The sequence below is a fragment of the Neobacillus niacini genome (assembly GCF_023715415.1).
Lineage (GTDB): Bacteria > Bacillota > Bacilli > Bacillales > Cytobacillaceae > Neobacillus > Neobacillus niacini_C.
Map to the genome: position 1 here is coordinate 57672 of NZ_JAMBOB010000006.1, position 57671 is coordinate 115342.

At 37.9% G+C, this 57671-nt stretch carries 61 protein-coding genes (2 of these 61 cut by a window edge); 10 read left to right on the forward strand and 51 right to left on the reverse strand.

Annotated features, from left to right (window positions below; all coding sequences use genetic code 11):
- A protein-coding gene (locus M3189_RS14870; protein ID WP_251634867.1) for a glycine betaine ABC transporter substrate-binding protein crosses the window boundary here: on the forward strand, positions 1 to 1223 show its 3' portion. Its footprint begins 334 nt before the window's first position; only the last 1223 of its 1557 coding nucleotides appear in the window; its start codon lies beyond the left edge, outside the window; it ends in the stop codon at positions 1221 to 1223.
- A 25-nt stretch (positions 1224 to 1248) separates the two neighbouring features.
- Here M3189_RS14870 and M3189_RS14875 read toward each other — a convergent pair whose 3' ends face one another.
- The 14 genes from M3189_RS14875 to M3189_RS14940 form a co-directional block, all read right to left on the reverse strand.
- The gene (locus M3189_RS14875) at positions 1249 to 1866 is read right to left on the reverse strand and encodes a TrkA C-terminal domain-containing protein (RefSeq protein WP_251634868.1); all 618 of its coding nucleotides are present in this window, start codon (positions 1864 to 1866) and stop codon (positions 1249 to 1251) included.
- Between the two features lie 133 nt (positions 1867 to 1999).
- Positions 2000 to 2968 (reverse strand): VOC family protein, encoded by a 969-nt coding sequence (locus tag M3189_RS14880; RefSeq protein WP_251634869.1) that lies wholly within the window; start codon positions 2966 to 2968, stop codon positions 2000 to 2002.
- A gap of 25 nt (positions 2969 to 2993) precedes the next feature.
- Positions 2994 to 3779, reverse strand: coding sequence for an SDR family NAD(P)-dependent oxidoreductase (locus M3189_RS14885; RefSeq protein ID WP_251634870.1), 786 nt, complete (start codon positions 3777 to 3779; stop codon positions 2994 to 2996).
- A gap of 30 nt (positions 3780 to 3809) precedes the next feature.
- Complete coding sequence (locus tag M3189_RS14890; RefSeq protein WP_251634871.1) at positions 3810 to 4319, reverse strand: aromatic-ring-hydroxylating dioxygenase subunit beta; 510 nt, start codon at positions 4317 to 4319, stop codon at positions 3810 to 3812.
- A gap of 61 nt (positions 4320 to 4380) precedes the next feature.
- Positions 4381 to 5685 (reverse strand): aromatic ring-hydroxylating dioxygenase subunit alpha, encoded by a 1305-nt coding sequence (locus M3189_RS14895; RefSeq protein ID WP_251634872.1) that lies wholly within the window; start codon positions 5683 to 5685, stop codon positions 4381 to 4383.
- A 104-nt stretch (positions 5686 to 5789) separates the two neighbouring features.
- Positions 5790 to 6572 (reverse strand): aspartate dehydrogenase, encoded by a 783-nt coding sequence (nadX, locus tag M3189_RS14900; RefSeq protein WP_251634873.1) that lies wholly within the window; start codon positions 6570 to 6572, stop codon positions 5790 to 5792.
- A 16-nt stretch (positions 6573 to 6588) separates the two neighbouring features.
- Positions 6589 to 8034, reverse strand: a complete 1446-nt coding sequence (locus M3189_RS14905) for an aldehyde dehydrogenase family protein (RefSeq protein WP_251634874.1) — start codon at positions 8032 to 8034, stop codon at positions 6589 to 6591.
- A 12-nt stretch (positions 8035 to 8046) separates the two neighbouring features.
- Entirely contained in the window at positions 8047 to 9729 is a 1683-nt protein-coding gene (locus tag M3189_RS14910) for a thiamine pyrophosphate-binding protein (protein WP_251634875.1), read from the reverse strand.
- A 24-nt stretch (positions 9730 to 9753) separates the two neighbouring features.
- Positions 9754 to 10545: an SDR family oxidoreductase gene (locus M3189_RS14915; protein WP_251634876.1), complete on the reverse strand. Its 792-nt coding sequence runs from the start codon at positions 10543 to 10545 to the stop codon at positions 9754 to 9756.
- Positions 10546 to 10570: 25 nt separating this feature from the next.
- The gene (locus tag M3189_RS14920) at positions 10571 to 11485 is read right to left on the reverse strand and encodes a VOC family protein (protein WP_251634877.1); all 915 of its coding nucleotides are present in this window, start codon (positions 11483 to 11485) and stop codon (positions 10571 to 10573) included.
- Positions 11486 to 11593: 108 nt separating this feature from the next.
- On the reverse strand, positions 11594 to 12133 hold the full coding sequence (locus M3189_RS14925; RefSeq protein WP_251634878.1) for a cupin domain-containing protein: 540 nt from the start codon (positions 12131 to 12133) through the stop codon (positions 11594 to 11596).
- 153 nt (positions 12134 to 12286) lie between these two features.
- Positions 12287 to 13567, reverse strand: a complete 1281-nt coding sequence (locus tag M3189_RS14930) for an MFS transporter (protein WP_251634879.1) — start codon at positions 13565 to 13567, stop codon at positions 12287 to 12289.
- Positions 13568 to 13760: 193 nt separating this feature from the next.
- On the reverse strand, positions 13761 to 14549 hold the full coding sequence (locus M3189_RS14935; protein WP_251634880.1) for an IclR family transcriptional regulator: 789 nt from the start codon (positions 14547 to 14549) through the stop codon (positions 13761 to 13763).
- A gap of 40 nt (positions 14550 to 14589) precedes the next feature.
- The gene (locus tag M3189_RS14940; RefSeq protein WP_251634881.1) at positions 14590 to 15375 is read right to left on the reverse strand and encodes an alpha/beta fold hydrolase; all 786 of its coding nucleotides are present in this window, start codon (positions 15373 to 15375) and stop codon (positions 14590 to 14592) included.
- A gap of 220 nt (positions 15376 to 15595) precedes the next feature.
- On the opposite strand from M3189_RS14940, the gene M3189_RS14945 reads away from it, so the two are divergent.
- Entirely contained in the window at positions 15596 to 16384 is a 789-nt protein-coding gene (locus M3189_RS14945) for an IclR family transcriptional regulator (protein WP_251634882.1), read from the forward strand.
- A 47-nt stretch (positions 16385 to 16431) separates the two neighbouring features.
- Here M3189_RS14945 and M3189_RS14950 read toward each other — a convergent pair whose 3' ends face one another.
- From M3189_RS14950 to M3189_RS15025, 16 genes are all read right to left on the reverse strand, one after another.
- The gene (locus tag M3189_RS14950) at positions 16432 to 17184 is read right to left on the reverse strand and encodes an ABC transporter permease (protein ID WP_251634883.1); all 753 of its coding nucleotides are present in this window, start codon (positions 17182 to 17184) and stop codon (positions 16432 to 16434) included.
- A gap of 51 nt (positions 17185 to 17235) precedes the next feature.
- The gene (locus M3189_RS14955) at positions 17236 to 18000 is read right to left on the reverse strand and encodes an ABC transporter permease (RefSeq protein WP_251634884.1); all 765 of its coding nucleotides are present in this window, start codon (positions 17998 to 18000) and stop codon (positions 17236 to 17238) included.
- Complete coding sequence (locus M3189_RS14960; protein ID WP_251634885.1) at positions 17993 to 18802, reverse strand: ABC transporter ATP-binding protein; 810 nt, start codon at positions 18800 to 18802, stop codon at positions 17993 to 17995. Before M3189_RS14960 ends, M3189_RS14955 begins: the two co-directional genes overlap by 8 nt.
- 48 nt (positions 18803 to 18850) lie before the next feature.
- Positions 18851 to 19855 carry an ABC transporter substrate-binding protein gene (locus tag M3189_RS14965; protein ID WP_251634886.1) on the reverse strand — a complete coding sequence of 335 codons (1005 nt, stop codon included), beginning with the start codon at positions 19853 to 19855 and terminating at the stop codon, positions 18851 to 18853.
- A 287-nt stretch (positions 19856 to 20142) separates the two neighbouring features.
- Complete coding sequence (locus M3189_RS14970) at positions 20143 to 20853, reverse strand: GntR family transcriptional regulator (protein ID WP_251634887.1); 711 nt, start codon at positions 20851 to 20853, stop codon at positions 20143 to 20145.
- A 43-nt stretch (positions 20854 to 20896) separates the two neighbouring features.
- Positions 20897 to 21607, reverse strand: a complete 711-nt coding sequence (locus tag M3189_RS14975; RefSeq protein WP_251634888.1) for an ABC transporter ATP-binding protein — start codon at positions 21605 to 21607, stop codon at positions 20897 to 20899.
- On the reverse strand, positions 21600 to 22346 hold the full coding sequence (locus tag M3189_RS14980) for an ABC transporter ATP-binding protein (protein ID WP_251635563.1): 747 nt from the start codon (positions 22344 to 22346) through the stop codon (positions 21600 to 21602). Before M3189_RS14980 ends, M3189_RS14975 begins: the two co-directional genes overlap by 8 nt.
- A complete protein-coding gene (locus M3189_RS14985) occupies positions 22324 to 23319 on the reverse strand; it encodes a branched-chain amino acid ABC transporter permease (protein WP_251634889.1) in 996 nt (331 codons plus the stop codon). Before M3189_RS14985 ends, M3189_RS14980 begins: the two co-directional genes overlap by 23 nt.
- A complete protein-coding gene (locus M3189_RS14990) occupies positions 23316 to 24176 on the reverse strand; it encodes a branched-chain amino acid ABC transporter permease (RefSeq protein WP_251634890.1) in 861 nt (286 codons plus the stop codon). Before M3189_RS14990 ends, M3189_RS14985 begins: the two co-directional genes overlap by 4 nt.
- 81 nt (positions 24177 to 24257) lie before the next feature.
- Entirely contained in the window at positions 24258 to 25502 is a 1245-nt protein-coding gene (locus M3189_RS14995; protein WP_251634891.1) for an ABC transporter substrate-binding protein, read from the reverse strand.
- Between the two features lie 113 nt (positions 25503 to 25615).
- Positions 25616 to 27994 (reverse strand): xanthine dehydrogenase family protein molybdopterin-binding subunit, encoded by a 2379-nt coding sequence (locus tag M3189_RS15000; RefSeq protein ID WP_251634892.1) that lies wholly within the window; start codon positions 27992 to 27994, stop codon positions 25616 to 25618.
- Between the two features lie 26 nt (positions 27995 to 28020).
- The gene (locus M3189_RS15005) at positions 28021 to 28533 is read right to left on the reverse strand and encodes a (2Fe-2S)-binding protein (protein WP_251634893.1); all 513 of its coding nucleotides are present in this window, start codon (positions 28531 to 28533) and stop codon (positions 28021 to 28023) included.
- Positions 28523 to 29413: an FAD binding domain-containing protein gene (locus tag M3189_RS15010; protein WP_251634894.1), complete on the reverse strand. Its 891-nt coding sequence runs from the start codon at positions 29411 to 29413 to the stop codon at positions 28523 to 28525. Before M3189_RS15010 ends, M3189_RS15005 begins: the two co-directional genes overlap by 11 nt.
- 14 nt (positions 29414 to 29427) lie before the next feature.
- On the reverse strand, positions 29428 to 29871 hold the full coding sequence (locus M3189_RS15015; RefSeq protein ID WP_251634895.1) for a CoxG family protein: 444 nt from the start codon (positions 29869 to 29871) through the stop codon (positions 29428 to 29430).
- A gap of 270 nt (positions 29872 to 30141) precedes the next feature.
- On the reverse strand, positions 30142 to 30747 hold the full coding sequence (locus M3189_RS15020; protein WP_251634896.1) for a nucleotidyltransferase family protein: 606 nt from the start codon (positions 30745 to 30747) through the stop codon (positions 30142 to 30144).
- Positions 30740 to 31792 (reverse strand): XdhC family protein, encoded by a 1053-nt coding sequence (locus tag M3189_RS15025; protein ID WP_251634897.1) that lies wholly within the window; start codon positions 31790 to 31792, stop codon positions 30740 to 30742. The genes M3189_RS15020 and M3189_RS15025 overlap by 8 nt, the downstream gene beginning before the upstream one ends.
- Before the next feature lie 220 nt (positions 31793 to 32012).
- Between M3189_RS15025 and M3189_RS15030 the strand changes: the two genes are divergently transcribed.
- Positions 32013 to 32609, forward strand: coding sequence for a hypothetical protein (locus tag M3189_RS15030; RefSeq protein ID WP_251635565.1), 597 nt, complete (start codon positions 32013 to 32015; stop codon positions 32607 to 32609).
- A 100-nt stretch (positions 32610 to 32709) separates the two neighbouring features.
- On the opposite strand, the gene M3189_RS15035 is transcribed toward M3189_RS15030, so the two are convergent.
- From M3189_RS15035 to M3189_RS26965, 10 genes are all read right to left on the reverse strand, one after another.
- Positions 32710 to 34071: an aspartate kinase gene (locus M3189_RS15035; RefSeq protein ID WP_251634898.1), complete on the reverse strand. Its 1362-nt coding sequence runs from the start codon at positions 34069 to 34071 to the stop codon at positions 32710 to 32712.
- A gap of 189 nt (positions 34072 to 34260) precedes the next feature.
- Entirely contained in the window at positions 34261 to 34878 is a 618-nt protein-coding gene (locus M3189_RS15040; RefSeq protein ID WP_251634899.1) for an NUDIX hydrolase, read from the reverse strand.
- Positions 34879 to 35015: 137 nt separating this feature from the next.
- The gene (locus tag M3189_RS15045; RefSeq protein ID WP_251634900.1) at positions 35016 to 36173 is read right to left on the reverse strand and encodes a homogentisate 1,2-dioxygenase; all 1158 of its coding nucleotides are present in this window, start codon (positions 36171 to 36173) and stop codon (positions 35016 to 35018) included.
- A 14-nt stretch (positions 36174 to 36187) separates the two neighbouring features.
- On the reverse strand, positions 36188 to 37111 hold the full coding sequence (locus M3189_RS15050; RefSeq protein WP_251634901.1) for a fumarylacetoacetate hydrolase family protein: 924 nt from the start codon (positions 37109 to 37111) through the stop codon (positions 36188 to 36190).
- A gap of 15 nt (positions 37112 to 37126) precedes the next feature.
- Positions 37127 to 37735, reverse strand: a complete 609-nt coding sequence (locus tag M3189_RS15055; RefSeq protein ID WP_251634902.1) for a flavin reductase family protein — start codon at positions 37733 to 37735, stop codon at positions 37127 to 37129.
- Between the two features lie 83 nt (positions 37736 to 37818).
- A complete protein-coding gene (gene hppD, locus M3189_RS15060; protein WP_251634903.1) occupies positions 37819 to 38934 on the reverse strand; it encodes a 4-hydroxyphenylpyruvate dioxygenase in 1116 nt (371 codons plus the stop codon).
- Positions 38935 to 39101: 167 nt separating this feature from the next.
- Positions 39102 to 39896 carry an ABC transporter ATP-binding protein gene (locus tag M3189_RS15065; RefSeq protein WP_251635567.1) on the reverse strand — a complete coding sequence of 265 codons (795 nt, stop codon included), beginning with the start codon at positions 39894 to 39896 and terminating at the stop codon, positions 39102 to 39104.
- Positions 39862 to 40902: an ABC transporter permease gene (locus M3189_RS15070; RefSeq protein WP_251634904.1), complete on the reverse strand. Its 1041-nt coding sequence runs from the start codon at positions 40900 to 40902 to the stop codon at positions 39862 to 39864. The genes M3189_RS15065 and M3189_RS15070 overlap by 35 nt, the downstream gene beginning before the upstream one ends.
- A 106-nt stretch (positions 40903 to 41008) precedes the next feature.
- Entirely contained in the window at positions 41009 to 42010 is a 1002-nt protein-coding gene (locus M3189_RS15075) for an ABC transporter substrate-binding protein (protein ID WP_251634905.1), read from the reverse strand.
- Between the two features lie 217 nt (positions 42011 to 42227).
- Complete coding sequence (locus tag M3189_RS26965) at positions 42228 to 42362, reverse strand: hypothetical protein (protein ID WP_285889685.1); 135 nt, start codon at positions 42360 to 42362, stop codon at positions 42228 to 42230.
- Positions 42363 to 42587: 225 nt separating this feature from the next.
- Between M3189_RS26965 and M3189_RS15080 the strand changes: the two genes are divergently transcribed.
- From M3189_RS15080 to M3189_RS15090, 3 genes are all read left to right on the forward strand, one after another.
- Positions 42588 to 43136, forward strand: a complete 549-nt coding sequence (locus M3189_RS15080; protein WP_251634906.1) for a cytochrome c oxidase subunit II — start codon at positions 42588 to 42590, stop codon at positions 43134 to 43136.
- Positions 43126 to 44592 (forward strand): cbb3-type cytochrome c oxidase subunit I, encoded by a 1467-nt coding sequence (locus tag M3189_RS15085; protein ID WP_251634907.1) that lies wholly within the window; start codon positions 43126 to 43128, stop codon positions 44590 to 44592. Before M3189_RS15080 ends, M3189_RS15085 begins: the two co-directional genes overlap by 11 nt.
- A gap of 78 nt (positions 44593 to 44670) precedes the next feature.
- A complete protein-coding gene (locus tag M3189_RS15090; protein ID WP_251634908.1) occupies positions 44671 to 44934 on the forward strand; it encodes a hypothetical protein in 264 nt (87 codons plus the stop codon).
- Between the two features lie 46 nt (positions 44935 to 44980).
- Here the strand turns inward: M3189_RS15090 and mnhG are convergent, their stop codons facing one another.
- From mnhG to M3189_RS15125, 7 genes are read right to left on the reverse strand one after another with little or no spacing between them, the layout of a single operon-like run.
- The gene (mnhG, locus tag M3189_RS15095) at positions 44981 to 45349 is read right to left on the reverse strand and encodes a monovalent cation/H(+) antiporter subunit G (RefSeq protein ID WP_251634909.1); all 369 of its coding nucleotides are present in this window, start codon (positions 45347 to 45349) and stop codon (positions 44981 to 44983) included.
- Positions 45333 to 45617 carry a Na(+)/H(+) antiporter subunit F1 gene (locus M3189_RS15100; RefSeq protein WP_251634910.1) on the reverse strand — a complete coding sequence of 95 codons (285 nt, stop codon included), beginning with the start codon at positions 45615 to 45617 and terminating at the stop codon, positions 45333 to 45335. The genes mnhG and M3189_RS15100 overlap by 17 nt, the downstream gene beginning before the upstream one ends.
- Complete coding sequence (locus tag M3189_RS15105) at positions 45617 to 46093, reverse strand: Na+/H+ antiporter subunit E (protein ID WP_251634911.1); 477 nt, start codon at positions 46091 to 46093, stop codon at positions 45617 to 45619. Before M3189_RS15105 ends, M3189_RS15100 begins: the two co-directional genes overlap by 1 nt.
- A 7-nt stretch (positions 46094 to 46100) precedes the next feature.
- Entirely contained in the window at positions 46101 to 47588 is a 1488-nt protein-coding gene (locus tag M3189_RS15110) for a Na+/H+ antiporter subunit D (RefSeq protein WP_251634912.1), read from the reverse strand.
- On the reverse strand, positions 47581 to 47922 hold the full coding sequence (locus M3189_RS15115; RefSeq protein ID WP_251634913.1) for a Na(+)/H(+) antiporter subunit C: 342 nt from the start codon (positions 47920 to 47922) through the stop codon (positions 47581 to 47583). Before M3189_RS15115 ends, M3189_RS15110 begins: the two co-directional genes overlap by 8 nt.
- Positions 47922 to 48347 carry a Na(+)/H(+) antiporter subunit B gene (locus M3189_RS15120; protein ID WP_251634914.1) on the reverse strand — a complete coding sequence of 142 codons (426 nt, stop codon included), beginning with the start codon at positions 48345 to 48347 and terminating at the stop codon, positions 47922 to 47924. The genes M3189_RS15115 and M3189_RS15120 overlap by 1 nt, the downstream gene beginning before the upstream one ends.
- Entirely contained in the window at positions 48344 to 50749 is a 2406-nt protein-coding gene (locus M3189_RS15125) for a Na+/H+ antiporter subunit A (protein WP_251634915.1), read from the reverse strand. The genes M3189_RS15120 and M3189_RS15125 overlap by 4 nt, the downstream gene beginning before the upstream one ends.
- A gap of 340 nt (positions 50750 to 51089) precedes the next feature.
- Here M3189_RS15125 and M3189_RS15130 point away from each other — a divergent pair, with 340 nt between their 5' ends.
- The gene (locus M3189_RS15130) at positions 51090 to 51191 is read left to right on the forward strand and encodes a YjcZ family sporulation protein (protein ID WP_251634916.1); all 102 of its coding nucleotides are present in this window, start codon (positions 51090 to 51092) and stop codon (positions 51189 to 51191) included.
- A 123-nt stretch (positions 51192 to 51314) separates the two neighbouring features.
- Positions 51315 to 51791, forward strand: a complete 477-nt coding sequence (locus M3189_RS15135; protein WP_251634917.1) for a hypothetical protein — start codon at positions 51315 to 51317, stop codon at positions 51789 to 51791.
- A gap of 41 nt (positions 51792 to 51832) precedes the next feature.
- Here the strand turns inward: M3189_RS15135 and M3189_RS15140 are convergent, their stop codons facing one another.
- Complete coding sequence (locus tag M3189_RS15140) at positions 51833 to 52363, reverse strand: HD domain-containing protein (protein ID WP_251634918.1); 531 nt, start codon at positions 52361 to 52363, stop codon at positions 51833 to 51835.
- Positions 52364 to 52514: 151 nt separating this feature from the next.
- Positions 52515 to 54575, reverse strand: coding sequence for an LTA synthase family protein (locus M3189_RS15145; protein WP_435368090.1), 2061 nt, complete (start codon positions 54573 to 54575; stop codon positions 52515 to 52517).
- A gap of 448 nt (positions 54576 to 55023) precedes the next feature.
- Between M3189_RS15145 and M3189_RS15150 the strand changes: the two genes are divergently transcribed.
- The gene (locus tag M3189_RS15150) at positions 55024 to 55203 is read left to right on the forward strand and encodes an H-type small acid-soluble spore protein (protein WP_251634919.1); all 180 of its coding nucleotides are present in this window, start codon (positions 55024 to 55026) and stop codon (positions 55201 to 55203) included.
- Between the two features lie 57 nt (positions 55204 to 55260).
- Here M3189_RS15150 and M3189_RS15155 read toward each other — a convergent pair whose 3' ends face one another.
- A complete protein-coding gene (locus tag M3189_RS15155; protein WP_251634920.1) occupies positions 55261 to 55413 on the reverse strand; it encodes a hypothetical protein in 153 nt (50 codons plus the stop codon).
- Positions 55414 to 55450: 37 nt separating this feature from the next.
- The gene (locus tag M3189_RS15160) at positions 55451 to 56608 is read right to left on the reverse strand and encodes an acyl-CoA dehydrogenase family protein (protein ID WP_251634921.1); all 1158 of its coding nucleotides are present in this window, start codon (positions 56606 to 56608) and stop codon (positions 55451 to 55453) included.
- A 271-nt stretch (positions 56609 to 56879) separates the two neighbouring features.
- Between M3189_RS15160 and M3189_RS15165 the strand changes: the two genes are divergently transcribed.
- Positions 56880 to 57671, forward strand: partial view of a nitrate/nitrite transporter gene (locus M3189_RS15165; protein WP_251634922.1) — the 5' portion only. Its footprint extends 708 nt past the window's final position; the window shows 792 of its 1500 coding nt (coding positions 1-792); its start codon is at positions 56880 to 56882; the stop codon falls past the right edge of the window.

Genomic DNA, 57671 nt, shown 5'->3' on the forward strand with positions numbered 1-57671 from the left:
TGGAAGCCGCCAAAGGTATCGGTCTGACCAAGAGTCAAACAATGAAAAAGGTTCAGCTGCCGTTAGCTTTTCCGATGATTATGGCGGGTATCAGAATTTCTGCGGTAACAGCAGTCGGATTAATGACCATCGCAGCTTTCGTTGGTGCAGGAGGACTTGGTTACCTCGTATTCTCTGGTGTACAGACCGTTGATAATTACATGATTCTTGCAGGTGCAATTCCAGCCTGTATCCTAGCCCTTTTAATCGACTTTGTTGTTGGTAAACTTGAAACGAAATTTTCCTATAGTACTAAACGAAAATCAGCATCTAAAAGTAGTGTCAAAGTAAAGCGTATCGTAATTGCAATTGCTAGTATCATCATAGTTGCTGCTGGCGCACTTACCGTTTATTCAAAGGCGAATGCTGCAGATAAAATTGTCGTAGGTTCTAAGAATTACAGTGAACAATTGATTCTTGGGAATATGCTGGCTGATATAATTGAAAGTAAGACAGATATTGAAGTAGAAAGAAAAATGAATCTCGGCGGCTCACAGGTAGCCTTTAGTGCTATCAAAAATGGAGATGTTGATATGTATGTCGAATATACAGGGACCGGCCTTGTAAATATTCTCAATCAAAGTCCACAAAGTGATCCTGATGAGGTTTATGACTATGTAAAAAAAGAATTCAAAGAGCAGTTTGCTATCGACATGTTAAAACCACTAGGATTCAATAACACTTATGCATTAGCAGTACGTCCAGATACCGCTGAACAATTTAATTTAAACACTATCTCAGATCTTGCTAAGGTAAGTGAGGACATGGTTATGGGTCCTACTATTGAATTTCCAAATCGGGAAGATGGATTAATTGGTCTTGCTAAGACCTACAATCTAAATTTTAAAGATGTAAAAGCAATAGACGGAGGATTGCGCTATACAGCGCTTGATAATCATAAGAGTGATGTCATCGATGCCTTTTCGACGGATGGATTAATAGAAGAATTTGGATTAAAGGTATTAGAGGATGATAAAAACTTCTTCCCTCCTTACTATGCTGTTCCCATTGTCAAAGAAGAGACATTAAAGGAACATCCTGAGCTTGAAGAAACACTAAATTTGCTTGCTGGTATACTGACAGATGATAAAATGCGAAAGCTTAATTACAAAGTTGACAGCCTGAAGGAATCACCAGCACAAGTAGCAAAAGAGTTTTTAAAAGAGGAAGGATTAATTAAATAATGAAAGCCGGCGCTGCCGGCTTTTTTTAATCCTCCATAAAATGAACCACTCTCTCGTACGTTTCATCATCCCCAATTATAAGAAGAACGTCTCCTTCTAGAATCAATGCGTATGGCCCTGGAGAAATTATTAATTCTCCCTTTCTCTTCATCCCAATCACAGTACCGCCTGTATTTTGCCAAAATTTAACTTCTGAAATTGTCTTTTCGATATGAACACAACCAGGAAGTACCTCTACCTCAATGGGAGCTAGTGGATTGGTATGTCGCAGCTTTGTCGAATAATCCATGATTTTTCTTACTGCATCAAAAAGCTGCTCATCTAATTTATCCCGCTCAGTAATAAGGGAATTAATTTCTTTCTCGAGGTCTTTGATGCTTGCCAAATTAGAAAAGCGATGTATGTATTTATAGGCATTTTCTCGAGAGGAAATTACAATGCCACTGCCTTTGGTTGATTGAACAATCTCGACATCTTCTAATATCTTTATCGCTCTTCTTACGGTCTCAGGAGAAACTTTATATTCACTTGCCAATGTTGATCTTCCGTGAATCCTTTCACCCACTTTGAATTTACCATCGTAAATTCGATTCGCTAAGTCGATTGCAATCCGTTCATAAGTTGGTATTTGTGCCCTTTGCATATAATCCTCCACCGAAACTAAATCAATTTTACTTTATTATTCCACTATACTCTAAAAAAATGGCAGATGCGAATAGATAGATTAAACCTCAAAAAAATGAGTGCCAGGCACCCGAGGTGACTAGCACTCATTTTTAAGAATCAAATCGTTCTAGTAATTCAATGATTACTTTAAAGTCCGAGGTGGTATCCATATAAGCATATCTGCCTTTTCCATTATAGAAATTACCCGTTTGAATAACGGGATACCCCATTTCTTCTAGAAGCTTAATTTTTTCATCCATATTTTTTATTACAAACGAAATATGATGAACACCTTCTCCATGCGTTTCAAGGTGCTTTTTCCAAGTGCTTGGAGATGTACCTGGCTCAATCAATTCAATTTGAAGCATCGGGGTGTTAATAAACATATATTTAGAATCACCTTCGGTTGGCTCTCCTTCAAAAACAACATTAGTAAGCTCGCTTGGGCCTGATTGAATAACTTGTGGTTTTTCAACACCTAATAGTTTACAGTAAGCCTCGGCTGCCGCATCGAGATCTTTTACAACAATCGCTAATTGCTCAACCTTATTCGTCCCGAGCAAGGGTTCGTAGAATTCTTTACTTGGCTCTGTATCTCGTGGTTCAGCACTTTCAAGGAGTTCTACAAGTGTTTTATGATCCTTCATGGTATCTACATATACATATCTGCCGTCGCTTGAAGTAAATTCACCACTTTGAAGTAAAGGATAGCCATTTTCCTCAAAAATTGGAAGTTTCTCCTTAATAGCATCCACATCAAATGCAATATGATGGATACCTTCTCCAACTGTATCTAAAAATTCACGCATTGTACCAGGTTCTTCGTTTGGTTCAATTAGTTCAAATTGCACGGTTGGTGTATTCATAAATACTAATTTACTTCGAGAATTCGTTGGTTTGCCGCGAAAAACCACTTTGGAAACCTCGCAATCACCAGTTAAAAACCATGCCGGTTTCGGAATTCCAAGAAGTTTAGCAAATAATTCGGATGTCTTCTCAATATCATGAACAACAAAGGCAAGTTGATTGATATCATTATTTCCAGCCAAAGGCTTCTTTTCTGTTAACGATTCAGTCAAAATGGGCACCTCTAATTCTATTTTTTCACCCTAGTCCACGGACAGATAATCCGCCATCACTAGAGATAACTTCTCCAGTAATAGCCCTTGCGTTATCGGAAGCAAGCAGCAAGTATGCTCCTACATGGTCTTCAGAGGACATTGCAATCCGAAGTGGGTTTCGTAATTTAATACTTTTTTCTTTTGTCACGTTATCTACCATTTTAACAAATGGCTTCAGCGGAGAAATGACATTTAGGGCTGTCAACGTTCCTCCCGGAGCAACAGCATTCACTCTTATTTCAGGAGCAAGCTCAAACGCAAGCTGGCGCATTAAGCCAATTTGTGCGTGTTTGCTGGCGGTGTACCAGACTCCACCCCCATCAGGATAGAACCCTGCACCTGACACAGTGAAAATCATATTTCCGCCTGTTTTCTTCAATTCCTCCACTGACGCTTTTGCCCCATTGAAATATCCTTTTACATTGATGTCAAACAGGATGTCATATGCATTTGACATTGCTTCGGGAGTAACGGTTTGGAATTTAGCAAACCCATCAAACACACCAGCATTCGCAACAAAAACATCTAACTTTCCAAATGCTTCCACCGCCATTCGAACTGCATCAGCGTGTGCTTGATAATTCGTAACATCTCCCTCGATACATTGCACAGAATCACCAAACTGCTGCTTTAGCTGATTCAGTCCCTCTAATGATTTATCAAGAACGGTAAGCACTGCCCCTTCTTTTATAAAAGCCTCTGTTACAGCCTTTCCAATACCAGAGGCACCACCGGTCAAATAAACTGATTTACCACTTAACTGAGCCATAAATACTGCTCCTTCCTGCTACTATTGCCATTACACAAAGATAGCTAGATTTCGTGTATTAATAGTCGTTTGGTCGACAATGAAAAAGCGTTTCGATAATTTCCATTCACCATTTTCATAAATAAATTCATCTTGTCGTTCCCCAGATATTAAATCGTGATGAATATCGGTGCTGCGACTTCGGTAAATCATCAAATAGCTGTTGACCACTGCTTTTTCATTTGGTACATAATCTATCAGCCGCACATTGTTCACTAATCTTCTAGTCCGCGAAGGAGGAATTTCAGCCCATGCATAATCCGTTTTTAGACGATCCACACGAATTTTCAATAATTCAATGTCATCATCAAATGCAAACATATCTAAGGCATAATCGGGACGTTCCGTACCCTCTTTATTAACACGAACCGGCATTTGATATTTTAATGTTGGGTGCATTAAACTGAACCACCCGTCAAAATCTATATCATCTATCAGTTTAGCCTCACGATAGAGCCATTGTTCAAATTCATAGGTCGCTAGCATCCTCTCAATTGTCATAACTTCTCCCTCAATCCTTTAATATTTTTTGATAAAGGTAATGAAAAGTGTGAGAGCAATCTCACTTAGTCATTAAGTCAAGCCAGTAACGATAAAAATTTCTTTGATTGGCTTCAGTAAATTTATCATCATAAACGACACCTGGGCCAATGAATTCTGATACTGGTTTACGGTGCAAGCCCATCGTGTAATTAAATGTCAGCTGTTTTACTAATGGCATCGTACCAGAGGCAGCAGCTGTAATATCTGTAAATACTTCTGTGTCATCCTGTTCAAAAATACCTGAAGGACTAAATGTTAGAATAAATGATTCTCGTGATCGTCTTTTCCAATCCTCTGGAGCATTTTTCTCGACTAAAAACCATGTAATTACTTCCATTTTGTCCGCAGCTATTGGTCTCCAAATTCGCATTGAGGTATTAGAGATTAACTGGCCTTTAATTTTTGTATGAGAGATTAAAAACGATAGATTAGGGAAGATATTTCCAATCATATTTTTAAGATTAGATAGAACATCGTATTGTTCTTCTGTTAGATTTGCTTTGTACTCATCCTTTAATTCTTCAGGGAAGGCAAAGTCTGGATTCGGTGTGCCAAGGTTTAAGCCATGCCCATTAGTGGTGTGGATTTGATAGCCTTTTTTTGAATAAGTTGCACTTGGAACCATTCCTAATTTGGCAATAGAACCGTGAGTGACCATAGTATGATAGGAATCACCTACGAAGTTATCTGCACCGATTTTCCAATTGGAATGAATAACAAATCTTTGCGGCGGTCCCATGACTTCCATTTCTGCTCTTCCTGCAAATATATCAATATACCATTTAAAATCGCCTAAAAAAGCATCTAAAGACTCTGCTTCATCATTCCAAGTACCAAATAATAGTCCTTTGTATGACTCCACTCTAATTTTGTGTAAACCCAGCTGAGATTTATCTAAGTCAGCACCGTAAATGTCTTTTTGTAATGGAACACCGACACAATCTCCATTGTTTTTAAAATTAAAGCCGTGGTAAGGACAAGTAAATGATGACTTATTGCCAGCATCTGCACGACAAAGCTTCATCCCCCGGTGTGTACACATATTGTACAGCCCGCGGATTTGATTATCAGCACCTCGAGTAATAATGACAGAATAGCCGGACAAATCCCTTGTGATGAAATCATTTTTGTTTGGAACTTCTGATTCATGTCCAATGAACACCCAAGTTTTTAAAAATACTTTTTTGTGTTCTAAATCATATATCTTTTGATCACCTAGAAGATAGGCAGGAATGGCTCCAGTTTCAGGTTTAACAGTTTCATTTAAGTATTCAATGGCTTCTTTTTGAGACATCTCTTCTAAATCTATGTTCGTTTTGTACATTGCCTTTCCCCCTAAATATAGTTTTTTAACGCCATTCATTCAGGGGAAAAAGAAATAATAACATTTACCCCTGTTTGTTAAAAATTAAGTTTTTCCAAAATAATTTAGCCAACTTGGATAAAAGCATCCTTGTTTTTTAATGTTGACAATACACTAAGAGCAGCCAAATAACTTGTTTTGGGATTATTCGGCATAGGATCATTTTCAACCTTTATAGATAATCTGCCAAAGGATCCTGATGCTTCGATACTATGACTATTTTTCTTAATACCTGGATCAGAAATGATTTTTACTCGGGTTTTATCAGGTCCTAATCCTGCAAGTGACAAAATGATTGAAACATTGATGTTTTTTGGGAATAGCTCAATTGCATCACGAGCAGAACCCTCAAAAAGAACCTGCTCTATATCCAGTGGTGCACCCGGTAAAGCCTGGGGCGGCTTCCTTGTAATAATCGAAACACTGTAGAGTTCACCATTGGATTTCGCAGCTTTTAATACATCTAATCCACCAATTGCACCGGAGGGGAGGTATATTTTTTTTCCATTCTTCTTGCAGATTTCTTCCAGCGATTGAATAAAATTCAAATCACTGAGAGCACCAACACTGCTAAGTATTAAATCCTTACCACTGCTTAGAACCTGACCAGCATACTCTTTCACCACTTCGACAGTAGCAGCTTCAATAACTAAATCTATATTAGACTGTAATAGTGATTGAATATCATTAAATACTTCAGTATTAAATTCAGCTGCTAGCTGCTGAGCCGATTTTGGGTTGCGGGTATAAATGCCAACAATTTTGGAATTTACCAGGAGTTTATTGGTATTAATGCTTTGAAGTAGGAATCTGCCAATGTTTCCACCGCCGATTAAGCCGATATTCATCTGACGTTCCTCCTTATCAGTTGCCTAACCCGTAGGAATCTGCAAAATACTCTAACCCACAGTGCCTTGTTTCACGAGATAATCCACTTTCTTTTAGACCTGGGAAATCAAGATGAAGGTCTTGGAAAACGGTATGATTATTATGAAAAACAGCTCCTGCTTCTAATTGGTCTGCTAATAGGATTGCCAGTTTTTCATCCTCTGTCCAAACCGATGCTCTTAAGCCGAATTCACTGTCATTGGCGAGCTGAACAGCTTCGTCTATATTCGAGAAAGGTAGAATAGGAATAACAGGACCAAATTGTTCTGCACGAACAATTTCACTATCTTGATTTGCACCCGTAATAATCGTTGGTGATATAAAGTAACCTTGATCCCATGATTCAGGGTCTATCTGAATTCCAGTTGAAATGATAGTTGCACCCGAATCTGCTGCACGTTTAATTAACCCTTTAACATAGTCATATTGCGATTTATTATTTAAAGGTCCCATTTCTACATCGGGTTGAATTCCGTTACCCACCCTGATTCTTTGAAATTCCTTCTTTAGCTTTTCTACGACCTCTTCAAATCTTGATTCGTGTACATAAATCCGTTTTATAGCTGAGCATACCTGGCCTGCAGCACGAAGTATACCGAATCGAAGGCGTTTAATACTGTCTTCATCAAGATTGGCATCTTCAAGAATAATGGCTGCATCATTTCCACCCAGTTCCATATACAGGTTCTTTACAGTACCTGAAGCTGCACGCATGATCTCTTTTCCCGTTTCCGTACTGCCCACGAAAGCAATCGTCTTTACTCTTGGCTCAGAACAAAGTGCCTCACCAATTACACTACCCGAGCCTGTTACGACATTTATAACTCCCGCTGGGAAATAGGAAGCTACCACCTTTAAAAATGACATAATTGTCAGAGGACAATTTGTTGCTGGCTTAACCACTACAGTGTTTCCTGTCAATACAGCTGGAATCACTCGCTTAAAAGTTAAAATCATCGGCGAGTTCCAGGGTGAAATAACAGCAGTGACACCACGGGAACGTTTTCGAATTTGCACCTTTTGATTCCCTGGCAATACTTGTGGCTTCCACCATTCAAGAAGTTCATCTGCTGCTTGATGCATAATATCTACACAGCGCAGCAAATCTTTCTTTGCCTCCACTAGTACTTTACCATTCTCACGTACTAGCAAGGTTACATTCTCTTCAACTAGTGCTTTTATTTCCTCAGCTGCTAATTGCATGCTGCTTGCTCGTTCCTCAATATCACTACGGGACCATGTCTTGTATGCCTTTTCGGCAGACGTAATCGCATGATCGACATCTGCTTTGGAGCATAAAGCTACTTCCCCGACAACTTCATCTATATTTGCTGGATTGATGACGTTAGCTTTCTTTTCTGCTTCATACCAATTCCCGCCAATTAAGTACTTTCCTGAAACAAATGGATAAGTTGAAATCATTCTTTTCCCCCCTTAAAGCTTTCTCGGTTTGAATGCATCTGCCGCGCCTGGAGGTCCTCCAAAAGGCTTTGCCATAGGTCCCACAGCTTCCATATCAACCACAATAATAGTTGGCTTCTTTGAATCAACTGCTTTTTCAAGTGCTGTGACAAATTCATCCGGAGAGCCGATTCTAGTAGAATCAAATCCCATAGATTGTCCTAATAGTACAAAATCAGGACTTAAGAGATCGACTGCAACTTGACGTCCGTATGCAGCATCTTGGATATTACGGAGTACACCATAGCCAGCATCATCGAATAATACCACGATTAATGGTAAATTTTCTTGAGCAGCAGTTGCCATTTCTCCTACATTCACCATAAATCCGCCATCACCTGCCATCAACACTACTTGACGGTCTGTGAACGCAATTTGTGCGCCAATGGCTGTAGGTAATCCCTGGCCAATTCCTCCACCAGAAGCATGAATTGAAGTACGAGGTTCATAGATTTCAAATAATCGACTTCCCCACACATTTGCCTGGACGGTTACATCACGTACTAATATAGAATCATGCGGCAATACTTTTCGCATGCCATCTAGAATTTGTTCGTAAGGACCTAGGGTTGCTCGTAACGCTGCTCGTAATTCTTGACGAACCGATTGTACTTCATCTAGATATGCCGGGTCAGGTTTTATTTCTATTTTGGATAAGTCTTGAATGATTGTAGTAAGGATTTGTTTGGCATCCCCTACTAGCCCATTGGTCGCTTCATAGTTTCGATTAATAGCCTGCCAATCTGCATCAATGGCAATATGTTCTGTTGGAACAGATACTTTCCAGTTCGCCGTTTCATTCCCTCTAAATCTTACACCAATACTTATCAATAAATCGGAATCCTTTAATAATTTTTTCGTTAACTCATAGGCAGCAAAGTGACCAATACATTGTGGATGATCCTCTGGAATACTTCCTTTTCCTGATTGACTGGTTATTACAGCCGCACCAATCATTTCAGCTAATTGCTTCAGTTCCTGTGATGCGACTGCGCTAATTACCCCTCCACCTGCCCAAATAACAGGACGGCGGGCATTACTTATTTTGGATATGATTTCTTTGGGTAATGCTATACGGCTCGTTGGTGCTGCGAATCCGACTTCTTCAAGAGTATGATTTTGGATAATTGCAGATTGAAAATCGATGGGAATTTCAAGTGATACTGGTCCTGACGGAGCAGCTAATGCATCTTGAATCGCTTGTCTAACTACAGCAGCTGTTTGCTCCGGTTTTCTTAAACGAAGTGCCTTTTTACAGGCTCCTTCCATCATTGACAACTGATCCTTACATTCGTGAATATATCCTCTTCCCGTACCTAAGTAAGGAGAAGCCACTTCACCAGTTAAATGCAGAACAGGCACACCTGCTGCCCAAGCTTCAATAAGTGAACCTGCAGCATTTCCAGCCCCTGTCCCCGTACTAGTAATGACGACACCCAATTTACCAGTTGCACGGGCATAACCATCAGCCATATTTACTGCTCCGCTTTCACCGCGAGAACAAACGAGGTGAATGCTTCCTTCACGAAGAATTGCATCATAGATTGGCATGTTATGGATGCTGACTATTCCGAAAGCTGTTGTAACACCTGCTCGGACTAATTCTTGTACAATAGCATCTGCCGTTGTAAATTCTATTTGAACTTGTGGACTCATCATTTACTCCTGCCTTTATCCGTATTATAGTGCTTTCCCGAGTGCTCCCGCCGTTTCTATAGTAGAACCCGATACATAGCTTGCTTGTTTAGAGGCTAAAAAGAGAATGACACTTGCAACCTCTTCTGCTTCCCCAACCCGTCCTAGTGGAATATTACGCTTCTTTGCTAAATCAGCGTAATATTCTTCAGGATCCATATCAGGAGCATTTTTCATTCTCCTGCGCTCCCATTGATCAGTTCGTATCAACCCTAAGCTGACTGAGTTTACTAGAATATTATCTGGAGCAAGCTCTTGAGAAAGAGTTTTACTTAAGTTTAATAACCCAGCTCTTGTAGCTGCTGTTGCGATCATATGACGTTCAGGCTCTTTAGCCAGAGTTGCATTGATATTAATAATTCTTCCTCCACCTCTCTTAACGAGGTAAGGATGGGCAGCTTTTATAGCATAAATAATGGCGAAGTATTTTAATTGAATTTGCTCCATCCATTGTTCGTCACTGACATCAAAAAAGTATCCCATTACACTTTGCCCTGCAGAATTTACTAATACATCAATCCCATCAAAGTTAGCTGCAGCACCATTTATAAATGCATTGACATCATCTTTATTCGTAACATCACAGGTTGCAGCATAGATTGAATCTGCAGAACCATGCTGTAATAGGTAATCATATGCTTTTTCTTTTCTCTCGTTATTTCTGCCACATATTGCTACTTTGGCACCTTCTTGGAGGAACAATTCAGCTGCTTTTAACCCAACCCCTGATGTTCCTCCCATAATGACCGCTATTTTTCCTTTTAAACCTAAGTCCATTTCGACACCCCTTATTATCTAACCTTTAGAGCAGTGCTTTCACGTTTACCCATCCAGGATCTGGTTCTCCACCCATCGCCGCGCGGGTTTCTGGTTTTGGAGGTCCAGCAATTCCCCATTGATCCATCAAATGAGGGACACGCTTCCAAACCCGAGCTCTCCATTCACTTTCATCTTCAATCGTCTCCAAATAACAGGTATATTCCATGACAAACTTTGCGGGATCCTGGAAGTAACAGAAAATATTATTACCAGGGCCATGACGTCCTGGTCCCCAAATCTCTTGATATCCAGCCCTCCTTACATTGGCAATTCCACGCATAACTTCATCAACTGTATCTACTTCATAGGCGATATGGTTTACTGAAGCATGTTTATCTTGATTAAATGCAAGTGAATGATGCTTTCGGTTACAGCGAAGGAAGGACATCTGATGCTCGCTCCAATCGGTTACTTTAAAGCCGATAATATTTGTATAAAAATCGGTAATCATATCAAGGTCTGCTGTATTCATTACGACATGGTTAAGTTTAACGGGGTCAACATTTTTCTTGTTCCATATGGTTGTATGCATCTCAACCCATGCGGATAATTCGATACAGCGGTTTTCAGGATCAACAAACCGTAGACCATAACCTTTTCCTTCTTCATCTAGATAACCAGGATCATCTATTATTTTCACACCTTTAGAAGCAAGGAAGTCTGCTGCTCGATCAACGGCATTTTTATCGACCATACCAAAAGCGATATGGTGCAGTCCTCTCTTTTCACCAGCATGTAAGCTTAAGATATGATTTTCTGGGCCAGCACCACGAAAATATACAGTTTTTTCGTCTTGCGCTACTTTATCTAATCCCCAAATTTTTTCATAAAAATCAGCTTGTTCATGTAGAACTGGGGTAATTAATCCAATATGTCTTAAGTGGGTAATACCAACCATATTTACACCTCCATTAATGCTTCTATAACCACAACTGTAACATAATAGGGATGATCCCAATGAAAAATAGAGGACCATCCCCATCAAAGAAGATTTTAAAAAGATATTTTATTTATTTCCGTTGATAATTGCTTCTCTTTCTTTTGCACGTTGGATACGAAGCTCTTCAAGTGCACTGCCTTCTACATAAGTAGGCAGGTTGGGTTTAACGGCCCCAAGCATTACAAGCATTAATGCTTCTTCATCACCATCGTTATGAATGCCGCGGTAAACTCCCGGAGGTGAGCTAATGCAATCCCTTTCATTTAAGCGAATTTCGTGCACTTCATCTTTTCCTACTTCTTGAATAAGCGCTTTCACACTCCCCTTAAGTATAAAGAAAACTTCTTCAACATCATCATGTAAATGCAGGGGACCAATACATCCTGCTGGGAGAACCATTGTGCTAAGTGTGAAATGTTCTGCTGCAATTACATTTGAATCATTATTAGCTGTAGCTCCACGACCGATATATCTCATTTGAGCTCTTTTGTATTTTGGGTCAATTTCTTCTTGAAATTTTAAAACGTTCCAATCTAAACTACGATCTTGTAACCTAGCCACATATTTCTTTTCAAACTCCGCTACATTAAATTTTTCTGCTGCCATTAATAACACTCTCCTATAAATTTTATATTTTTATTATGTTTTAAATATAAAACATTGTTTTCTTTATAAACCAATTTTAAATCCCAATACTTTAATTGTCAATTAAAAATATTGAGAAAATTCAAAACACTTTTTTATATTAGTAACCATTTCTTAAATTATCACTCTATTAGAAGTCACTTTAAGGCTTCTGACATCGTCCGCTTCTTTTTTCAATGTAAAGAGATACGCTGCAAAACCTAATCCTGCTGCCACAATCAACATCACAATCGATGGTCCAAAGTCACCACCTGATAGATCACGAAGCCAGCCCATTATATAACTTGAAAAACCACCTAAAATGTTAGTAAACCCCATCAAGCCAGCAGCACGACCTGCCGTTTCTGGTGTAGAATATTTTACAATAAAAAGATTACTTAAATGGAAAACTCCACCCTGCGTTCCCATTGCTAGTCCCATACAAATTCCTGCAATAACAGGATGTGGAGCAAGTATGGCTAACGTTAAAAAAATTGCAGTCAAACTGAATAATATAGTTGCAAGTAAGCTAGGGCGCTTCGTTTTGTCCGCTAAATATCCGCAAGCTAGTACGAAGCCTAGTGCAAACAGCCAAGATAATGAGGTGATACCCGTCATGGCCTCTCTTGAGAAGCCTTTTGCTTCAACTAAATAGGTAGGTAGCCAAATACTGATTCCAAAAAATAAAAAGGAAGACATAAGCATTCCAAACCATACAATCCAATAACGATAATCTTGGGTAAAGTTTTGTTTTGGCCTTATCTTTTCATTCGGATCGGGAGTTCGAATATACGCTAATTCCTTTTGATCAATACGGTGATGTTCTTCAGGAGTATCTCTCGTTAGAAATACAAACATCGGAATGACGATGAAAAGGTTAAATCCAGCTAAAAAGAAAAATGCAGCTTCCCAATGAAAAGTAGCGATTACTAAGCTTAATATAACCGCTCCGCATGCAGGTCCAAAGTAGTTTCCAGCCAGCCACGAAGATTGAGCTCTTCCAAGTTCGCGATGGTTAAACCAATTGGATATAAATTTCCCGCATACAGGAATCATCATCCCTTCACCAAATCCAAGGATCACACGGCTTACAAGAAACATTTCGTAGGAAGTTGCCAGCCCCCCCAATATCATCGTGAGTGTCCAAATACAGAGGCCCATGATAGCTGTTTTTCTAGCTCCTAGTCTATCAATAATAAAACCCCAAAATAGATTAGAAAAAGCATAGGACACTGTAAAGATGAATGTGATGAAGCCAATCTTTGCGTTCTTATCTGCTCCTGTCAAACCAAGGTCTGCTAGGAAGGACGGATCTGTTTGGATAATTGAAATTCCTAACTTATCAATTTGTCCAAAAAACCAAAAGAAAAAGATTGGGACTGCAATATAAAGCCACCTTTTGTTCCCCATCAACATATAATTCCCCCTTAAATAAATTATGTTTTATATAGGAAACATCGTTTTCCCTTAATTTAATTTTAAATTTATAAGAATATTATGTCAATACATAACCCGAAAAATGTTTCATTATTAAAATGATGTTTTACATACAAAACAACACTATGTTTTAATCAAAAAAAACTTGCGTTTGCAAGCCTTTTCTACTTATCTAGTTTTTCAATTGAAAGCCCATATAGCTGGACAATTTTGCTGATGTTTCTAATGCTCTAGGCAGAGCAACCTTCTCGATGAATTCATTATGGAAGGTTGTTTCAGTAGCTACTACATTAACAGCTGCCAAAACCTTTCCAGTGCGATCAAAAATCGGTGCTGCAACTGATTGAATTCCTAATGTTAATTCTCCTTTAGTAATCGCATATCCTTTATTACGGATTCCTTCTAATTCTTCTTGTAAATCTAGTAAATCCGTTTGAGTCCTATCTGTATATGGTTTTAAGTTTGAACCATATAAAATCATATTTAATTGCTCCTTCGGTTGATAGGCAAGCTGCACCTTCCCATTTGCCGTAGCATGAGCGGGGAGTCTAAGTCCAATATTAACATTAATGGCTGAAATGCCTCTAACAGGGGCGCTCCCCACATAAACAACCTCATGTCCATCCAATATCGAAAGATGACAGGATGCTCCTGTTTCATCTCTTAAGTTTTCAATATACGGCTGCGCAATTTCTGGAAGCTTCAAACTGCTTAAGTATGAAAATCCAATTTCTAAAACCTTAGGGGTTAAACTATATCGCTTAGTGGCTTCATCTTGAGCTAGGTATCCAAGTGATTGAAGAGTATATAACAGCCTAAATGGTACTGTTCGACTTACGTTTAGTTCTTTTGCAATTTCTACCAGCGATAGTGTCTGCCTTTCCTCTCCAAACAACTTTAATATTTCTAATCCTCTTACTAATGCATTGGCATTGTAACGTTCTTTATCATCTTTTGTCAAAAGTTCCTACACCTCCTTCGTGCGGTCTATATACTGCGATTTATTTAAGAAAGTCCAATACAATTTTATTAAAGCTGTTCGGATTTTCCTGATAACATAAATGTCCTGTACCAGGAATGATTACCAATTCTGAATTTTTTAACTGGTTGTGAAAAATCTCTGACTCACTTACCGGTGTTACCTTATCAAATTCTCCACAAATGACAAGTGAGCGAGTCTTAATAGAGGATAACATGTTCATTTGGTTTAAATGAAATAAAGAATATGCTACTGAGCGGTACCCCATAGGTCTTACCTGTGACATAATTCTTTCTGCTTCCTTTTTTACTTCTGGGTCAGGATTGGGCGACAGAAGTTCCTTCACTCTATTCGCAGCAATTTCCTTTGGATCTAATGTATTAATATTATTTAGGCGTGCTGCTAATTTCTTTTGATTTTCTTCCATACTCAAGGATGTGGAGCCCCTTGTTGCATCTGAAATGATTAAATTCTCCACTATTTCAGGAAATCGATAACAAAAATCAAGTGCAATCGCAGAACCCATTGAATGACCTAAGAGGGTTACAGATTTAAAGTTTAGTGCTTCAATAAAGCCTTTTAAAATATCTGCAAACTGACTGAACTCTGTCAATTCCTCTTTAGGGTCTGAACTTTTTCCATATCCAGGCGCATCCCAAGCGATCACCGTATAATTTTCACTTAGCCCAGCTAATTGTTTTCTCCAGGATTGAGAATTGTTCCCCATCCCATGGAGTATGATTATTGGGCTTCCATTTCCTTCTATTTCATAATGAATAGATAAATCCTCAACGGGTAAATATGGCATTTTCTACCTCCTGTAGACTTTTTGTTTTTTCCACAAAACACTGTTTTTCTTTTACATAATATAACATTTTAAAAATTAGTCAACAGAATTTTCAGATTAGTTGAGTTTTTTATGGTTGTAAAAAGACGCAGGACAGGAAAATGTTGTATACTATTAACGAATCTTGTAATTAACTAGCGAATTCAATTGCCTCAACTACCGTTTACTAGGAGTGATATATATGTCTGAAGATAAAAATGATCGATACTTATCCAATTCTCTTGTTAGAGGTTTAGAAATATTAAAGATGTTTAATGGTGACATGCCAACACTTTCATTATCCGAAATAGCTAATAAGCTTAATGTTAGTCGTACTACTCCTTACCGAATCTTGTTCACGCTTCAATCCTTAGGTTATATCAGGCAGGATGAACTAACAAAAAGATATGAACTGACTCCTAAGGTCCTTGAACTAGGGTTCACCTATTTGAATACAATGCCTTTGTTAGACTTAGCGCGGCCCTATTTGGAAGAACTAAGAGATGAAACGGGGTTATCAACACATCTCGGAATACTCGAGGGTAATGAAGTTGCTTATATCGCAAGAGTTCCTGGAAAAGGTGTATCAACTGTCAATGTTACCGTTGGCTCAAGACTTCCTGCACATGCTACGGCTTTAGGCAAGGTATTGCTTGCATTTCAAAAGGAAGAAAAATTAACATTCATGCTTAACGGGAATGAATTAAAATCATATACCGGCAAGACAAAAACAGAACTACTAGCATTAGAAAAAGAATTAGCAGAAATAAAGGAAAAAGGGTATTCTACAAGCGATGAAGAATTTGAAAACGGGATATTTTCTGTTGCTGCTCCAATCTTAAATAGACATGGTCATATTATTGCTGCAATCAATGTCGTAGCACCTGTAGCCGTCTGTAAAGGTGATTTTATTACAGAAACGGTTATTCCAGCATTATTAAAACAAGCAGACCAGCTCTCTTCTTATTCAGGTTACCACCAACATAATTAAGTTTTTAGCAGGGGATATTGTTATCCCCTCCTCATTATTGAAATTTGTTAATGCCAAAAGATAAACTTCTTTTGTATTACATCGAGAATAATACTCATTAAATAACCCACTATAGCAATCAGCATTACGGATGCTAATACATTTTCTTGAACGAGTGATGAAGACATAAAACTTAGTAAATATCCCATTCCTTCTGTTGAACTAATCATTTCTGTCAATATTGAGATAATGAGTGCAAGAGGAAGTGCAATTCTCAAGCCAGTAAAGATAGATGGTGCTGTTGCTGGCAGCAATACCTTCCAAAACATTTTAAGATGATTCGCTCCCATATTCTGTGAAGCCCATACATAGATATGATTTACCCTTAGTGCACCATAATAAGTATTAATAATAATTGGAAATAAGCACTCCAAAACGATTAAGAAAATCTTTGATCCTGAACCAATTCCAAGCATAAAAACTAGAATCGGGTAGAGTGCTACCCTTGGAATGGGATAGCCAATTGAAAGCATCGGCTGCATTAATTTGTTCATTAAATTAAATCGGCTCATCATGATTCCCACTGGGACACCAATCACAGCTGCAATCGTAAATCCACTTAACACACGCACCATGGTTACCGACAAGTTGTCCCAAAGCAGTGATGACAAGGCGAGATCGTACGCTACCCCAATCACAACAAACATGGATGGGAATAGCCTTTCTGGCATAATACCAAGAGCAGCAATAATTTCCCACACAATCAATAATATAAAAATAGATTGATAATCTAAAACTTTATTCCAAATCTTTTTTATCATTCTTTCACCTCTTCAAGTCCCTAGTAAGTTCCGCTCATAATCAACTTGAGATTACGCCTTATTAACATCCCACCATAATACTTTGCCTCGAATCGTAAGTAACAGTTTATCAAAGATAAATCCCAGTAATCCGATAAATGCTACACCAGCAAACATATAGTCTGTTCTTCCCCCGAGATCAGCATTTAGAATCAGGAAACCTAATCCAAAACCGTTTGCAGCACCAATAATCTCTGATGAAAACATCATGACAAAGGTCAATCCTAATGAAACTCTTAATCCATCAAATATCTTTGGAAGTGTAACAGGAAATACAATTTTTCGTAATAATTGAAAAGTACTTGCACCCATATTTTGTCCTGACCAAAGATAGACTTGCTTGATGGATTTTACCCCGTCTCTTGTTGCAACAAAGCATGGAAAAAACGCTGTTAAAAAAATAATTAAAATCCTGGTTGTATCCGATATTCCAAACCAAACCATTAAAATAGGGAGTAATGCAATCTTTGGTATTGGGTTTAACGTGTTTACAATTGGATCAAAAAATGTTCCCACTCTTCGATAGTACCCTGCTAAGATCCCTAGAGTAACACCCACGATAACAACTAACAAAAAGCCCATTAGTGATCTAAAAAGACTTGAACCAATATGATTTAATAAATCACCATCTAGCCAAAGTTCACCCATTGATTTAAAAATGGCCAAAGGGCTGGATAAGTAGGTTGGGAACCATTGAAAGACAGCTAGGAGTTCCCATATTAAAAATATGGCCAATAGCTCAATAACAGCAATCATTCGGAGAAGTTTATTATCCATTGACTACCTCCGATACAATTTGGACTGGTTTATGATGCTCTTGATGAAGTAGATCCCAAATTTGATTACGATAATCTCTGAATTCAGGTGATTTATAGAGATTTAAATCTCGAGGTCGAGGAAACTTAATGTCGATAACCTCTGAAATGACTGCTGGCCTGCCAGAAAACACGACAACGGTATCACTTAAAAAAACGGCTTCTTCGATATCATGAGTAACAAACAAAACACTTTTTTTCGATTCACTCCAGATTCGAAGCAATTCCACTTGCATTTCCTCTCTTGTTTGTGCATCTAAAGCACCAAATGGTTCATCCATCAATAACACTTCAGGATCAAAGGCTAGTATCCGCGCTAGCGAAATTCTCTGTCTCATCCCGCCCGATAGCTGCGAAGGTAATTGATTTCGAAATTCCCATAAGCGGACCAATTTTAAATATCTTTCAACAATCTCGTTTTTTTCCTTCTTCGGCATCCCTTGGATGTCTAATCCCCAAGCAACATTATCAAATACATTCAACCATGGAAACAAGGCAGATTCCTGAAACATCATTCCCCTGTCAGGGCCTGGCTTTTCAACTTCTTTTCCTCTTACTTTCACTTTACCGGAGGACTTTTCAATAAATCCCCCGACAATGTGTAAAAATGTGCTTTTTCCGCAGCCGCTCGGCCCAACGATACTAACAAATTTACCTTCAGGAATCGTTAAACTTACATCTTTTATCGCAACAGTATCTTCATTTTTAGTCGAATAAACTTTTCTCAAATTCTCAATTTCCATCGCAGCGTTCTTTTTGGTCATTAGTACTCCTCCTATTTATAAATGCGAGGACAAATGTCCCCGCATTACTTATTCAGATGGCAGCAATGAGGTATCAATTAAATCATCAAGATCAATCTTTTTCTCAATCCACTTATCTTTTAACATAAGTTCCTGAACTTTCTCCCAACCATCACGGTTAATATAAGCAGAACGATTATTATCGGTCATGTTAACATAGATTTTTGGGTCAGCCTGTACCTTTTTCGTTTTATCAATGATCTTCTGTCTCGCTTCTGGACCATTTTCGTGGTAATACTTTACGATATTTGCATAGTCTGCTAAGAAATCTTTTACAGCTTGCTTATTTTCCTTAATAAAGTCTGGATGTAAAAACATAACGAGGAAATCTTCATCGAAAGGAACACCTGTTTTAGAGGTAAAAATGGTTTTGAACTCACCACTCTCTTCTGCAGCAGCACCAAATGGCTGCGGGAACATCCCTAAATCAATTTTTTTAGATTTGACTGCTTCCGTCATGGCTGGTATTGGAGTTATTGCATATTTCACATCTTTATCTGGATCTAAACCTGCCGATCTTAATGCACTACGAACCCACATATCAGTTGGAGATTTAAAATCAGAAAGCCCGATTGTTTTCCCTTTAAGGTCCTTAATGTCATTAATTTCTGAATCTTTTAATGTCATGAAAGCTGAATTGAATCCTACATCTGGTGTATCTTTTGAAACTACGGCTACTACTTTCATCTCAACCCCTTGAGAGCTCGATAGAATTGCCGCACCTTGTCCTAATGTTCCCCCATCAATTTGATCTGCTTGATAAGCATTCAATCTATCAGCATTCGCTCTAAATTGGGAGAGATTAAGTTTATATGTTTTTCCAAGATTTTCAGCCAATGATGGATCTGCTTCAAATAGCCAAATTGGTTCTTCCGTTGCAAATCCGCCGCCAAAGTTAATTTCTACAACTCCTCCATCTTTTTTCTCTTCTGTTCCTGAAGACTTTTCATCGGAACACGCTGCAAGCATGAAGGCTAGTGTGATTAAACCGAAGAATAATAAGTACTTTTTCACAAAGAACAACTCCCATTCTTTCTCAAATTGTAAAAACCCCTGACATCCCCCTGCTAATTCCATCCTATTTGTTCCAATTTCAAATTTCATATTAATATAAAAGGCAAAAAAATTAGAGTTATCTCACTATCACTCTCCTTTCATGTTTCATATACAAAAACAAGTTTTGCTATATATACATTGTAATGACAGTTGGAATAGTAGTCAATCAATTTATTTGAAAATATATAATTTTCAGTTAACCACAAACAAAAAAAAAGCCTCCAATTTCCTGAGACTTTTCAACTTTAAAGATATTCCATAAAGCTAGTGTGATGGATATAATTTTCATTTACATGCTTTTTGATTGTTTGAACCGCTTTCTCTTTATCCCTTTCACGAAATGCTTCAATCAGCTGGAGATGTTCATTTGTCCGCTCCTTATACCAAACTGAATCAAATGGACGTACAGTCCCATCACCTTGTATTGATAAGAATGAAATCCGCATCGAAAGCCATAATGAGTCTGTAAACTTCTTCATAAAATAGTTTCCAGAATAAGAATAAATCATCTGATGAAATTCAATGTTCAAATGAGTACCCCTAATAAAGTCATTGGTTTTTAAGGTATTTATCATTTTCTCAGTGGACCATTCTAATTCTCTTATCCCGTCTTCTGTTATTAATTCACAAGCTTTAGAAACAGCAAATGCTTCAAGAACTTCTCTAATTTCAAATTCTTGTTTTAACAATTCAAAGTTAATCGGTGCTATTTCCATTCCTATTCCAGGTTTCACCATCAGCAACCCTTCTTGCTCTAACTTTCTTAATGCTTCCCGTACAGGAGTACGGCTACAGTTACACTTATTTGCCAAATCATCTTCCGTAACTCGATCTCCTGGCAATAATTTCCCTTCAATAATTGCATTTTTCACAATAAGAAAGATTGCCTCACGCAGTGGTTTGGAAGAATAGCGTTCTAACTCTCTTTCAAAATGATATTGCTGCTGTTTCTCCATTTAAATTCTCCTTCAATAAACACCTTAATCAACTACTACTTTATTATACTCCAAGGTATTTGTGAAGAATTTCATCACTATTTAATAGCACATCAGGAGTACCTTCCCAAACAATATGCCCTTTATTCATGACCAACACGCGGTCCGCTACATCACATGCAAGCCTTAAATTTTGCTCAACAACAAGTATCGATAAACCTGTCTTTTTCAAATCCCTAATTATATCTGTAATTTGATCAATAATAACAGGAGCAAGACCTTCTGAAGGTTCATCCATTAGAATTAGCTGTGGATTGGTTATTAATGCTCTTCCGATTGCTAACATTTGCTGCTGCCCGCCCGATAACTCATTACCCATATTTTGTTCTCGTAGCTTTAACGCTGGGAACAATTCATATACCTCATCAATTGTCCAATATTTCAAGCCTTTTTCTTTATGTTTAATAGGCCGGCTTGGCATTAGGAGGTTTTCTTTTACGGTAAGAGAAGAAAAGACCCTTCTGCCCTGTGGAACTAATGCCATATGCAGTTTTGAGATTTTATTTGCTGGTAAACCTTCAATAGAATGATCCTTAAAGCGAATCTTTCCTTTTTTCGATGGTGTTAAACCGGAAATAGTGTGAATCGTTGTGGTCTTACCCGCACCATTTCGACCTAAAAGTGCAACACACTCACCTTCAGAAACAGTGAAATTAACCCCTTGTAAAATATGGCTATTTCCATAATACGTGTGAACATCTTCTAAACTAAGCATGGTTTCGGGCACCTCCACCAAAGTATATTTCTTGAATCATTTCATTCCCGCGAACTTCTTCTGGAGTGCCTGATAGAATCGTTTCTCCATGATGTAAAACCGTTATCCGATCAGCTGTACTAAATACTACCTCCATATCGTGTTCAATCATTAATAAAGTAACAGAACGAGGTATCTTTTTAATTAATTCTGTCGTCCTCACTGTTTCAGATGGTGACATACCAGATGTAGGTTCATCTAAAAGCAGGATTTTCGGTTTCGCACAAAGGGCTAACATAATTTCTAGAACCCGTTGTTCACCATAGGACAAATTTTTTACTTTTACATATCTTCTATCCTGCATTTCCCATTGAAGTAACATCTCTTTTGATTCTCTTTTAATATCTAAATACTCAGATAAACTTTTGAAAAAATTCATCTTATATGGTTTTTCAGATAGAATGGCTAAGTAAATATTTTCTTCAACAGTTAAATCATTGAATAAATTATTTTTTTGAAATGTTCTTGCCATCCCTAAGTGAACCCGTTCATGTGAGGGTACATCCTTAATCAATTTTCCTTCTAAAAAAACATCCCCAGACTCAAACTTGAGCGTTCCATAGAGACAATTGATAAAAGTGGTTTTTCCGGCACCATTAGGTCCGATAATGACATGGCGTTCACCTTGCTGCAATTCTATCGTCGCGTCTTTTAAGACATTGATAGCTTTAAAGGATTTATTTAGCTTTTCCACTTTCATTAAGCTCAATGATTGTCGCCCCCTTTTTATCCACTAATAAATTTTTACTAGGCATCAGTTTTTTTCCAACTATTTGAAGTAATTGTAAGATTCCGCCGCGATTATAGAGAACAATTACAATAAATAGCAGCCCCATGATTAATGACCAGCGGTCCGTCATCGTGCTAATATAGTTCTGGAGGAAAATAAACACACCTGCTCCAATAACTGGGCCAAACAATGTTCCTAAACCGCCTATGAAGACCATAATAAGCACAGTGGTAGCCATATGGACACTAAATAATTCAGGACTTGCAAACTGCGTTTTAAAAATGTATAAACCGCCAGCTAATCCTGCTAATCCTCCTGCAAACACATAGGCGATAATTTGGTACTTTTTCACATTATAGCCAAGTGCAATCATCCGACCTTCGTTTTCCATAACCCCTTTTAAACCTTTTCCTAGCGGTGAGTTAACAAATAATCGAAGAACAAAATAAGATAGGATGAAAAAAGCACCGGCAAAATAGAACAAGCTTAATGGAGATACAAGCTCCATGAATCCAAGGTTGGGCTTAACCGATGTTCCAAGCCCATCCGCTCCACCCCATAAGTCCGATTGGCGAAAAAAGAGAAATAGCATTTGGGTAATGGCTAATGTAATCATCAAGAAGAAGATTCCTTTATTCCGTACAGCTATTAATCCTGTTAATAGCGCAAAAATACCTGAGAGAATAATAGCCGCCGGCAGCAGGATATAGATGCTTGTTACATATTGGCTTAATACGGCAACCGTATATGCGCCAATACCGAAGAATGCACTATGTCCAAGAGATTGTAAACCTCCGAATCCCATAATCAAACCAAGACTCATAGCAAAAATCGCCATAATTAACACTTCTGTCAACATAAATAGAACAAATGGTGAGATAACAAAAGGAAGTGCACAAATACTTACAGCGAGTAACAATGTGACAATGATTGATTTTTTCATGATTCCACCCTTCCAAATAACCCTGTTGGCTTAAACATTAACACGATGACCATCACAACAAAAATCAACAATACAGACACATCAGGGAGATAAATTTTGCCAAAAGAATCAATAATTCCGATTAGAATTGCTCCAATAAATGCCCCTTTCCAACTTCCAAGACCACCTATTAGTACAATTACGAGAGAGTTAACTAATATTTCAAATTCCATTTTTGGATACATACCTAAAATGGGACCACTCAACACGCCGCCAATAGCTGCAAGTGCTGCACCAAATAGGAAAACAGCTGAAAAAATTAATTTGATATTAAAACCTAAAGCACCAACCATTTCCATATCATCAACGCCAGCCCGGATAATCATCCCGACTTTTGTTTTAGTTTCAAAATACCAAAGAAGGACTGCACAAATAATACCAATTGCTATAACAAATAATCGATAGATTGGAAAACTACTTTCACTAATAGCAAATGAAAAGTCCAAAATGGATGGTACCGGTATAGAAAGGAAGTCCCCACCCCAAATCCAGAGCGTAATATCTCCAATAACAAAGATTAGTCCCAATGTTAATAGGACCTGTGAGGCTTCGTTGCCATGAAATCTTGAAATTAGGAATTTTTCTAGAAGCAATGCCAGTACTGTTACACAAATGGTAGAGAGAAGCAAAGCCAGCCAGAAGTTCATCCCTCTGCTGATCATGGCATATGCTACATAGGATCCAAAAAGGAAGAAGGAACCATGAGCCAGGTTTATGATTCTCATTAATCCAAAGACTATTGATAAACCACTAGCCATTAAAAATAGCAGCATTCCATATGTTAATCCTGATAATGTATTGACGATAAAAAGATCCATGGATTCATCTCCTTGGTCGAAATATATTCTTTTTTAAAAGAGGCTGACCCTAATAACGAGCCAGCCTTTTTTAGTAGAAATCTAGTATTTTTTATATCCTACGTTTTCTTTAGGCATTTCGATATTTTCATATGTTTTGATTAATTCAAATGTAATTTCTCCATTCATTTCTTTACCTTCGATAACGTACATATTTTGAATTAATGTATGTGTAACAGGGTCCATTTCGATTGGACCACGCGGGCTATCAATAGTAACACCTTTTTTCAGAACACTAACTAGCTTTTCACCATCTAGGCTGCCAGCCTCTTTGACCACTTGAGAAATTAATTTACCAGTATCATAGCCGTTTACTACATAGTTATCTGGAATTTTGTTGAATTTAGCTTGGTAAGCTTTCACGAATTTTTCATTGACTTCATTTTCGAGTTCAGGGAAATAGTTTGTAATCATTTTCCCGCCAACAACAGCATTACCAACCGCTTTAATATTGAACGGTGCATTTAATAATGAACCACCTTCAACTAGGGTGTATTTATCCTGTAAGCCGAATGATTGATACTGCTGTATAAAACGTGAACCATCTGCTCCAGGAATAAACATAAAGACAGCCTCAGGATTCGCTTTATCAATTTGTGTTAAATAGGAAGAAAAGTCACTTGTTCCAAGCGGTGCCCAAACAATGTCACTTACCTTGCCGCCACCCTCTTCAAAACTAGGTATGAAATCAGTTACAATTTCATGTCCTGCTACATAATCAGAGGCAATAATCACTGCATTTTTCCCTACCCCTTCAGCAGTGAACTTTCCGGAAATAGAAGCATACTGCCATGCAGAGAAACTCGTTCTCCAAACATAATCACTCTTTTTCTCCCATGACATGACGTCAGTTGAACCTACAACATTGATTAATGGAACTTTTTTGTCAGCGTCTACTTTATCCCTTAACGCTAAGGCGATACTACCAACAGTTCCACCGCCAACAATATTTACCCCTTGATTTAATGTTAATTGTTCATATTTACGAAGGGCTGCTTGCGGATCACCTGCATCATCTTCAAAAATCAATTCAACCTTACGGCCATCGATTTCTGGGTTTTCTTCAAAGAAGAGCTCAATACCTTCTTTAACCGGAGTACCCATTGATGCAAAGTTACCTGTTAGAGAAAGAATAAATCCTAACTTTACCGGGTCCTTGGAATCTCCTTCTTCCTCTTTGTTACCACTACTACTGCTGCTATCGATTGCACTACCACTACAAGCTGCTAAGAAAAGAAGACTAAAAACTGCTAAGATTTGAAAAAATTTAACCACCGTTTTTTTCATTTTTCATGCCCCCTAATTTTTGTTGTTGCAAATAAAATATTTTTATGTGAGGCTGCACGTTTTTCATTTCTCATGTGAAGTGGACCCTATGCAAATTACTTAATTCTAATAGCTTACTTACTAAGAATGGTGCTTTGTTTCTTTTCAGCTTCTTTAATCAAACCACGCAATCTACTCGGGCTGACTGGCAGTTGATTGATAACAATCTCAAGGTCGGATAGAGCATCGACAATTGCATTTGCGATTGCTGCAGGCGGTGAAATGGCCCCTCCTTCTCCAACTCCTTTTACACCCAATGGGTTTCTTGTTGAAAGATGCTGCTGATGTCCCTTTTTAACAGTTGGAATCTCCATTGAAGTCGGAAGCAAATAGTCCATATACGTACCCGTTAATAATTGTCCGCTTTCGTTATAAACCACTTCTTCATATAATGCCGAGCCAATTCCTTGAGCTATCCCGCCTTGAACTTGCCCGTCAACAATCATTGGGTTAATCACGGTACCACAATCATGAACAACACTATAATTTTGAAGATCAACAAATCCGGTTTCTTTATCTACCTCTACCTCTGCTATATGGACAGAGGAAGCAAAGGTTACGGTCGGTGGAACAAAATAATGTGTAACCTGCAGCCCTGGTTCAATTTCAGATGGTAAAGGTGGACGTGCTGCCGGTCTAGACCGCTTATAGATATCTTGAAGCGTTAAGAAATGGGATGGATTTTCCTTTGAAAAGATTTTCCCTTCCTCAATTACAATTTCATCAGGTAATGTACCAAGGATAATCCCTGCGATGGCAACCACTTTATTCCGTAATTTCAATGAAGCTTCATGCATTGCTGACCCGGCGTTTACCGCACTACGACTTGCATAGGTTCCTGCACCAAATGGTAAAACGGCAGTATCGCCAACCTTTATGACAATATCATCAGGAGTTAAGCCAAGTGCATCCGCTCCGATTTGGGCAAATACTGTTTCGTGACCTTGTCCTTGCGGGGAGGCACCTAAATGGGCAATTACTTTCCCTGTGGAATCAACACTCAGTAAGGCACCTTCAAATGGACCTGCACCTGTTCCTTCCACATAAGAAGAAATTCCGATTCCGATGTTTTTCCCAGCCTTTTTTAGTTCTTTCTGCCTTTCACGGAAGCCTTCATAGTCAACCATAGCTAGTGCTTGGTTCAACGCAGCTGGATAATCCCCGCTATCATAAATCAGCCTTGCACCATCTTTTACTAGAATCCCTTGGTCATATGGCATTTCGTGTGCTTGAATCATATTTCGTTTCATTACTTCTACGGGATCAAGCTTTAATTTTCTTGCAATCATGTCGATAACACGGTCCATCGTAAACACCGCTTCAGGTCTGCCTGCTCCTCTAAATGGAACGTTTGGTGTTTTATTCGTTAACACAATTCTCGATTTAATATCATAGTTTGGTATTTTATAAGCACCACGTAAATGGTAGGCGGTATTATAGGCACAAGTAAATCCAAAAAAGTTTACTGCTCCCGAATCAACCACAAATTCATCACGAAGACTAAGGATTGTTCCATCACTGTTATAAGCAACAATGACATCGTGAACTTGGTCCCTTGATTGCCGGGCACTTGTTAAATGTTCAAGACGATCTTCCACCCATTTCACAGGTCGATTTAATCGCTTGCTAATATATGGGATAAGAATCTCCTCAGGATGAACTCCACCCTTTGGACCAAAGCCTCCGCCAACATCTGGGGCTGTTACTCGAATATTTTGTTCCGTCCAGCCTAAGCAATGGGCAATCGTGGCTCTTACTTCAAATGGTAATTGTGTAGCAGACCAAACATGGATTTGATCGGTACGATTATCATAATCGGCAATTACACCCCTCGTTTCAATTGGATTCGAAGATAGCCTTGGAGTTTTCACTCTTGCCTTTAGTACATGATTAGACTGTTGTTCCACTCGTTTGGCGTCACCAATTGAAAGGTGGAATTCCATTTGGATATTTTGTTCTACTTGATTCTGGACTAGTGGTGACCCTTCTTTCATGGCTTCATATGGATCCACCATTGGTTTTAATTGCTCATACTCAACTTTTATTAAATCGGCTGCATCCTCGGCAATGTAGCGATTATCGGCTACGACTACTGCGACAGGCTGCCCTACATATACGACTTTATCTATCGCTAAAACGCTTTCATCATTGTATTGGATTTTTGGATTTATTTCTTTTGCGACATTTGGTGGTACGGCACTATGTGATTCGAATTGGGTAATCGGATTAATGATTCCCTTAATGTCATCCCCAATCAGGACCGCATGAACACCAGGTAATTCTTTTGCCTTTGAAGTATCAATATGACGAATTATCGCATGTGCCTGCGGACTGCGTACAAAAACAGCTTCTAGCATCCCAGCTAATTTGATATCTGCTACAAATTGGCCTGTTCCTGTAACTAAGCGATAATCCTCCTTTCTTTTTACACTTTGCCCTACATATTTTTTCATTTTCACGCCTCCTTTATCGGACACTGTTATTGAGCAGAAACTACCGAACTATTACTTTTTTCTTTTTGAAGGATTTGTGCCGCCTGTTGCACGGCTTTAATAATATTTGCATAACCCGTACAACGACATAGGTTTCCAGAAATGGCTTCACGAATCTCGTTTTCTGTAGGATTTTCGTTATCTATAAGGAAATGAGTTAAGGTCATTAGAAATCCTGGTGTGCAAAATCCACATTGCAGTGCATGATTATCCGAAAAGGATTGTTGAAGAACATTAAGGGGTCCATCAACAGAATTCAAAGATTCGACGGTTTGGATATCACATCCATCGGCTTGCACCGCAAACATTAAACAACTTCTTACTGGTTCATTATCTACTAAAATGGTACATGCTCCGCAGACACCATGTTCACATCCAAGATGAGTTCCAGTAAGATTACATTCCTCACGAATAAAATCTGTTAGTAATAATCTTGGTTCTACTTTTTTTTGAACCTTCTTACCGTTAACGAAAACAGCAACTTGAACTTTATTGGACATTATTATTTCCTCCTCTTGCACGTTCCACTGCAATCTTTAGTGCCCGAACTGTAAGTGTACCAGCCAGTTCCCGCCGATATTCAGCCGTACCATGAAGGTCTGATTCTGGATCTACACTTTCCTGTGTTAGATCAGAAACTTGTCTTAAAACTTCATCCGTTAGTTTCTTTCCAATTAAGTATTCTTCTACTTGCTCCAAAGCTGTTGGTGTTGGATTAACACCGCCAACAGCAATTTTCACATTTAATAGGTGTCCCTCATCGTCTATATCCACTACTGCAGCAACCTCTGCTAAACCAAAATCCCCGTGTCTTCTTGCTAATTCCAAAAAAGCAGAACCACTCTCTTTTGGAATAATCGGGAATCGTACTTCTTTAACCATTTGATCTGGCTGCAGCGATGTCAGCATATAGGTTAGAAAAAATTCTTCTGGAACAAGAACTTCTTCACTGCCATCCACATTGGCAATCACTATCTCACCCCGCAGTGCAGTAAGTACACATGGTAACTCTGCAGAAGGATCTCCATGGGCAATACTGCCGCCGACTGTCCCTCTATTTCTAATTTGTGCGTGCCCCACCCACCTAATGGCTTCTGAAAGTAAAGGGCATGCTTCTTTTACTAAATCCGAATTCTCAATGTCTTTATGTTTCGTTAAGGCACCAACTGCTAAAAAATCTCCGTCTAGTTTTATATAATTCAAATCACTTATTCTACTAATATCAATTAAGTAAGCAGGTGCTGAGAGTCTCATATTCATGGTTGGAATTAAGCTTTGTCCCCCAGATAAGATTTTTGCATCTTCTCCGTATTCCTCTAAAAACATAAGCGCCTCTTGTAGATTCGTTGGTCGAAGGTAACTAAATACTGCTGGTTTCATTTTCTCTCCTCCTATTAAGCCCTAGTAAGGAGCTGTTTTTTAACATCTTTAAAGAAATTTCCAGCTAGGAATTTTGCGATACCGCCAATGACTCGGTTGCCAACACTGGCAATCGTACCGCCAATTTCAGCTTCACAAGTCCAGATTACCTGACACCCATCTTCTAAAGGTTCAATTTTACATTCGAGAGTTGCGTCCACAAAACCGGGTTTTCCGCTACCCGCTGCATAAAGCTTGTAATGAACGGGTTCTTCTATATCCTCAATTTTCACCTTCCCTGTATATTCACCTTTTACCGAAGCTACACCTAACTTAAGATTCACATCATATTCCACATCATCATTTAGAATTAAAGACTGGCAGCCCGGGATTGCACTTACTAAAATCTCTTCCGTGTGCAGCGCTTGCCAAATGGTATCAACCGATTCGTTAAACTTTGCAGTACCATTTATATTCATAAAGAATCACCTCAGATTTTTATTTTTTATTTGGTGTGCATACCTGTATACAATGAATGATAAAAACAAAAGAAGTAAAAAACTCATCTCAAGCTTTTTTTCTGGCACACATGTATACAATATTACCGCTGTTCCAATAGTAACAATTTTCAGAATTTGAAGTCAATAGTTTTTAGATATTTTGTTTCACATACAAAACTTCTTTTTTCTATTAATCATAATATATCTTATATTTTTGTCAATAACATTTTGTAATTTTCTGATAAGTGTTTAGAAAAACGTTTTCCTGCTATATTGTTTTCCTATTTGATAATCTTCTTCTGTATCTATATCCATACCCCAGATGGAATCTTTAAAAGATAGAATTTTTGTTTCATTCTTATATTTCATTATGATTTCTTTACCACCTTGATCACCCTCTATCTTTAGAAATTCGTCATATAAACTATTGTCAATTAAAATAGGGTGCCCAAAGTTCCCTTGATATTGAGGTCTCACTATTCGTGTATCTTTACCAAATTGTTGTATCATTGTTTGAATGACATTATCCGGGACAAATGGCTGGTCAGCCAAAAATATAAAGGCTGCGTCACTGCGCCCTTTCATATTTTTAATCCCTCTTTTTAATGATGTTGACATGCCTTTTTCATAATTTGGGTTGTCGATATATTCTACATTTTGTAAATCAGCTGCTTCCATTTGGAATGCCTGCATATGCTGGCCCCCTATTAAACAGACAGGACTTAGTTGATTCCTTATAGCTTGTTCTAGTGAGTAACGAAATAGTGGTTTACCTTTCAACGACATCAAAAGCTTCGGCTGTCCCATACGCTTTGACATTCCAGCTGCAAGGATAATTGCCCCGACCCTAAACATGAATCTTCACTTTACCTTTTAATGATTTCCCTTCTCGATTGGACCGCACTGCCATCAATTCTGAAACAATGCTAATTGCCACCTCTTCCATTGTTTCCGCTCCTATATCCAGACCAACGGGTGAGTAGATATTTTCGCCAATTGTTAAATCCGCCCCAATATTTAAGAGCATTTCTTGTGTTCGTGATACCGGTCCTAATACTCCAATGTATTTTGGATTACTTTTTAATGCTAGATGAAGTGCTTCTTCATCACGACTTTGTAAATGATTCATAATGACCCACCAAGCACCACTTACATTTTCTGAAATAATATTTTCTGGAAGCTCCACTAAATGTTTCGCAGTTGGAAAATAGCGTTCTCTATTGAATTCGCTGCGGGGATCTAATACGGTTACTGAAAAGCCAGCTTTAGCGGCAAGTTCTACAACTGGAATGGCGTCCTTACCAGCACCGGCTACAATTAATTTTTGGCTTGGACGAATCGCATCAATCACAAATCTACGATTTTCCCACATCAAGACTTCAGCACGTTTTTGTGATTTGAGACTTTTTAGTGCACAATCGTAGACGATTGAAGGAAGGTCCTCGCTATCACCTATGATTTCTCCATATTTTGTTACCAATGCTTTGACTCCTGTTGGTACTTCTACAATAAATGAAAATTCCTCTTCTTCTTTTAAGAGCTTGTCAGTAATCTCCCAAAAGGAGTCTTCCTTTTTAGCCGGCAGAATGAGAATTTCTAATGATCCTTTACAGCCAATTCCTAAACTCCAGATCTCGTTTTCACTTAAATCATAGTTTTTTAGTAATGGTGTTGCATCTTGAATTGCCTTTTCCGCATAACCATAAATATCGCCTTCCAAGCAGCCCCCGCTGATTGTCCCCATCATTTCAGCATCCTCTGCCATCATCATCTTTGTTCCTGGCAACCTGTATGCTGATCCATTAACCCCGATCAGTATAACAATAGCTGCCTTTTTATCCCTTTCCCAAACCGATTTAATAGAGTTCATGATAGTACGAAATTCTTTTAATTGTGACATTGTAAATTCTCCCCTCTTTCATTGGTACTCTTTATTCCATACACTGAAATATGTTTTAAATAGTAAACAGTGTTGTTTTATTGTTATATTATATCAATTTAAGAATATTATCAATAATCTGTTAATTTTTATCCTTATCTTTACTTTTTAAATTTATGGGTGAGATAGAGAGGAAGTGGATATAATCATAGTAATTCGCATTCTACCTGAGGTGAAATTAATGAATCGAAAGCTTGTCCTAATTCTCAGCCTTCTATATGTAGCTTTTATGGCATATTTATTTTTTCATTATCGTTCAACTGAGGAGTCCTTTAAATCGACAGTTACCATTGGTGGTATGGTTTGTGGGGCCGTTCCACTCCTCTTAGCCCTTTTTACAAAGCTCCATTTTAATCTGCCTATTGTTATTTCCTATCTACTATTCTTGGTCGGCTCCCAGTATTTCGGTTCAATACTGGGCTGGTATGGACTTGGATGGTGGGATACGTTTATGCATTTCCTTAGCGGAGCTATTCTTGCGTTTTCTGGAATCGCTTTATATGAAAGATTGGTTCATCGAGATGCAGAAGTGGAAATATCTCCTTGGATTATTTTCCTTTTCACCTTATCTTTTGCCGCATTGGGCGGCGTCTTATGGGAAATTTATGAATTTAGCTCTGATCAATTTTTCAATATGACGTTACAAGGCGGTGGTAATGACGATACCATGATAGATTTAATCTCAGATACAGGCGGCGGGTTGATTATTGCACTTTGGTCTGGGGTTCGTACAAAGATAAAGTTAAAGAACAAACAAGAATATCCTCAATTAACATAAAAAAATGATTATCGCAGATATATCTGAATTAACGCAGACATAATTCGCTTATCGCAGATATAATTAAAAAAGCAGTCTAAATTTTAGACTGCTTTTTCTATTAAACAGGTACTGCTGCGAAAAACTCGTCGTACAGTGCTTGGACTGCTCTTTTTTCGTCCACTTCTTTTACACCAAACATCATACTTACCTCAGACGAGCCTTGGTTAATCATTTCAATATTCACTTCTGCCTTCGCTAACGCTTTAGATGCACGTGCCATGGTTCCGACGTTTCGGCGCATTCCCTCACCCACAACCATAATCAACGAAAGGCTGTGCTGAATTTTCACTTCATCGGAGTGTAACTCAGATTCAATTCTCCAGGCAATTTCATTTTCCATATCAGGATCAAGCTGTGCTTCTCTTAATATTACTGACACATCATCAATCCCTGAAGGTGTGTGTTCATAGGAAAGACCATATTCTTCCAGAATACTTAGAAGCCTTCGTCCAAAACCAATTTCTCTGTTCATTAAGTATTTGCTGACATAAATGCTGCAGAACCCTTTATCACTAGCAATACCTACAACAGGTCCATTTGTATTATCGCGTGAATACACAATTCTTGTTCCAGGAGCACCTGGATTGTTGGTATTCTTAATTTGAACAGGAATCCCAGCACGGAAAGCAGGTACGAGTGCTTCATCATGTAAAACCGTAAATCCTGCATAGGATAATTCCCGCATTTCTCGGTAGGTTAACTCTTTAATTTCCTTTGGATTATGGACAAGATTTGGATTCACAGAAAATACTGCATCCACATCTGTAAAGTTCTCATATAATGTAGCCTTAATACCGTTGGCTAAAATGGAACCCGTTATATCGGACCCGCTTCGTGAAAAGGTGAATACATCGCCTTCTTTACTATAGCCAAAAAATCCTGGAAAAATAATGATTCCTGGAATCTCACGAAGTGAAAATAAATTCTCATACGACTCATGTAAAACTTGTGCATTCCCTGGCTCGTCACTGACAAACAGCCCTGCTTTTCTCGGATTTACATAGGTAGCTTCTACACCTTGTTCCCTAAAGTAAGCCGCAACAAGCTTTGCATGATTATCCTCACCACTTGCTTTTACTAGATCCATAAACCGATCTGGCTTACTTCTATCCCCATTTAGTCTCTCTGATAAATCGTGATGAATTTCACTAATTATATCATTCGGGAGAGCTAATTCTGCTGCAATGGAGGAATATCTTGATATAACGTCATTAATCTTATCCTGTGGATTAAAATCTTGTAGACAATGTTCAGCACACTCTATCAACAAGTCCGTTACCTTCTCATCCTCAGCAAATCTTTTTCCCGGAGCAGACACAACCACTACTTTCCGCTCAGGGTCGGACATTACAATCTGAAAAACCTTTTCGATTTGTTTTCCTGACGCTAAAGAGGATCCTCCAAACTTTACAACCTTCATCACAACATCACCTATCCCAAAAAGTATAATCTTAATTTTACTGCTATTCAGAAAATAATCAAGTGTTTTTTCTTCCCAAAAGGACATTTGTATTTCTGGGGAGGACAAAATACAAAAAAAGTGAAATTATCAAGGATAATTTCACTTTAATTAGCCAAGGATAATTTCATTTTAGTTATCCCTGGATAATTACTGTTTCATTATTTCAATAAAGTGTGAAAGGATTTTCGCTGTAAGTCCCCAAATTGCCTTTTCCTCATAAAGGTAAAAGTACTCATCTAATGATCTTGTCCGCCAATTATAATTTTCACCGCCAACAATTAAATCGAATGGAAAGTTCTCCTCAGGCTCTACCTTAAAATGAATATGATAAATATCCGGGGTATTTTCAATAAAATAGGTTAACGGTACCGTGAAAACTTCTCCAACTTCTGCAGGATTTGGCTGAATGTTTTCGGGGCTTTCAATCATCGCTACGAATGGATAAATCATCATGCCGAAAGGGGAAATCATGAAATCAAGCGGGTATACCTCCGATAGGTTCTCACTGCTTATTCCTAATTCTTCGATTGTTTCCCGGATTGCTGCACTTTTTTCATTTATATCCTCCGGATCAATTCTCCCTCCTGGGAAACAAATTTCTCCAGGCTGTCTTCTCAGCTGCAGGGATCGAACCTCAAACAGGACATGAATACCATCCTCTTTTTGAATAAGTGGCACCATTACCGCATATTTTGAAAATTTATCGCTGCCTAAGATAGTAGGTGTATGGCTTTTTAATTTCGATAGGACTGATTCAAAGTTCATGATTTTCACCTCCCTTGGAATATTATTCTATATTTAATACTATCACTAACTAACATTAAAATGCTTACCTAATGATCATTCCTCAAGAAAAAACAACCCAATATTTTATCATTGGATTGTTCTAAATAAATTATTCCTTATTTTTCCACCCAGGAAAACATATAGGAAGAATCCTCCAACTCATTTGCCTTCTTCACCACTTTAAGTGGATGAAAGGTATCAATCATTACCGCAAGTTCGAGGGTCTCTTTTTTGCCAATACTCGCCTCTGTCTTTCCAGGATGAGGACCATGCGGAATCCCACTCGGATGCAGCGTAATGGACTCAAGCTGCACCCCTTTGCGACTCATGAAATTACCTTTTACATAATAAAGTAATTCGTCACTATTCACATTACTATGATAATAAGGAGCAGGAATCGCTTCAGGATGGTAGTCAAACAGTCTCGGTACAAAGGAACATACTACAAAGTTATTCCCTTCAAAGGTTTGATGAACAGGCGGCGGCTGGTGAATTCTCCCCGTGATTGGTTCAAAATCCTCAACATTAAAAGCCCATGGGTAAAGGTATCCGTCCCAGCCAATGACATCAAACGGATGATGCCCTAATAAATGAGAATGCAGCAATCCCCGCGATTTCGTTACTACCTCAAACTCTCCCTTTTGATCAAAGGTCTCTAATTTTTCTGGGCAGCGGAAATCACGTTCGCAAAAAGGACTGTGCTCGAGCATTTGTCCATATTCATTTCGATATCGTCTTGGTGTTGTAATCTGGCTAAAGGATTCTATAAATAACAGTTTAGTTTCTTCCTGCTCATTTGGAATCATTCGATAAATGGTTCCAATAGGTATTAATAGATAATCACCTGGCCGGTAAGATATCGATCCAAACATTGTTTCTAGCTTGCCTGAGCCGTAGTGAACAAACAGCATTTCATCTCCATCACCATTTCGATAATAGCTCTTCATTGGCTCGTTGACAGCCGCCGTACCAATTAATAAATCTTGATTTCCGAGTATATATTCCCGCGCTGAAAGAGCATCCCCTTTTTTGACAGTCTTATTTGTCAAAAAAAGACGGTGCTTTAACGATGCCTGCTCCTCATATTCTGGCAAATAGCTGCTAATTAACTCCGCTTTCAGAACTTCGGTTGGCATGTAATGATGGTAAAGAATCGATTGTGTTCCCGAGAAGCCCCGTGTCCCCATAACCTGCTCACGGAATAGACTTCCATCTTCTTTTTTAAAAATGGTATGACGTTTTTGAGGAATCCTTCCCATTTGCCGATAATACATAAATTCACCTCGTTTCAATCATTTACAATGGAATTCTTTAAAACACCTAGTTTATCAATCTCAAATTCAACCATGTCACCAGGTTGCAGCCAACGGTGTACCTCTGTACCGAGTTCAAGGATACATCCTGTCCCAACTGTTCCAGAACCTATCATTTCCCCAGGATAGAGCGTAACCCCCGCTGATGCCCTTTCAATCATTTCTCCGAACGAATAATAGATATCCTTCATATTCCCTTCAGAAAGAAGGACGTCATTAACCTTCGCTTTCATGGTAATATCGAAGCCTTTACCTAATCTCACGTTTTCGAGCTCATCCTTGGTGATGATCCACGGTCCAATTGAGGTTGAAAAATCCTTTCCCTTTGCAGGACCTAATCCTACCTTCATTTCCTGTCTTTGAAGGTCCCGCGCGCTCCAGTCATTTAAGATACAATAACCAAAAATATAGTCATCTGCTTCATCAGCCTTGATATTTCTCCCCTCTTTCCCAATGATGCAAGCAACCTCTAGTTCATAATCAAGACAATTGCATTCGATAGGCTTAGTGATGTTATCTTCTGGCCCCTTAATCGCCAGGTGATTAGAAAAATAAAAAACAGGTATTTGGTACCACTCAGGAATCATATCAAGACCTCTGTTCTCCCTTGCAGATTTTACATGCTGTTCAAAAGCATAAAAGTCGCGGAAGCTTTTCGGTGTTGGCAGCGGCGCAATCAACCTAACCTCATGTAAGGGATAAACCCCTTTATTGCCGTCAGTAAGTCGCAAGAGCTGTACAGCAGCTATCATATTTTGCTCAGACTGTTCTAGAAAATCTATCATTTTTTCAGGCAGCTTGCCGTTCGTTGCTTCGCTCATATCTACAACAAGGTCTGAATCTAACATTATTCCTGACCGTACTGTTCTATCACTTTTTTCAAAGGTTACGAATCTCATACATTCACCTAATTTCTATTTCCTAATAATATCAAATGTTTTTCCTAATGGATTGGTATAAGTATTACCTGCCATTCTGCCAATCGGCTGAAGTTTTTCTGTATCCACTCGCCCTTTATGAAATAAATCATCTTCTACATGAATATTCAAAACCTTACCAATAACTAGACTTCCAGCACCCGCCTGGTCACCAAAATCCAACACCTGATAGAGCTCGCACTCTAAATGCACGAGAGATTCTTTTATACGAGGCACCTTTACCACACGACTAGGTTCTTTTGTTAAACCTGTTACCTCTAGTTCATCAACTTCAGGAGCAAATTCAACGGCGCACTCATTCATCTGTTTTGCCATACTCTCACTGACGATATTTATCACAAATTGCTTTGTTTTTTCAATATTTAAAAGGGTATCTTTTTTTGCTCCATCACTGCCCCTTCTCATTGGTGAAAAACAGATGAGCATCGGGTCGGCGCAAATTGCGGTAAAGAAACTAAAGGGAGCAGCATTGGCAATTCCGTTCTCATCAATGGTAGACACAAAGGCTATCGGACGAGGCAGTATCGAGCCAATTAGCAATTTATATGCGTCTCTCCATTCAAGCGTATCTGGTGACACTTCCATTATTCGTACACCTCTATCCTATTAAACTTTTTAAAAGGGAGAAGCACCCTCTCCCTTTTACCCCTTTACTATATTTCTATATATTATAAATTTCCTCTACGTGCCTGTTCTCTTTCGATGGATTCAAATAAAGCTTTAAAGTTGCCTTCACCAAATCCTCGTGCACCCTTACGCTGGATAATCTCCACGAATAACGTAGGTCTATCGACAATCGGCTTGGTGAATATCTGTAGGAGATAGCCCTCATCATCGCGGTCGACTAAAATATTTAATTCACGCAGCTTCTCGATTTCTTCATCAATTTTTCCAATTCGCTGTCCTAAATCCTCATAGTACGTACTTGGTGTATTTAAGAACTCTACCCCATTCTTTTTCAAAGTAGCTACAGTTGAGACAATGTCCTCAGTTAATATCGCAAGGTGTTGTACACCAGGACCATTATAGAATTCTAAATACTCCTGAATTTGTGATTTACGTTTCCCTTCTGCTGGTTCATTGATCGGAAACTTAATTCTACCGCCATTGTGCATGACCTTCGACATTAGCGCAGAATACTCAGTGGTAATATCTTTATCTGTAAAATGTTTCATCTCTACAAATCCCATTACCTTCGCATAATATTCAACCCATTCTTCCATCGCTTCAACGTTACCAACCACATGGTCAATTCCAATTAAGCCAGCATCTTCAATTGGCAGATAGACAGAATATGGTTCAAAACCTGGCATAAAAACACCTTGATAATTCTTGCGTTCTACTAACGTATGGATGGTGTCTCCATATGTACCGAGAACGGCCTTTTTAATGGTCCCCTTTTCATCCTTCAACTCAAATGGTGATTTAAGGGCAATTCCTCCACGCTCAACGGCAGCGCTATAAGCCTTATCAACATCATCTACTAAAAGAGCAACGTCCTTTACACCGTCACCATGTTTTTTTACAAACTGAGCAACTCCTGTATCCTCTTTGTAGGAACCAGTAAGAACAAGACGGATATTCCTTTGCTGGAGTACATAGGAAACGGTTTCACGATTTCCCGTTTCAAGGCCGGAATATGCAACTGGTTTAAACCCAAATGCGGTGCAAAAAAAATGGCAGGATTGCTTTGCATTCGTTGTATAAATTTCGATATAATCAACATCCCTAACTGGGAAAAAGTCGTTAGCAAGCTCTTCTGCTTTTATACGTTTTTCTTTCATTTATATTCCTCCCATTATCAATTAATTAATAATATTCAGAATATATATTAAGTGATACAAACGTGTCCTATCAAGAGCGGCCGGTAAAGCAATAACGCTTTTGAGTAGTAAAGGTTGGTACAAAAAAAAAGAAACAACCCCTTCAATAAGGTTGTTTCTCAATAAAGTTAGGATAAAACCGCACGGTCGCTGGCCATTTGCACTCCGCGGATTCGTTTAAATTCTTCTAATAATCCTTCAATGGTTAAATCTTTTTTGTTTTCTGCATCTACTTCTAATATGATTTGACCTTTATCCATCATAATTAAACGATTTCCAAGGTCAATCGCCTGCTGCATATTATGAGTAACCATTAAGGTCGTAAGCTGATATTTCCCAACAATTTCTCGAGTAAGATTGGTTATTAATTCCGCTCTCGATGGATCAAGTGCAGCAGTATGTTCATCGAGAAGTAAAATGGCGGGTTCTGTGAAGGTAGCCATTAACAACGATAATGCCTGCCGTTCTCCACCAGATAACAATCCCACCTTTGCACTTAAACGATTCTCTAAGCCTAGATGCAAGGATTCAAGCACCTCTCGGAAGTAATCACGCCTTTTTTTAGTGACTCCCTTTTTAAAGGTTCTCGTTTTATTTCGAGAGTAAGCCATAGCCAGGTTTTCTTCAATCGTCATACTAGGAGCTGTCCCTGCCATTGGATCTTGGAAAACACGTCCAATCATTTTCGACCGTTTATATTCGGACATGCCGGTAACATTTTTACCGTCAATATGAATATCACCAACATCAGGAACTAATACACCTGAAATGATATTCATTAAAGTCGATTTCCCTGCTCCATTACTACCTATTACGGTAACGAAATCCCCCGGTTTCAAAGTTAAATTCACATGGTCGATTGCAATTTTTTCATCAGGAGTACCTTCATTAAAAATCTTGTGAATCTGATTCAATTGCAGCATAGCTTTCACCCTTTCCATCAGCAGATGCCTGTAACATGCTTAGCTTTTCTTGTCTTCTGCGGGCTTTTCGCTTCTTCTCTTTAGAGTGGTCAACTATTTTGGGTGCAGTTAAGGCAATGATGACAATTAATGCTGTGATTACCTTCATGTCACCAGGATCTAGGAACTCAACTCGTAGGGCTAGTGTAACAACAATTCGGTAGATGATAGCCCCGCCGATAACCGCAAGAGTCGCCCTTGCAATGGACTTCGTACCAAACAAGGCTTCACCGATAATAACAGAGGCTAAACCGATAACAATCATCCCGATTCCCATACCTACATCCGCAAATCCACCTTGCTGTGCGATAAGGGCACCTGAAAAAGCTACTAATGCATTGGATAAACCAAGCCCTAAGATAGTAAGGAGATTTGTATTGGCAGAGAGACTTCGAATCATTTGTTTATTGTTCCCAGTCGCTCTAACAGCAAGACCAATTTCGGTTTGTAAAAATAAATCTGTAAGCCATTTGATTACAAAGGTAACGATAATCATAAAGATCAAAATTCCCCATGTATCAGGAAGACTATCTCCCAGACCAATCATCGTTAATAAGCTGTTGAAGAAGGTATCTATACCAAGACTATCCGAAAAGGTTCCAATTTTTGTAAAAGAGGTTTCTGTATTCAATAGCGGTATATTTGATCTGCCCATAATTCTAAGATTAATAGAATAAAGTGCAATCATCATTAAGATACCGGATAGTAAATTATTAATCTTTCCAAAAGTGTGAAGAAGTCCGGTCATGCATCCTGCTGCAAATCCTGCAAATAGTGCCAAAACGGTCGCTAAAAACGGGTTAACACCACCAGCAATCAAAACGGCTGATAGTGCTGCACCTGTAACAAAACTCCCATCTACCGTTAAATCTGGAAAATCCAGAATACGAAAGGAAAGATAGACGCCCAGTGCCATAATTGCGTAGATGATACCTGCTTCAAATGATCCAAAAATGGCTGTAAACATTGAGATCATCCTTTCTTTAGGTTTTTGGTTTCCATTAATTGAAACCTATGTAGCCAGTAAGGAGTCAACCATTATGGCGGCTGACTCCTTGTATTACTTATGTTTATTATTTACCCTCGTAAAACTCACCAAGGTCTTTCCATTCCTCTTTTACTTCAATCCCCTGTGCTTGGGCAGCTTTCTTGTTAATCCAAAGTGTTAAGCTGTTTGGCAATTCCACTGGGATTTCAGAAGCCTTTTTATTCCCGCTTAAGATTTCAGCAGCCATTAAACCGGATTGATAGCCAATATCAAAATATTCGAAGCCACTCGCTGCCACTGCACCTTTTTTCATTGAATCTAGCTCGCCCACGAACAATGGAATCTTTTTGCTGTTTGCAACTGAAATAACGGACTCAAGAGCAGAGACAACTGTATTATCTGTAGGAATATAGATAGCATTTACACGGCCAACTAAGGATTCAGCGGCCTGTTTCACTTCAGCAGAGGTTGAGACTGAAACTTTAACAAGCTTAGCGCCCTTTGCTTCTGCTAACTTTTCCACTTCTTCCACTTGAACAACTGAGTTTTGTTCACCAGAATTATAAATGACACCGATTTCTTTAGCCTGAACCTCTTCAGTGATAAAGTTAATGGTTTTAGCTGTTCCTTCCGGATGATTATCCGTTGTACCAGTAATATTTTCACCAGGCTGATCAAATGCCTTTACCAAACCAGCGCCAATAGGATCCGTTACAGAAGTAAAGATGATTGGAATTTCCTTCGTTGCGTTCAATGCCGCGGTTGCACTTGGCGTTGCATTTGCAAAAATTAAATCTACTTTATCTCCAACAAAATTGTCAGCGATTGTTTGAACGTTGTTCATATCTGCTTGTGCATTTTGCTCGTCAAATTCAACTTTAATGCCTTTTTCCTCTAACGCCTTTTTAAACCCTTCTGTTGCCGCATCTAATGATGGGTGTGCTGCAAACTGGCTAATACCAACTTTAAAAACCTTCTCCCCATCTTTTTCCGTTCCAGTTCCACCCGTTGTTTCCTTGCTGCCACACCCAGCAAGCATCATCATCCCAGCTAAAGCAAAGGATATTACTTTTACATTTTTTTTCATTTATAATCCCCCTAAAACTCTTCTAATTTTCTAAAAATTTATTATATTATAAAAGTTATTCTAGTATTTTTTCACCCTAAAAGTCAATAGAATTACCCAAAATTATTTTTCTGCTTTAAAGCGACAAATTTCTTAAGCCAAATTACTTAGTTTTTTCAATAGAAAAGGAAAGAAGCTCCCGGCGTATTCCGAGAGCTTCTTTCCTTTATTTATCAATTTATCTTGACCAATCTTGTGTTTGAGCTAATAGTTTATCAATTTCAATTTCTTTTAATTTATTTGTGACTTTCTCAGATGTTAGATTTGCCGTAGAATCTAGTAGCTTATCAATATCAATAATAGTTGTTTTCATATCTAACCTCCATTGTTTATTTACCAAAGTATTCGTATTAAAGTGGACATTTGTGGGGGTAAAAAAAAAGATAGCCATAAAGAACTAGTCCTAAAGGGGATTTGTTAGTAAGGGTATGATTTAATTCACTTTTTATTCACAAATTGTAGATTAGAATGTTATTTGATATTAAACATGTGGTTGGGGGACTGCTTGTTTAATCAATTTAACTGGGGGGGGATATATATGTACCAATCAATAGCATGGTACGTCACCTTATTTCTCGTTTTTCTACTGGCTTTGGCATTTGCTTTTGTGTATGGGGAATCGAGAAGATTAAGAGAATATGGACCAATACAAGAAAAAGGTTACAAAATTCGTAAATTTTATTTTCTGGGGCTACTCGCAGTAATGGGGTTTGCTTCAGCCATGTCACTAAGCAAGCTTCCATACCATAACCAACATGCTGCTGCGAAAGAGCACGCAAAGGTTGTTGAGGTGGCTGGTATGCAATACGCATGGGAATTCAGTGATGAAAACTTTACAGTTGGAGAAGAGATTCAATTTCGAGTAACAAGTAAAGATGTTACACACGGATTCGGTATTTATGACCCGGAGTTAGAATTAATTGCCCAAACACAGGCAATGCCGGAATACACGAATACGCTCACGATTACGTTTGACAAACCAGGCACGTATAAAATTTTATGCTTGGAATATTGCAGTGTTGGACATCATGTAATGATGAAAGACATAGTAGTTAAACCAAAAGGAGGAAATGGCCATGGTCACTAAAGCTCGTAGTATTAACAATAAAGGCGTTGCTTTAGCCTTAATGGTTACCTCTGTTATTCTTGTATTAATGATGATTTTTGGAGTCATGATGTTATTAAATCAGGGGAATGTGGTAAAAATATCACCACAGTTTTTCTATAAGATTATGACCATTCATGGCACAGGGATGATTGGAATTGCCGCTTTAGGAGGCAGTGCCATTATGTGGTACTTCCTTTCAAAACATATCTATCTAAATTCAAAAGTATTTTTCGCAAATTTACTATTTTCTTTGATTGGGGTTGTCATGATCCTTATCGCTATTTTTGGCTTTAATTTTTCAGACGGCTGGACCTTTCTTTTCCCGCTGCCAGCTTATTCAGCAAATCTATATGGAAAATTAGGTGCGTTATTATTCTTATTTGGAATGTTGGCATTAGGTATTGGGTATTTAGTTATGTACTTCTACTTAGCTGCTAGGTTAACAAAAGAATATGGCGGATTGCATAAGACTCTTGGCTGGGAACATATTTTCGGAGGAAAAAAAGGCTATGGTCCTCCTCCTGCTGCAGTTGCAACAACAATGGTCATCATCACGAATTCGATTGCCATTCTTGCAGGTGCTTATGTTCTTGTTGCTTCAATCTTAAATATTATCAATCCAGCTATTACCATTGATCCAATGTTAGCTAAGCATTTGACGTATGCATTCGGACATATCTTTGCAAACTGTACCATTTACATGGCCGTTATCGCTGTTTATGAAGTTCTATCGAAGTATACTGAACGTCCGTGGAAATCAAATAAGGCGTTTTTGATTGCATGGAATTGCTCTACACTGTTTACTTTAATGATCTATACACACCACTTGCTCATGGATTTTGCAGTACCAAAATGGATGTTAATTGTCGGTCAAGTTTTTTCCTATGCAAACGGTCTTCCTGTTATGGTTGTCACAGCATATGGTGCGTTAATGATTGTCTTCCGTTCTGCAATTAAATGGGATTTTGCTTCAAGCATGATGTTTTTAGCGATGTTTGGCTGGGTTGCCGGTGCAGTACCTGCGATTATTGACTCAACCATTGTTGTCAATCATGTTATGCATAATACAAAATGGGTTCCAGGTCACTTCCACACGTATATGGGGATGGGCGTCATTGCGATGATTTTCGGATTTATGTATTATTTTAATAAAACCGAAGGAACACAAAAACAAAATAGCTATGATAAATTTGCTATCTTTACCTATTTTATTTTCTTTACCGGTTTAGCAGGTTCATTTCTATATGCAGGAAAGCTCAGTGCACCGCGCAGATGGGCGGAGCATTTACCACAATGGACTGCAACAGATCAAGTTGGAGCTCTTTGCGGAATATTTATTATAGCTGCTTCACTAATCTTTACCATTCGCTTTATAGCTGGATTAAAAACGGTGGGAAGCAAATCAACACCTGATACGCTAAAATCCGCTTCTTAAACCAGGAAAATCTAAAGAGGGTTTTTATAATGGCTTATTTTTGTACAAACTAATCCTAATGGGGGGTGTTTGTACATAATGAAAATAAAAATTGTAGTCAGTTTATCTATATTTTCACTTTTATTTGCATCAGCTTGGCTACTTCAGGCACAACTGCAAAATTATCGGGAATTTAATGTTAATAATATGGAATCGCAAATTAATAATTTGAATGTAGTTCCGATGAATAATGAAAATACTCCGATGAATACGAATTTAAACGCCGAGATGTCTAATGTCCAATGGAAGTTATTTGAGCCCTTTAAGCCTAGGGAATATGTTCGGATTATAGATTCTGAATAAAATGTAAAAAAGTGTTCCAAGCAATCCTTGGAACACTTTTTTCTGATTAATCTACAGATGACTTCTTCATTATTTTTTTATTATATTCTTTTAAGTCGTCTCTTACACTTTTATCCCAAAGTTTTACTCCTGAATTATAAGCAGCCCTGTTAATTAAATGGCCTGAGATGGGAGAAGTCATAAAAAGAAAGATAATACCTAAGATCAGCCTCGAATTAAAATGACCTTCAAGTGCATAAAAGTATAGAAAAGTTCCCAATAGAATTGACATTACCCCTAATGTAGCTGCTTTTGAGGCGGCATGGTTTCTCGTATAAACGTCTGGGAGTCTAATCACTCCAAAAGTAGCAATTAGGCTGAGCAGGGATCCAACTATGATAAAAAATCCGATGAAAAAATCAATGATTACGCTCACGTTCGATAATAACCCCCTTCTCTAAATACTTAGCAAACGCAACTGTTCCGATAAAGGCAAGAATACCAATCAAAAGAATAATTTCTAGAAAAGCATGAGAATTTAAAACGACTGAAGTCAATGCGGTTATGGCAATAAGATTCACACCAATCGCATCTAATGCAATCACTCGATCAGCTACACTAGGACCCTTTATGACCCGATAAATTAATCCAAGCATGGAAATGGAGCAGATTAACAATGCTAAGCGTATTATGATTTCAAGCATTAGCTGCTCACCTCCAAAATTGCTTTTTCAAAGGAATTCTTAATACTGTTAATCTCATCTTCCACTTCCCCAATATTCATCGCATGAATAAAAAGAGTTTTATTATCCTCTGATACATCAATCACTAATGTACCTGGCGTTAATGTTATTAAATTTGAGAGAAGCATGATTTGCCAATCCTTAGTTAATACCGTCTCCATTGCAAAAATAGCTGGCCTCATATCTAATTTTGGTTTTAAGACAATTTTTACAATGGCTACATTGGACAAAATTAGTTCCTTTATAAAAATAATAATCAGCTTGATAAAGGACCATAATCGAAATAAATAAAAGCGGGTATGGAAGTAACGTCTTAGCACAAATATAATAAGGAGTCCAAAAATATAGCCTTTTATAAAACTAATGGGATCGTATGAAACCTTAATAAACATCCATAAAAAGGCTAGCACCACATTCAATAAAATTTGAAATGCCAAAACTTATTCACTCCTTTAAGACAGCATTAATATAGATATCGGGATCTAATAAGGTATCGGCTGCCTGTGAAATATACGGCAATATGGATTCAGAACCAATTCCGTAAAGCGCTGAAATCACTACCAAAATAACAGGAGCAATAAGCAAACGTTTTACAGGTGCTTCTTCCTCTTCTCGGTAAGTGCGGTCCTTTCCCCAAAATCCGTTAATAAAGATTTTCATAACAGAAAAAAGAACGAGTAAACTGGACATCAAGACAATGAAAGCTCCTATAAGGCTTTCTCCCTCAAATCCACCCTGCACAATAAGGAGCTTTCCAACAAATCCACTCAATGGCGGAATTCCTGCCAGAGCTAAAGCAGCAATAAAGAATGTCCATCCAAGACCTGGATAGCGGTTAATAAGCCCGCTGATATTTTTTAAATTACTAGTTCCCGTAATGGATATGACAACTCCTACTAGCAGGAATAAGGCTGCTTTTATAAGCATATCGTGAATCAAATAGTAAACAGCCCCTGTTATGGAAGTTGTGTTCAATATGGAAACCCCATACAAGATAACACCTACAGCGACGATGATATTATAAATAATGATGTTCTTGATATCCCAGTAAGCAATTGCACCAATAACACCGAAAATAATTGACAGAATCGCTAGAATGGAAAGAAGACCAAAAGTTTCCATATCATGATAAAAGAAAAGCGTATACGTTCTTGTAATCGAATAAACTCCGACTTTTGTCAATAAAGCACCGAATAGAGCTAATACAGGGGCAGGTGGTGCGTAATAGGATCCCGGCATCCAAAAGTAGAGTGGGAAAATTGCTCCTTTTAAACCAAATACAATTAAGAACATGACAGCAATAACCGTTAATATCCCCGGCATCCCATTTATACTAATTTCATGAATTCGACTAGAAATATGTGCCATATTTAACGTTCCAACTACGGAATATAAATAGGCAACAGCAATAACAAATAATGCTGATGAAATGACATTCACAAGCAAATATTTAATTGATTCTCTTAGCTGTATCTTTGTTCCTCCAAGTACTAGCAAAACATAGGAAGACATCAGCATAACCTCAAAAAACACGAATAGATTAAAAATATCGCCCGTGGTAAAAGCTCCGTTTACTCCTACTATTAAAAAGTTATATACGGCATAGTAGTAATATTTTTCATGTTCTTGACCAATCGATTTAAAGGAGTATAGTAAACAAACAAACGCAACAATGCTTGTCGTGAATACTAATAGTGCTGAAAACATGTCCGAAACTAACGTAATCCCAAACGGTGCATCCCAGCTGCTAACATTTAGGGATTGGACCCCTTCCGTTCGTACCTTTTGAATCACCAACCAAGCTGCAATAACGGAACATATGGAAGAAATTGTTGCAACAACTCGCTGTGCGATGATTCTTTTATTTAGAAAAATTAATATTGCCCCAGTAAACAAGGGGATTAATATAGGTAAAATGATTAAGTTAGTCATCTTTCTGTGTTCCCCTCATTTCTTCTACATTATCTGTTCCCAGTTCTTGATAGGCTCGATAAGCTAATACTAAGAAAAATGCTGTAACACCAAAGCTGATTACGATGGCTGTTAAAATTAACGCCTGTGGAAGTGGATCTGTATAGCTCTCCGCATTTCCCCCTAAAATAGGTGCAGCTCCTCGTTTAAGTCCACCCATGGTAAGAATAAGGAGATGAGCACCATGACTTAATAGTCCAGTACCGACAATAATACGTAATAGACTTTTTGAAAGCATTAAATAGGTGGCGGTCATAAATAGAATTCCAATGACAAATGCCATTACTATTTCCATTATTCATCCTCCCCTATCGTTTGAATAATGGTCATCGTCACTCCGACAACAACAAAGTAAACTCCTAAATCAAAAAGCGTCGCAGTATGAAGAGATAAATCACCAAGAATCGGTAAATGAACATCTCCAAATGCATGGGTTAAAAATGGAGCATCAAAGATGAGAGAACCCGCACTTGTACCAATAGCAAATAGAAGCCCAATCGCTGTAAGAATTCGAAAGTTTACAGGCAAAATCCCCACAACTGTTTTGATATCATAGGTTATTAATAGGAGAACAATCGCTCCAGCTGTCATTAACCCACCTATAAACCCTCCACCGGGATAATAATGACCTGCCGTAAAGATATAGACTGAGTACAGGGCAATAAAGAAGAGAAGAACTTTCACAGCAGTTTCAAGTATGATATTGTTAGTATTTCTCATCCTTCATTCCTCCTGTTCAATCGTAATTTGATCATGCCAAAGATTCCCAAGGAAGCAATTGCCAATACTGTGATTTCAAAGAGTGTATCAAATCCGCGAAAATCTACTAGAATTACGTTTACCATGTTTTTACCTGCAGCCTCTGTATATGTATTCTCTACGTAATATCTTGATATAGAGTCAAATAACTTACTACTATGAGCAGAAAGTGCGATTAAGGTTACAATTGCACCCACCCCAACGGAGATGAGAGCATTCATAAGTTTAAATCTCATCCTTGTCTCAAACTTCCTTAATTTAGGTAAATGATAGAAGCATACCAAGAATAAGGCTACAGAAATCGTTTCAATAACAAGTTGTGTCAAAGCTAAATCAGGAGCTCTAAATAAAACATAAAATAAAGAAACAGTATAACCAACAGCACCAAGCAAGATAATAGAAGTCATTCTAGATTTAGCAAATAGAATACAAATCGATCCCAAAACAACAAGAATGGCTAGGGCAACTTCGTATACACCTATGGAGGATACATTGCTTGTACTAACCGTAAAGGCATTTTTCCCAAAGAGAGTGGCAGCTAGAATTACTATTAAGAATGCAAATATATATACGAGATAGGACCTAATTGATCCATTCATATAGGTATTTGTTACCTTATAGGAGGCTGATTGTAATCCTTCTAATAGGAAGTCATAAAATCGATTAAGAGCAAGCTTCTCTGGAATACCTTTATAGATTTTTTTCCATCTAGCGTGTGTTTTATAAAGAACTAATCCTAAAATGATAACACCAAGTGTCATAAACAATTCAATTGTGGGACCATGCCAGAAGGAAATGTGAACCTTAAATTCTTCCCCCGCGCCAAGTAGACTTGGAAGAATCGAAGCCATAGCTGGTGAGATAAGGCTATCAGATAATAGGTTTGGGAAAAAACCGAAAATAATCACAAGAGAAACTAATATGATCGGTGAAATCAGTAATCCCATTGGAGCTTCATGCGGTTTTTTATCAAGTTTTTCCGGCTTATATTTACCTGTGAAGGTTTGAAAAACAAGAATCATGCTATAAATAAAGGTAAAGATGCTGGCTATCCAAGCAAGCACTGGAAATAAAATCCCCAAGGTTTCGAGGTTAAATATATCCATTTCGGTTACATGAACCATCGCTGTAAAGAACATCTCTTTGCTCAAGAAACCATTAAAAGGAGGAAGCCCTGCCATTGAGAATGCGCCTATAATAGATATGGTAAACGTGATTGGCATAAAATGCATTAATCCACCCAATTTACGTATATCCCTTGTACCTGTTTCATGATCTACGATTCCAGCTGCCATGAATAAGCTTCCTTTAAAGGTTGCATGGTTGATTAAGTGGAATATAGCCGCTGTTACAGCAACAGTATAGATGTTTTCATCCAAAAATTCATAATGTAGAGCAGCCGCCCCAACACCAAGCAATGACATGATAAGTCCTAATTGGCTGACTGTAGAAAAGGCTAAAATGGCTTTTAGATCGGTTTGTTTCACCGCAAATACAGAACCCCATATCATGGTCAGTACTCCAACACCCGCAACAAGCCAGAGCCATAGGAAATGTTCTCCAAATACTGGAGTAAAACGTGCTACCAAATATATTCCTGCCTTGACCATTGTTGCTGAATGCAAATAAGCACTTACCGGAGTAGGAGCTTCCATGGCATCTGGAAGCCAAATATAGAATGGAAATTGTGCTGATTTTGTAAAAGCACCAAGTAAAATACATAGTAATGCTGGTACAAATAAAGTGTGGTTAAAAATTTCATTTGCTTGAGACATAATTTCTGTGAAACTAAAGGTGCCAGTCATAATGTAAAGAAGGATGATCCCTCCAAGCATAGCAAGTCCGCCAAATACTGTAATGAGCATAGACTTTTGTGCACCATAACGGGATTTATCCCGTTCGTACCAATAACCAATTAATAAAAAAGAAGAAAAGCTAGTTAACTCCCAAAATGCATACATCACAATTAAATTATCCGATAAGACAACTCCCAGCATGGCACCCATGAAGAGCAGTAAATATACATAAAAGTTGTTGAGCATTTCTTTATTCTTTGCTAGATAATAGATGGAATAAAGAACAACCAATGCCCCAATCCCGGTTATTAGCAGGGAAAATAAAAGCCCGAGTCCGTCGACTTTTGCTGTAAAGTTAATTCCTAAAGACGGAATCCAATTAATCATCTTACTGACTAATTTCCCACTCATTGTTTCTGGTAAGAAAGTGAGAAAATAGACGAACAATAAAATAGGTAATGGTAACACAAACCATCCTGTATGAATTCGACGAAATATTCTGTTAAATATTGGGATAAAAATCGAAAGGATTAATGGTGCTACAATCGCCAAGTGTAGAAGAGACAAAACAAAACCTCCTTATTTCTTAGATACAACCCTTTTGGTTGTCAGCTAACTTATAAAAACAATTTTAACTCTTCACTATCATTCCACCCTTCGGTTCTTTTCATTTATTTTTACTATTAATTCTTGAAAATACAAAAGGAGCCTATCACTAAGGGCATAGTTATCCCTTGGTGACAGGCTCCTCCTAAAATCATTCTTATGTATTTACATAATGGTAACATGACTTTAGTCTCCATTCAATGGTTTTTTATTAAAAATTAGTTCAACCATGAACTTCGTCCAAGCTATCCAACCTGTTAATTCATAGATTGAAGTAGTTAACGGTGGAGGTGGAGAATGGATGGGTCAAAAAGGTGGTAACAACAATGCCTTTGCACTAATTGTTGTTTTGTTTATTCTTTTAATAATTGTCGGGTCTTCTTTCATTGGCGGCGGATTTTAATATTGCAGCTTCAATAAATAATGCTTCAGTGTTTAGGTACTGAAGCATTTTTTAAATAAATTGTTGTATCTTCAGTTAAACTATCTGTATGATAGTTACATTACGATAATATTGGAGGCATCAATGCTTACTTTTAACGAAAAATTAGCCATAATCGAGTCATTCCCAGAACTAGAGAGAAAAGACGTTTCACTTAAACGTGTAAATTTCCAGCTGCCAAACAGTGCATCTGATAAAAAGAATGTGGTCTATCATCTTCACCCAAATGGAAACGGATTTGTTTATGCAGGAAACCTACATACCTATCAAACAGATGATAAAGGAATGGTAAATATCCGTGACATTTCTGCAGATGAATTAAAGAAATTAATTCAGGAGTCTATTGATTCCTTATTGCCCGTTGAAAAAACACTTGCAGAGGAAGCAATTATTGGTAATCAGGTTGAAGAACGTTGGGTGAACGAGGAAAAAAGTCATCTGATTTTAATTAACGAGAATGATACGTGGAATATTTACTATGGATTAAATCTTGAAGAAAGCTTCGATACCTATGGTGAGGCGGAAGATTTTTTAACTGAGGAAGGATTTCACAGAGTTTAATCAGAATTAAAAAAGCTGTGCACAAAGCACAGCTTTTTTAATTAATCGAGTTTAGTTGTTTTTGCGAGTTCGGTATCTACCCAGTCATCTAAACGGATAATGCTTTGTCTTGCACGGTCGTAATCGATTGTTCGATAATGGTGCATTCCTCCCTCTTCTTCATCCTTTTCATCCGCCCATTTGACAATTTGCTGGAGCGGTGTTCGAACAATATCGTTTGATGGTAAAAATGAATCGGTATGAAACAGTATAGCTAAAGCAATACTTTTTGCCTTTACTGGATTTTCACCAAGACGGATTAATAATTTGTGCGCTCGCTCCGCCCCTTTAATTGGATGAATGTCATTTTGTTTATATAAATCATAATCCCATTTCCCATTTTTATACCAGGTGTAGTGTCCCATATCATGTAAAAGCCCCGCCTTTGCCGCAATGTCTATATCCAATTGATGCTCTTTGCCTAAATGAAAGGCGTGATAGGCCACTGCAATCGCATGTGCAATGCCAGATCGATTCAAATATTTTTGTGCAATATGATGTTCAAATATGTCAATTAACCTTACATCTCTCATATCAATCTCCTCCACACTTAGCATCATGCAATTTTTTTACTATTCATTATATTATAAAAATAACCCCGACGCTACATAATTATTCATATTTACTAATAAAAAGAGGAGCTCTCATTGTTAATGAAAGCCCCTCTTTACTTTTATTCATTTGTTATTCATTTGCATTTTCTGTTTCATTTATACCTTCTGTTTCGTTATCATTAGTACCTTCTGTACTTTCTGTACTTTCAGTTTCATTGGTACCTTCGGTGTCTATTACTTCGTTATTTTCAGTTACTCCCTTTTTCACTTTGGGAGCTAAATATTCGAAGTCATTAGGATTAATTGGTGTATATCCCGCTGGCTGATAGAAACGTAATAGGTCTTTATAAACGATTTCATCTGATATTTGAAGCTCTGTAGCAGCTTTTTCAGCAATTTCCTTGCAAGCCTCTGTACCTTCGAGTAATTCACCTGTTACGTTACTGTAGCATTTACCTTTTACTTGAACGATTTCAGGTGAAACGAAATCTCCATTTCTAAATAAAGCCCAATTACGGTGATCTTTAGATAATAAATCAGATCCAAGTTCCAAGTAGTCTTTTGTATCAATACCTAATAAGTGAAGAATGGTTGAACGCACATCAGCCTGACCACCATATTGCTGCTGAATCCCGCCCTTTACTCCCGGAACATGAATAAATAAAGGAACACGCTGCAAGCCAGTATTTAGGGTTGGAGTAATTTCCTCAACACCAAGTACCTTCGCCATTGCCTCATTGTGATTTTCAGAAATACCGTAATGGTCCCCATACATCACAATGACTGTATTATCATATAAACCTGAAGCTTTTAAATCATTAAAGAACTGTTCAATCGCCTCATCCATATAGTGTGCTGCTTGAAAATATTGATCAACCACTTTATCACCAGTATCTCCAGCAGGAAACTCCGTATCCTCTGGGTCCATTTCAAATGGAAAATGATTAGAAAGGGTTAAAAACTTCGTATAGAACGGCTGAGGTAAGCTCTTCAGTAACGGCATTGATTCTGTAAAGAATGGCTTATCCTTTAAGCCGTAGTTTTTAGTATTTTCCTCAGTCATATTGTAATATTCTGCGTCAAAGAATTGATCATATCCTAAAGCTTTGTACATAACGTTTCGGTTCCAGAATGTTTTATAGTTTCCATGAAACGAAGCGGAATAATAGTCATTACCTTTTAGAATAGCTGGCATTGCATGGTAGGTATTTTGTGCTTTGTTAACAAAAACAGCACCTTGAGCCATTGGATATAATCCATTTTCCATTAAGAATTCTGCATCAGACGTCTTACCTTGACCAGTTTGATGAAAAAAGTTTTCAAAATAAAATGCTTCATTCCCATGAACTAAGGAATTTAAGAACGGTGTTACTTCCTGGCCATCCGGCATTTTATAATCGATGGCAAAGCTTTGAAGTGATTCCATCGCAATATAGATTACATTCATTCCGTTAGCTTTACCGAAGTACTCAGGATTAGGTGCTGCAAAGTTTGCTTTCCGATAGTTCTCAACATCAGTAATATCACTACTGTCAGCTAGTGCCCGTTGACCTGAAGATTTGATGTTTTGAATAACATCATAAATGGTAAAGTTATAGGCACCTAAATATTTCACCAAGTAATTTCTATCGAACGACCGGCTTAATAGCTGTGGACGGTCTTTTTCTGCCAATCCAAGGTTAAATAAGAACACCGTTAGTGCAAACAATAGAACGACCTTAAATGACTTTCGATTCTGAACGGTAACTTTTTTAAATGCAGTAAAAGATAATGCAATCAAAATAAAGAAATCTAAGAAGTATAAGAAATCAAATGGAGACATTAACGAAAGTGCACTATCCCCTAGTTGGCCAGCATTTGTTTTGGTCGACATTAGTACAGGAACCGTAATAAAATCGCTAAAGAATCTGTAATAGGCAATATTTGCGTACAATAAGAACGACAAAATAAAATTCGTGATAATAATGACTAATTTCATGCGCTTTTTGAAAAGCAAAGCTAAACCAAAGAAGAATAGCGCTGAACTTAGTGGGTTTATAAACAAGAGGAATTTTTGTAGGTTATTATCAATTCCAAGGGTAAATTCAACTTGATATGCTGCGTATGTTTTTAGCCAGAATAAAAGAACGGCAATCGCAAAGAAAGCAATGGAACCATTATTTTTTATTTCAGGCAGTCTAATCTTTTTCATTTATAATTCTCCTCTCACTTACCAATAACATGGTAAACGAACCTCAATAACTATATCACATATCCACAAAAATAAAAACAAAACCATTTCCATTAATAACCAATTTATTTCGTCAATTTTCACTATATTTTGCTAGTAATCTAAGAATCTAAATAGATTAGGGAAATTTCAAAATCAAAATATATAGCGATACAAGCTGCTTGAGCTTCTTTTATATAAGACGAAAGGAAGCCCATTAAGTTTCATATTATTTTAGGGATCTTTTTCTAAGTAATCATAAACAAGAAATTTGGAGCTTGCAATATGATTTTAGTCTTATCTTTTACAGAATATAAAACAAGCTATCCTTTTAGAACTATTAATAATAGAAGAAAGCGATTACAAAATTAACGAATGAAAACCCACCTGAAGGTAAAAATAAAATGACAATTATATTAGGAGTGAAAATATGAATGTGAACCGTGTTAAACAAATCCTATCGTCTTCAGCAGAGATTGAGGTCAAATATAATGGAACCTCAGTCTGGATTGACCAATTAAATGATGATGGTAGAACAGCAACTGTTCATCTTAGAGGACCTCTTGAAGAACGTTCGATTGTTGAAATTGGAGAACTTGTTGAAGAATAAAAAAAACCTCCACCTTGCGATTAAAGGTGGAGGATTTTTAATATCTAATTTTTTTGCCTATACCATATCTTCGTTTTCTTTATCCATATCTCTTGGCCGAGGCTTAACTTGTTGATCAAAGCCTTTTTTTAGTATGTCCTTTGTATTTGTTCCTACATCAATTGTGGTATCTGATTTAGGAAGCTGGCTTAATTCTTTTCCTCTTGGCATTTACTTCACCCCTTCATTCTTAAAGTGTTCAAGGTGTCTAGAAATTAATCAAATTGTTGATGGCGTGGTTTGCTAAACTTTGGATGGTCATATCATCCATAGGAGGGTTGTGCAGCCCCGCTCGGACATCACGGTAGTATCGCTGTAAAGGGTTTTTTAACGATAAACTTCTAGCTCCTACCAATCTCATTGCTAAATCCACTACAGTAATGGCGTTATTTGTAACATTTAATTTGACTGCTCCAAGGATTGCTCCCATTTCCTCTCTGCCTTGCTCGTCAGAATCATCCCATTGCTTTGCCACAGCATGTAAGAAATATTCTGACTCCATCAACTTTAATTCCATTTCCCCTATTTTTTGCCGTACGTTCGGTAAGTCAATGATTGAACCATCAACACTATTAGGAGAGTAATCTTTAGCAAATTCTATCGCATATTTCTTTGCCGCTTTTGCTATCCCGAGATAGCAAGCTGGAATATGAAGAAGCCAGCCATTTGGTTTCTTGCCCTCATTTCTAAGTTGCTCTACAAAGAACTCCTCAGGTATGGAAACGTTGTGAAGAACTAAATCATGACTTCCCGTTCCCCTTAAAGCAATACTATCCCAGGTTTCTTCGATAAGTATTCCCTTTGAGTCTCTTGGTATAAGAAAATTTCCTACATGGTTTGTATCTTTTATCGTTGCACTTACAATAAAATAATCCAATACAGGGGACATGGTAGTGAAGGTTTTTCTACCATTTATTATCCATTTCCCTCCCTCTTTCATGGCAGAGGTTTCAGGTTTTCCTCCTCGTGTCGGGCTTCCTGTTTTTGGTTCTGTTGTAGCACTATTGATTAATGAACCCTTTCTTACGTCTTCACAAATCTTTTTAAAAATGACTTCCTCCCAAGAATTTTTTTCTGTGAGGTTTTTGATAATCCCCATATGCCAGCCGATTGAAAGCGCTGTCGCACCATCTCCTTCAGCAATTTTTTCTTGAAAACGAAGCATGTCAAGTAAAGATATTTCTCTTCCCCCATACTTCTTAGGAACAGTTAGAGAGGTATAACCGCTATCTTTTAAGTCTTGAATGTTCTCGTATGGAAAACTTCCCTCGATATCTACTTGATGAGCTCTTGACAGAAATCTCTCTGACAGTTCTTTCATTAACTCATATTGTTGATCAAAGGTTTCTATTTGTTGAAAATTCATAAACTTCCTCCACCCTATTATTAATCTTCATTTTTTGATTGATTTTAAGTTAAATTAATATGATAATACACGAATGAGGAGATATTTTCCATTTTTCTTAAAAATCTTATTACACTTGTAGATTTGTGCTCTACCTCACAGTTATATCTGGAAAATTGTACTATAATACACTAAGAAAAATTTACCAATAAGTATTTTTGCACAAAAATATTCGATTGTATAGCGTTTTAATGGAAATACTACACGTATTGGAAATGAAGGAGGACCTGAAATGTCTCAAGGTTCAAAACAACTATATCTTCAAACTACAAGCCTTGTTGCCGGCTTTATGGTCTGGGTACTTATTTCATCACTTATGCCTTACATTCAAGCAGATATCAAGCTGTCATCCACGCAAATATCCTTGGCAACAGCTGTACCTGTAATCCTTGGGTCTTTACTAAGAGTTCCAATTGGATTTTGGACAAATCGATTTGGTGCTAGAACCATATTTACCATTAGTTTTATTATTCTATTGCTTCCGATCGGGATCCTCAGTATTGCTAACTCGTTAACCATGTTAATTTTGGGTGGATTAATGCTCGGTATTGGAGGAGCAGTTTTCTCTATTGGTGTTACTTCACTGCCTAAATATTACCCAAAAGAAAAACATGGATTTATTAATGGTATTTATGGTGCCGGGAATATTGGAACAGCACTGACATCGTTCGCTTCACCCGTTCTAGCAAATGCATTTGGATGGAGAACAACAATACAAATATTCTTAGTTGTTGTCTTGATCTTTGCTATCTTAAATTTTCTCTTCGGTGATAAGAATGAGCGAAAAGTTAACAACTCTTTAAAAGATGTAATTAAAGAAGTTTATAAGAATGAAAAGCTTTGGTTTTTAAGTTTATTCTATTTCATCACGTTCGGGTCATTTGTTGCCTTCACAATCTATCTGCCTTCTTTCTTAGTCAATCATTTTGATTTAGATAAAGTAGATGCTGGATTGCGTACAGCTGGTTTTATCGCATTGGCGACTGTTTTCCGGCCAATTGGCGGATGGCTTGGAGATAAATTA

Bases quoted from the DNA above. Each gene is read 5' to 3' on its own strand.
- M3189_RS15145 (WP_435368090.1), bottom strand. From the start codon at position 54,575: ATGAAAAAGATTAGACTGCCTGAAATAAAAAATAATGGTTCCATTGCT.
- M3189_RS15065 (WP_251635567.1), bottom strand. From the start codon at position 39,896: ATGCTGCAATTGAATCAGATTCACAAGATTTTTAATGAAGGTACTCCT.
- M3189_RS14925 (WP_251634878.1), bottom strand. From the start codon at position 12,133: ATGGCAGCAGAAAAATTTAATGTAGCGGAGTTTGAAAAGAAATATGTG.
- M3189_RS26965 (WP_285889685.1), bottom strand. From the start codon at position 42,362: ATGAAAACAACTATTATTGATATTGATAAGCTACTAGATTCTACGGCA.
- M3189_RS15000 (WP_251634892.1), bottom strand. From the start codon at position 27,994: ATGAAAAAATATGTAGGGCAAAGTGTAAAAAGAAAGGAGGATTATCGC.
- M3189_RS15115 (WP_251634913.1), bottom strand. From the start codon at position 47,922: ATGGAAATAGTAATGGCATTTGTCATTGGAATTCTATTTATGACCGCC.
- M3189_RS15025 (WP_251634897.1), bottom strand. From the start codon at position 31,792: ATGTCACAATTAAAAGAATTTCGTACTATCATGAACTCTATTAAATCG.
- M3189_RS14885 (WP_251634870.1), bottom strand. From the start codon at position 3,779: ATGGCTCAGTTAAGTGGTAAATCAGTTTATTTGACCGGTGGTGCCTCT.
- M3189_RS14985 (WP_251634889.1), bottom strand. From the start codon at position 23,319: ATGAAAAAATCAATCATTGTCACATTGTTACTCGCTGTAAGTATTTGT.
- M3189_RS15100 (WP_251634910.1), bottom strand. From the start codon at position 45,617: ATGCTTGAAATCATAATACGCTTAGCATTGTTAATCTGCTCCATTTCC.
- M3189_RS15085 (WP_251634907.1), top strand. From the start codon at position 43,126: ATGGTCACTAAAGCTCGTAGTATTAACAATAAAGGCGTTGCTTTAGCC.
- M3189_RS15160 (WP_251634921.1), bottom strand. From the start codon at position 56,608: ATGAATTTTCAACAAATAGAAACCTTTGATCAACAATATGAGTTAATG.
- M3189_RS14980 (WP_251635563.1), bottom strand. From the start codon at position 22,346: ATGAAAGTGGAAAAGCTAAATAAATCCTTTAAAGCTATCAATGTCTTA.
- M3189_RS14920 (WP_251634877.1), bottom strand. From the start codon at position 11,485: ATGGTTGGTATTACCCACTTAAGACATATTGGATTAATTACCCCAGTT.
- M3189_RS14975 (WP_251634888.1), bottom strand. From the start codon at position 21,607: ATGCTTAGTTTAGAAGATGTTCACACGTATTATGGAAATAGCCATATT.
- M3189_RS14970 (WP_251634887.1), bottom strand. From the start codon at position 20,853: ATGGAGAAACAGCAGCAATATCATTTTGAAAGAGAGTTAGAACGCTAT.
- M3189_RS14895 (WP_251634872.1), bottom strand. From the start codon at position 5,685: ATGTACAAAACGAACATAGATTTAGAAGAGATGTCTCAAAAAGAAGCC.
- M3189_RS14875 (WP_251634868.1), bottom strand. From the start codon at position 1,866: ATGCAAAGGGCACAAATACCAACTTATGAACGGATTGCAATCGACTTA.
- M3189_RS15135 (WP_251634917.1), top strand. From the start codon at position 51,315: ATGCTTACTTTTAACGAAAAATTAGCCATAATCGAGTCATTCCCAGAA.
- M3189_RS14930 (WP_251634879.1), bottom strand. From the start codon at position 13,567: ATGTTGATGGGGAACAAAAGGTGGCTTTATATTGCAGTCCCAATCTTT.
- M3189_RS15110 (WP_251634912.1), bottom strand. From the start codon at position 47,588: ATGACTAACTTAATCATTTTACCTATATTAATCCCCTTGTTTACTGGG.
- M3189_RS15020 (WP_251634896.1), bottom strand. From the start codon at position 30,747: ATGTTTAGGGTCGGGGCAATTATCCTTGCAGCTGGAATGTCAAAGCGT.
- M3189_RS15080 (WP_251634906.1), top strand. From the start codon at position 42,588: ATGTACCAATCAATAGCATGGTACGTCACCTTATTTCTCGTTTTTCTA.
- hppD (WP_251634903.1), bottom strand. From the start codon at position 38,934: ATGAAAGAAAAACGTATAAAAGCAGAAGAGCTTGCTAACGACTTTTTC.
- M3189_RS15045 (WP_251634900.1), bottom strand. From the start codon at position 36,173: ATGTATTATCGGCAAATGGGAAGGATTCCTCAAAAACGTCATACCATT.
- M3189_RS15040 (WP_251634899.1), bottom strand. From the start codon at position 34,878: ATGAACTTTGAATCAGTCCTATCGAAATTAAAAAGCCATACACCTACT.
- M3189_RS15035 (WP_251634898.1), bottom strand. From the start codon at position 34,071: ATGAAGGTTGTAAAGTTTGGAGGATCCTCTTTAGCGTCAGGAAAACAA.
- M3189_RS14995 (WP_251634891.1), bottom strand. From the start codon at position 25,502: ATGAAAAAAACGGTGGTTAAATTTTTTCAAATCTTAGCAGTTTTTAGT.
- M3189_RS14890 (WP_251634871.1), bottom strand. From the start codon at position 4,319: ATGACAATTGAGAGGATGCTAGCGACCTATGAATTTGAACAATGGCTC.
- M3189_RS14955 (WP_251634884.1), bottom strand. From the start codon at position 18,000: ATGGATAATAAACTTCTCCGAATGATTGCTGTTATTGAGCTATTGGCC.
- M3189_RS15150 (WP_251634919.1), top strand. From the start codon at position 55,024: ATGAATGTGAACCGTGTTAAACAAATCCTATCGTCTTCAGCAGAGATT.
- M3189_RS15140 (WP_251634918.1), bottom strand. From the start codon at position 52,363: ATGAGAGATGTAAGGTTAATTGACATATTTGAACATCATATTGCACAA.
- M3189_RS14915 (WP_251634876.1), bottom strand. From the start codon at position 10,545: ATGGACTTAGGTTTAAAAGGAAAAATAGCGGTCATTATGGGAGGAACA.
- M3189_RS14960 (WP_251634885.1), bottom strand. From the start codon at position 18,802: ATGACCAAAAAGAACGCTGCGATGGAAATTGAGAATTTGAGAAAAGTT.
- M3189_RS15155 (WP_251634920.1), bottom strand. From the start codon at position 55,413: ATGCCAAGAGGAAAAGAATTAAGCCAGCTTCCTAAATCAGATACCACA.
- M3189_RS15120 (WP_251634914.1), bottom strand. From the start codon at position 48,347: ATGAGAAATACTAACAATATCATACTTGAAACTGCTGTGAAAGTTCTT.
- M3189_RS14945 (WP_251634882.1), top strand. From the start codon at position 15,596: ATGTCTGAAGATAAAAATGATCGATACTTATCCAATTCTCTTGTTAGA.
- M3189_RS15055 (WP_251634902.1), bottom strand. From the start codon at position 37,735: ATGGAAGTGTCACCAGATACGCTTGAATGGAGAGACGCATATAAATTG.
- M3189_RS14990 (WP_251634890.1), bottom strand. From the start codon at position 24,176: ATGGATCTTTTTATCGTCAATACATTATCAGGATTAACATATGGAATG.
- M3189_RS15005 (WP_251634893.1), bottom strand. From the start codon at position 28,533: ATGTCCAATAAAGTTCAAGTTGCTGTTTTCGTTAACGGTAAGAAGGTT.
- M3189_RS14940 (WP_251634881.1), bottom strand. From the start codon at position 15,375: ATGCCATATTTACCCGTTGAGGATTTATCTATTCATTATGAAATAGAA.
- M3189_RS14910 (WP_251634875.1), bottom strand. From the start codon at position 9,729: ATGAGTCCACAAGTTCAAATAGAATTTACAACGGCAGATGCTATTGTA.
- M3189_RS15015 (WP_251634895.1), bottom strand. From the start codon at position 29,871: ATGAATATAAATGGTACTGCAAAGTTTAACGAATCGGTTGATACCATT.
- M3189_RS15050 (WP_251634901.1), bottom strand. From the start codon at position 37,111: ATGAGATTCGTAACCTTTGAAAAAAGTGATAGAACAGTACGGTCAGGA.
- M3189_RS15130 (WP_251634916.1), top strand. From the start codon at position 51,090: ATGGGTCAAAAAGGTGGTAACAACAATGCCTTTGCACTAATTGTTGTT.
- M3189_RS14905 (WP_251634874.1), bottom strand. From the start codon at position 8,034: ATGATTTCAACTTATCCATTTGTTTCAGGAAAGTACTTAATTGGCGGG.
- M3189_RS15075 (WP_251634905.1), bottom strand. From the start codon at position 42,010: ATGAAAAAAAATGTAAAAGTAATATCCTTTGCTTTAGCTGGGATGATG.
- M3189_RS15010 (WP_251634894.1), bottom strand. From the start codon at position 29,413: ATGAAACCAGCAGTATTTAGTTACCTTCGACCAACGAATCTACAAGAG.
- M3189_RS15070 (WP_251634904.1), bottom strand. From the start codon at position 40,902: ATGTTTACAGCCATTTTTGGATCATTTGAAGCAGGTATCATCTACGCA.
- M3189_RS15030 (WP_251635565.1), top strand. From the start codon at position 32,013: ATGAATCGAAAGCTTGTCCTAATTCTCAGCCTTCTATATGTAGCTTTT.
- M3189_RS14950 (WP_251634883.1), bottom strand. From the start codon at position 17,184: ATGATAAAAAAGATTTGGAATAAAGTTTTAGATTATCAATCTATTTTT.
- M3189_RS15090 (WP_251634908.1), top strand. From the start codon at position 44,671: ATGAAAATAAAAATTGTAGTCAGTTTATCTATATTTTCACTTTTATTT.
- nadX (WP_251634873.1), bottom strand. From the start codon at position 6,572: ATGAATATCGGCTTAATCGGCGGTGGAAACATTGGCAGATTCCTACTT.